The sequence below is a fragment of the Nocardioides sp. Z50_6 genome (assembly GCF_058215755.1).
The window spans coordinates 283587-339100 of sequence record NZ_JBZAJB010000003.1; the positions used below are offsets into that span (position 1 = coordinate 283587).

Below are 55514 nucleotides of genomic sequence, written 5' to 3' on the forward strand. Positions count from 1 at the left end.
CGTACTCCTCCGAGCCCCAGCCCATCGCCTCGAGGTCGACCTCCTCGAGGATCTTGAGCACCATCGGGACGACGATGCCCTGGCTCCAGGTGCGGTTGGTGCTGATCCGGTGCCCGCGGAACTCGGCCTGCACCGGCTCCTCCCACCCGCCGCGGTAGCCCGCCAGGTCCTCGGCGGTGAAGAGACCCTCCTCGTCCTCGTGCAGCTCGAGGATCGCCTCGGCCAGCGGGCCCTCGTAGAAGTGGTCGCGGACGGCCTGCAACCCGTCGCGGCGGTCGCCTCCGGCGGCCAGGGCGCGCTGCTCGGCGGCGGCCAGCGCCTCGAGGCTGTCCGCCAGGTCGGGCCTGGTGAACCTGTCCCCGACATGGATCGGCCGCCACCACTCCCGGCGGGTGTAGACCTCCGCGTTGTACGGCAGCAGGAACTGGAACCCGATCCGCTCCACCAACGAGAAGTCGAGGTTGGCGGCCATCACCTCGTGGACCGGGAACCCGGCCCGGGCCAGGTCGACGGCGGGCGCCGCCAGCTCCCCGAAGCTCATGGTGCCGTGCTCGGCGAGCAGCGCCACCAGCACGTCGGGGGAGGCGGGCAGGAGCTGGGCCCACACGTCCATCTCGGGCACCTCCTCCCAGCCCCGGGCGCGGAACCGCTCCAGGGTCGCGGCGGCGGGGGCGGTGCCGGCCCCGACATAGCTGGAGACCCGGCCGGTCCCGGCCTCGCGGTGCAGCAGCGGTGCCACCCCGGGGAAGGCGGCGGCCTCCCCGAAGGTGACGTTGAGCGCCAGCAGCCCCGCGACCGCGGCGTCGGCGGCGTTGCCGCCGCCCTCGAGCACGTCGCGCATCACCTGCGCGGCCCACGGGGTGCCCGCCACCACGGCGTACTCCGAGCCCGTGGCCAGCGGGCGGGTCACCCCGACGGGACTCTCGAACTCCATCGGGTCACGCGGCCCCTTGGGCAGCGTCGCGTAGAAGCAGCCCAGCGCCACCGTCAGGGCGAGCAGTCCGATGCCCGCCCGCGTGGACCACCGTCGTAGCCGGCCGAACCGGCGTCCCCGGCGCTCGGACGCTCGACGCACGCCAAACCCTCCCCGCTCGTGGGCCGGCGAGGCCCCTGTGGCGGCCGGCCGCGCCCACTGTGTCACCTCCCGCCCGGAGCCGGGCCGGTTTGGGCCGGAGGCGCGACGGGCACTCGCGGGTCATGACCGCAGACCGCCGGGCCGCGACCGACCAGGACCTCGCAGGGCTTCTCCGTGCCGAGCGGGAGAGGCTGCTCAGCGACACCTCCGGCGAGGTGGGCGACCCAAGCGTCGGCGAGGAGGCCGCCCGGAGCCTCGGCCTGGCGGTGCGGACGGTCGAGGGCGAGCTCGCGGTCACCGAGCAGGCCGACGTCGGCTTCCCCATCCAGTCGGTGGTCAAGCCCTTCCTCTATGCCGTGGCCCTGGCCGACCACGGGGAGCGGGTGCACGACTCGATCGGGGTGGAGCCCACCGGCGAGCCCTTCGACGCCCTGGTGCTGGAGCAGGAGACCGGCCGCCCGCCCAACCCGATGGTCAACGCGGGGGCCCTGATGGCCGCCTCCCTGGTCGCGGGGGACGGGGTGGGGGAGCGGGTCGCGCGGGTCCTGGACGTCTGCTCGCGGGCGGCGGGCCGGCCCCTCGAGGTCGACGAGGAGGTGGTGCGCACCGAGCTGGACCATGCCGACCGGAACCGGGCGCTGGGCTACCTGATGCGCTCCGGCGGGACGCTGGAGTGCCCGGTCGAGGACGCGGTGGAGGCGTTGGCGCGGCTCTGCGCGATCACGGTCACCGTCGCCGACCTCGCCACCATGGGTGCCACCCTGGCCGGGTGGGGCCTGGTGCCGGGCGGCCCGGAGCGGGTGCTGCCGGAGTCGGTGGCGACCGAGGTGCTCAGCGTGATGTCCACCTGCGGGATGTACGACGGGAGCGGCCGGTGGATCCACCAGGCGGGGATGCCGGCCAAGTCGGGGGTCTCCGGGGGGCTGCTGGCCGTGGCCCCCGGGCGTCTGGGGTTCGCCGCGTGGAGCCCGCGGCTCGACGAGCGAGGCAACAGCGTGCGTGGGCTGGAGGCCGGGGTTGCCGTCTCCAAGGCGCTCGGGCTCCACGACTTCGCCCCGCGTCGGAGTGCCGGGGACTAGCCGGTGCCCGGGTCGGCGGGGGTGGTGGCCTCCGGCGTCGGGGCGGGCGTCGGCGCGTTCCCCAGGGGCTCCGAGGGCGACTGGGCCGGGGTGGTGGCCGGTGCCTCGGGCGAGGTGGGCGTCTCGGTGGGGGACGCAGTGGGCTCGGGGGTCCCGCTCGGGGAGCTCTCCTCGGTGGGCGAGGGCGAGCGCGAGGGCGAGGATGAGGGTGAGGGGGAGCCTGTGGGCTCGTCGTCCCGGCTGTCGCGCCCATCACGGTCGGAGTCGTCGGAGTCCTGGGAGCCGCCCTCGGTGATGTTGCCGATCGTGGTGCCGCGGTCGTCCCCACCGCCACCGGTGCGGGAGCCGACGCTGCGGCCGGTGGCCAGCTCGAAGGCGGTGATGGCGACCAGGGCCAGCGCGAAGACTGCGGCGGCCGTCACCAGGATCCTCTTCCAGGGCAGGGCCGAGAGCCGTTCTCCCAGCGTCGGCCGCGGGTCGTCCTCGAGCTCGGTCCGGGCCTCGGAGAGCCGTTCCTGGGCGGAGCTCAGGTGGTCGCGCACGGCGTCCGGGTCGGACTGCTTCCCCTTCGCCCGGCGCACCTCCTCCTGGGCCGCGCCCACCTTGAGCGCGCCGACCCGCTGGACCGTCTCCCGGCTCTTGGCCAGTCCCTGGGTGTAGAGGGCGGTGCCGACGGTGGCCGCCACGCTGCCCAGCGCGGCCCCGATGATCGTGCCGGCCGCACCCAGGGTGGAGAGCAGCACGGCGCTGGTCACGGCCGCCAGGGCGGCACCGACGGTACGGAGCCAGTCGATGTCCAGCCCGCTGGTCTTCTTCTCGTCTTCCTCAGCCATCACCGTCCACCATGCCAGCACGGGGGTGAGTGGGCCACGGCCGCGCGTGATCGTCACGGCGGGGGCGGCGAGACCAGTCAGGTGCCGTAGACCGCGACCTCGGTGGCCTTCACCACGAAGACCACCCGCGCGCCGGGGACGAGGCCGAGCTCCGCGACGGCGCGCACGGTCACGTCGGCCGCCAGCCGGCCGCCCCGCACCCGGATCTGACCGCCGCGTGGCTCGAGCTCCTCGATCGTCACCTCGAACACGTTGCGCGGGCTGCCTCCCGGCGCCCGGGGGAAGACCGAGACGGCGCTCGGTGGGAACACGGCGACCACCGGGTCGCCCTCGGCCGGGGGTGGCGCGGTGGTCTCACCCTCGACCCGGAGCCCGTCGGGGGAGTGGGCGGCCCCGCGGCGCCAGGTGCCGCGGACCATGTTGAGCCCGGCCACGCTCGCGGCGAAGGTGCTGCGCGGGCGGGACAGCACCTCGGTGCTCGTGCCTTCCTCGACCAGGGCGCCCTCGTCGAGGACCAGCACCCGGTCGGCCAGCAGCAGGGTGTCGAGGAGGTCGTGGGTGACCAGCACGACCGTGCGGTCGGCCAGCACCCGGCGCAGCGTCTGGCGCAGGGCCGCGGCCACCTCCACGTCGAGCGCCGACAGCGGCTCGTCGAGCAGCAGCAGGCGGGGGTCGGCCGCGAGCGCGCGGGCCAGGGCGACCCGCTGCGCCTGACCTCCCGAGAGCTGGGACGGCCGACGGGGGGCCAGGTCCTCCAGCCCGACCTCGCGCAGCCAGCGCCGTGCCAGGGCCCGGGCCGGACGGCGGCCGAGACCGGCGGCGCGGGGGCCGAACGCGACGTTGTCCAGGGCGGTGAGGAAGGGGAACAGCAGCGGCTCCTGAGCCATCAGGGCGACGCGGCGCTGGTGCGGCGCCACCTGCGCCGGGTGGGGGAGTCCGCAGCGGGTGAGCACCCGCTCGTCCAGGACCACCTGGCCCCGGTCGGGCCGCAGCAGGCCGGCCGTCACCTCCAGGACGGTCGACTTGCCCGCCCCGTTGGGCCCCATCAGGGCCACGGTCTCGCCCTCGGCGACCTCGAAGGCGACCTCCACCCCGCGGCCGGCCACCCGGGCCGAGTAGACCAGGCTCACAGGTTGCCCCGCCCCGGCCGGGCCAGGCCGATCACCAGCACCGCCACCACCACCAGCACCAGGGCGAGCGCCACCGCGCCCTCGGCGTCGGTCTCGCGCCGCAGGTAGATCTCCAGGGGCAGGGTCCGGGTGACCCCCTGCAGGCTCCCGGCGAAGGTGATCGTCGCGCCGAACTCACCCAGGGAACGGGCGAAGGCGAGCACGGCGCCGGAGAGGAGACCGGGCAGCACCAGCGGCAGGGTGACCCGGCGCAGGACCGTGGTCGGACCCGCACCCAGGGAGGCGGCCACGACCTCGTAGCGCTCGCCGGCCGTGCGCAGGGCGCCCTCGAGGCTGACGACCAGGAAGGGGAGGGCGACGAAGGTCTGGGCGATCACCACCGCCGTGGTGGAGAAGGCGATCTGGAGGCCGAGCACCTCGAAGGTCTCGCCCAGCAGCCCGCGGCGGCCGAAGGTGTAGAGGAGGGCGATGCCGCCGACCACCGGAGGCAGGACGAGCGGGAGCAGCACCAGCGAGCGGAGCACGCCCTGCCCGCGGAACCGGGTCCGGGCCAGCACCATGGCCATCGGGGCGCCCAGCAGCACGCACAGCAGGGTGCTGGCCGCGGAGGTGCGCAGGCTCAGCCAGAGCGCCTCGCGGGAGGCCGTGGAGGTGATCAGGCCGGCGAAGTCCGACCACGGGGTCCGCAGCACCACCGCGACCAGGGGCAGGAGCACGAAGCAGGCACCCACCGCAGCGGGGAGGTAGATCCACCGGGGCAGCCCGGCCCGTTCCCGCTCACCCATCGCCGGGCGCCCGGGCGAAGCCCGCCGCGGCGAGGATGTTCCGGCCGGCCGGCCCGGTGACCAGGTCGAGGAACTCCTCGGCCAGCGCCCGCCGGGGGCTGTCGGCCACCACGGCGATCGGGTAGACCGTGCGGGACGCGACCGACTCGGCGAACCGCACCGTCTCGACCTCGTCGCCGGCCCGGAGCGCGTCGGTGAGGTAGACCAGCCCGGCGTCCGCCTCGCCCGAGGCGACCTTGGCCAGCACGTCGGTCACCGACTGCTCCTCGCTGACCGGGGCGAGCCTCACCCCGGCTGCCGCCGCGGCGCGCCCGGCGGCGCCGCCGCACGGCACCTGCGGGGCGCAGACCACCAGGTCGAGCCCGGGGGCGGCGAGGTCGGGGAACGAGGTGACCCCCGCCGGGTTGCCGGCGGGGACCACGATGCGCAGGGAGTTGGCGGCGAACAGGCGGGGGGAGCCCTCCAGGAGCCCCTCGGTGGCCAGCGTCGCCATGGTGGCCTCGTCGGCGGTGGCCACCACGTCGGCGGGGGCACCCTGGAGGACCTGGGAGACCAGGTCGGAGGAGCCGGCCAGGTTGAGCCGGACCTCGAGGTCGTCGTGCTCCGCCTCGAGGGACCGGGCGAGCTCCTCGAAGGGGCCGGCCAGCGAGGCGGCCGCGTGGACGACGAGGGTGGGTCCCGCGTCGGGGCCGGGGGAGCAGCCGTGGCCGGCCGCCGCCACCGGGCCGAGGAGCAGCAGGACGGCCAGCCGGGCGGGCAGGCGGCGGGGCGTCGCCGGCCTCACGACCCCGAGGCCGTCGTCTCGACGATCACGGTGGTGGACTTGATCACGGCCACGGCGGCGGAGCCGAGCTCGAGGCCCAGCTCGCGCACCGACTCGCTGCTCATCAAGGAGACCACCCGGAAGGGCCCGCACTGGAGCTCCACCTGGGCCATCACCTCGTCGACCAGGATGTCGGTGACCAGCCCGACGAACCGGTTGCGCGCCGAGCTGATCGTCTGGCCGGGCGCCCCGGGGGGTCTCGCCTGCTGGCGCGCCACCTGCGCCACCTCGTAGCCGTCGACCACCTTGCGCCCGGCCTGGTCGACGGACTCGCCGAGCAGGCCGCGATCGACCCAGCGACGCACCGTGTCGTCGCTGACCCCGAGGTAGGAGGCGGCCTCGCGGATCCTCATCTGCGGCATGAAGCCGAGCATAGATCCGCAGGTGCGGTGCGGGATACCCCGCAAGCCCGGTCCGTGGCCGGTCGGTGGGATGCTGTCTCGCCGCACCTGTCGTGATGGGCGACGGACCGCGTGCCGACACGACCGCACCGACGAGCAGAGCAGGAGCCCGATGAGCGAGGTGGCCAGCGAGCTGGCTCGCGTCCGGGGTGCCTTCAGGCAGCCCACGCTGACCCTGCTGCACCAGCGCCAGGCGCCGGTGGTGATCGCGGTCTTCAGGTCGGCCTTCGGCCGCGACAACCGCCCCGTCCCCACGGCCCGCCTCCACGCGCAGGTCGAGGACCACCTCAGCCAGCTCCGGTCGGCCGGCGAGCCCGACGTGCCGGCGGGCAGCGGGCGCGAGGTCTGCCTGCGGTGGATGCGCGGGCAGTGGCTGGTGCGCACCCTGGACGACGGGGGGCGGGAGGTCTACGTCCTCACCTCGCACGCCCAGCAGGCCCTGGAGCTGGTCAAGGCGCTGTCCCGGGACCGGGCCACGCTGAGCGAGCACCGGATCGCGACGCTGATCAGCACCGTGCGCCGGTTCAACAGCGAGGCCAACCCCGACCGGACGGCGCGGGTGACCATCCTCAACGCCGAGATCGCCCGGCTCAGCGCCGAGCGGGACCGGCTGGTCGACGGCGCCGAGATGGAGCCTCCGACGCCCGACTACATGCTGGAGGGGTTCACCGAGCTGCAGTCGCTGATCTCGGCGCTGCCCAGCGACTTCGCCCGGGTCGAGGAGCGCTTCGCCCAGATCCGGGCGGAGATCCTCGCCTCCTTCCGCTCCGAGGCGCGGCCCGCGGGCGAGGTGATCGACGACTACCTGGCCCGCGCGGACGCCCTGATGACCGCCACGCCGGAGGGGCGCGCCTTCGAGGGCGCCTTCGCGCTGCTGCGTGACGACACGATGGTCGAGCAGCTCCGCGCCGACCTCGGCGCGCTGCTGGAGCACCCGCTCTCGGACCGGCTGCTCGCCGACGGCGAGCGGGCCGAGCTGCGGGGCACCGTGCGGCTGATCCGGGAGGGACTGGACCGCGTGCTCTCCCAGCGCTCGCGGGTGACCTCCACGCTCAAGGAGTACATCGTCTCCCACGACGCCACCCGGGACCGTGAGCTGGAGCAGACGCTGCGCCAGATCGAGTCCGAGCTGATGACCTGGATGGCCACCACCGGACCGCGCGCCCAGGTCACCACCGACCTGCTCCCCGGCCGGGTCGAGGTGGAGCACCTGCGCGAGCGCTTCCACGACCCCGCCGACGACGTCGTCCCGGCCCGCCTGGCCGACCTCGCCCCGGCGGCCTCGCAAGGACCTTCCTACCCGGAACTGATGGCGCTGGGCGGTCCCTCGCTGGCCGCGTTGCGCGACCGGCTCGACCAGGCGCTGACCGACCTGGATCCGGCGGCCTCGCTGGGTGCCCTCTTCGACTCCCTGGAGCCCTCGCTGCGCCGGCCGGTGGAGATCCTCGGCCTGCTCCACCTGGCGACCGACCGGGGCCTGGGTGCCGGCGCCGGCACCGAGACCTACCGCGCCGTGCGTCCCGACGGCTCCCAACGGACCTTCCGGGTGCCCCGGGTCCCCCTGCCTGACCCCGACCTGCCCCAGGAGGACGCACGATGACGACACCCGAGCTGCCCACCGAGCCGTCCGAGGACCTGCTGCACGACACCGCCTCCGTCTCGCTCTTCGAGGGCGACGAGGGCGAGCTGGAGCTCGCCGAGCGCCGGGCCCTGGTGGCGCTGCTCAAGCAGCGCTTCATCAGCGCCCGCACCCACCCCCAGGCCTGGCAGGCTCTGACCCGCCGGGAGCGGGTCATCCGCTCCCGGCTCAACGACCTCTTCCTGGAGCTCCAGGTCGACCCGGTGCGCGAGGTGGCCTGGAAGCGGCAGGCGGTCCCCGAGACGGGCCACCGCTTCCCGACGCTCCTGCACGACGTGGCCTGGTCCCGTGAGGAGACCGTCGTGCTGGTCCACCTGCGCGACCGCTACCGGGTCGCCACCGCCGCCGGCGAGGACCGCGTCTTCGTGGACCGCGACGACGTCGTCGACTACGTCGCCGGCTTCCGCCCGCCCCACGCCACCGACGTCTCGGGCGACGACAAGCGGGCCCGCAACGCGGTGAGCAGCATCAACAAGGCGGGGCTGCTGATCGGGGCCCCGACCGACCACCGCTTCGAGATCAGCGAGGCCATCGAGTCGCTGCTGCCCCTGGAGCGGCTCCAGGAGCTGCTGGTCAGCCTCCAGCAGACCAACGACCCGGCCGCTCCGGGTGATGACCCGCTCTTCTCCGAGCAGGTCGCGGGCGCCACCCCGGACGGCGACGACGAGGAGCTTCGCGCATGACCCACGACACCGACCTCGACCAGCTCGACGGAGAGCTCGAGGAGCTGGTCCGGGAGGCGAGCCCGGACGACGACCTGGACGAGGAAGGCGCGGTCAGCGACGGGCTCTTCGACCGCGAGACCGTGGCCACGCCGTCCGACGACACCGAGCAGTGGCGCGCCGAGACGCTCCAGCTGGTCAACTGGGGCGGCTTCTCCGGCCGGGTCGAGGTCGACCTGCGGGGCGACACCACGATGATCTCCGGTGCCTCCGGGGTCGGGAAGAGCACCGTCCTGGACGCCTACACGGCGTTGATGATGCCCTCGGACACGAAGTTCAACGGGGCCTCCAACGACGCCACGGCGGGCCGGGCGCGAAGCCTGGGCCAGCGCAACCTGCTCTCCTACCTGCGCGGCGCCGTCGACATCGTCGACGACCCCCGCACCGGCCGCCCCACCGAGCGGCTCCTGCGTGGGCGCGGCAGCGACACCTGGGGCGCGGTCTCGGCGACCTTCGTCAACGACGAGCAGCGTCGGTTCACGGTGCTGCGCACCTACTACGTGCCCCGGCGGGCCACCCGGTCGAGCGAGGTCTCGATGCAGCTGGTCACCCTCGACTCGGCGCTCGACCTGGCCACCCTGGAGGCCGCGGTCCCGGACCGCTTCCACGCCAACACGATCAAGAAGCTGCACCCGGGGGCCCGGGTGCACCGCACCTACGCCGAGTTCGCGGCGACCCTGCACGCCCGCCTCGGCATCGGCGCCAACGGGGACGGCGCCAAGGCGCTGCGGCTGCTGGCCCGCATCCAGGCCGGCAACCAGGTGCGCAGCGTCGACGAGCTCTACAAGGAGATGGTGCTGGAGCGGCCCGCGACCTTCGCGGCGGCCGACCGCGCCGTCGAGCACTTCGACGACCTCGAGTCGGCCTACCTCGCCATGCAGACCGAGGAGCGCAAGCAGCAGCTGCTCGCGCCCATCGTGGAGCTCTCCGCCCGGCGCAGTGCCGCGGTGGCGCGGGCCCGGGAGCTGGACGCGTTCGGCGTCACCGCCCAGGGCGACACCCCCGTGCGGCTCTGGATGCTCCGGACCCACGCCCGGCTGCTCGAGGCGGCCGTGCAGGAGAACCGGCGCGAGCGTGCCCGGGTCGCCGACGAGCTCAAGACCAGCGGCCGTGCGGTCGCCTCGCTGGCCGCCGACCTGGACGCGGCCAGGGAGGAGCACCGGGAGGCCGGCGGGTCGACCCTGGAGCGCCTGGCCGCCGACATCGAGCGGGAGGTGGCGCTGCGGGCGGAGCGCTCCGCCCGTCGCGAGGCCCTGCTCCAGCGGACGCGGGCGCTGCTGGAGCTGGACGCCGACGACGACCAGGCGGGCCCGCTGGGCTCCCGGGAGGGCTACCACGCGCTCGTCGACCGGGCCGAGCGCTGGCTGGCCGAGCACCCCGCCGAGCTCGCCGCACTCGTCGCCGAGCGCGACCAGGTGATGGCGGCCCGCTACCCGCTGCTGGCCCGGCGCAAGACGCTGGGGGAGGAGCGCGCCTCGCTGGAGGGCCGGGCGGGCCGGGTCCCCGCCCACCTGCACGCGATCCGGCACGAGGTGGCGCGGGCGAGCGGCCTGCGCCCCGACGAGCTCCCCTTCGTGGCCGAGCTCATCGACGTGGCGCCGGAGGAGGCACGGTGGCGCACGGCGATCGAGACGGTGCTGGGCAGCTCCGCGCGGATGATGCTGGTCCCGCTGGAGCGCCTCGACGACTTCTCCGCCGCGATCGACTCGCTGTCGCTGCGGGGCCGGCTGACCTTCGAGGGCGCCGAGCTCGACCTCGAGGAGACCGGCGTCCCGGACGCCGACCGGGTGGCGGGCAAGCTCCTCCTCCAGGACTCGCCCTTCCGGGGCTGGGTCGCCCGGCACGTCGCGCATCCCTCGCGCAACGCGCTGTGCGTCGAGGACGCCCGGGACCTGTCCGGCGACGGCTTGCGGGTCACCCTGGCCGGGCAGACGCGCTCGGGTCGTCGGGGCTCGCACGGCCGCGGCGACCAGCGCAGCATCATCGGCTTCAGCAACGGCGACTCCCTGGCCGAGATCGACCAGGAGCTGGCCTCCCTCGAGGTCTCGCTGGACGAGTTCGACGCCCGGCTCGCGGGTGTGGAGCAGGAGACCCGGCTGCTCGACCTGCGCCGCGCCGCGCACGAGGCGATCCGCAGCCACGGCTTCGACGACCTCGACGTGCCCTCGTGCGACCGGCGGATCGAGGAGCTCGGACAGCGCCGCGCCGCCATCCTGGGCACCGACGACCGGCTCACCGTGCTGGAAGGGCAGATCGAGCAGCTGGAGACGGCGCTGGAGGAGGCCCGCCGGCACCGCTACCAGCTGGAGGAGCGCCGCAGCGGGTTGGACGCCGCCCACGCGGAGATGGTCGAGGCGGAGGACCAGGTCAACGACGAGCTGGAGCGGATGGGGCGCGGCGGCCGGGTCGTGCTGGACGCGGAGCAGGCGAGCCGGCTCGACGAGGAGTTCGCCGCCGCCTGTGCGCCGGAGGACGCCGGCGACCTCGCGCGCTTCCACGACAACACCGGCCGGCTCCAGGCCCGGCTGCACGCCGCGGTCACCAGTGCCCAGGTGGAGGTCGAGCACACCGACCGCGAGCTGACGGCGATCTTCCGGGCCTACCAGCTGCAGTGGGAGGACCCCAACCTGGGCGTCGGCCCCGACTCCTGCGCCGACTACACCCGGATCCTCGCCGAGATCGAGGCCACCGGCCTGGCGAAGCGGCGGGCCGAGTGGCGCCGCCGCCTCACCGAGTGGAGCGGCCAGGACCTGGTCCCGCTGGCCGGCGCGATGTCCTCCTCGGTGGAGGAGATCGAGGACCGGCTGGAGCCGATCAACGCGATCCTGCGGCGGCTGGAGTTCGGCGCCGAGAAGGACCGGCTCCGGATCCGGCTCCGCCGACTGACGCCGGCCCACGTGCAGGGGTTCCTGCGCGACCTTCGCCACCTGTCCCGGGGCTCGGCCAAGGACCTCGACGAGGAGGCGATGGAGGCGCGCTTCGCCGAGCTGAGCCGCTTCATGGCCCAGCTGCGGCCCACCGAGTCCGGCCCGGACGGGGCGGACCGCGACAGGCTGCTCGACGTACGCCGGCACGTGGAGATCAGCGCCGAGCGCTACGACCGGCTGACCGGCGAGCTCAAGTCGACCTACCGGACGCTGGGGGAGAAGAGCGGGGGCGAGAGCCAGGAGCTGGTCGCCTTCATCGTCGGCTCCGCCCTCCGCTTCCGGCTCGGCGACGAGCTCAGGTCCCGTCCCCGGTTCGCCCCGGTGCTGCTGGACGAGGGCTTCGTCAAGGCCGACTCGGAGTTCGCCGGCCGGGCGGTGCAGGCGTGGAAGGGACTCGGCTTCCAGCTGGTCATCGGGGTGCCGCTGGACAAGGTCACCGGCCTGGAGCCGCACATGGAGACGCTGCTGCTGGTCACCAAGGACACCGAGACCCAGCTCTCCTCGATCCACACGATCACCGACGGCGAGCCGCTCGCCGGGCGGTGAGCCGGCGGCGCCGCCGCCCACGGCCGTGGTCTGGACCGACGGCCGGCACTTCGGGGCTTTCCCGGCGGGGCGGGGGTCCCGAGACCTACCGTCGTCCGCGTGACCATCGAGCTGACCGCCACCCCGAGCCGGACCCGGGCCGCCGGCCCGCGCCGGCGCGAGCGGCACGAGCTGCCGGTACGGGCGGTCCTCAAGGCCTGGGACGCCATCGCGGACCCCGGCCGCCGGGAGCTGCACCGGTCGGTGCCGGCCCCCCTGCTGGACGCCCTCCGTCGCCTGGTCGACCCGCTGGGCCTGCACGGTCACAGCGACGCCGTCCGGCTGGCCGACGAGTTCCGCCGGCTCGACGAGGACGAGGTCGAGCAGCTCAGCGCCGAGATGCCCTTCCCGCTCTTCTGGGCGGTCGCCCGCCTATCCCAGAACCTGCGCTGACCGACCCGGCGAGAGCGTTCGCCCGAGGCCGAGGCCGAGGCCGAGGCCGGGGTCAGTGGTCCGCCGGCCGGTCCAGCCCGGCGAGCGCCGCGGTGGTCACCTCGCGGCCGAGCTCGATCATCTCGCCGGCCCGGTGGAAGTCCAGGGTGCGGCAGGAGTTCCTCGGCACCGCGATCATCAGGTCCGGGGGGTGCCCCGCGATCTGGTAGCGCGTCACCACCTCCTGGAGCGCGCTGATCGAGAGCTCCATCACCCGCAGGACGCCCAGGTCGGGCGGCAGGTCGCCGTAGGGCGAGTCGGCCCCGGCGGTGTCGTCCCCGGGGTCCTCGCCCTCGGCGGGGTCGGAGGGCTCCTCGGACCTGCGGGAGGAGAACCAGCGGGCGACCCGTCGGCTCGCCTCGAGGTCCAGGACCTGGGCGGCGCTGCGGCGTACCCGCTCCTGCCACTCGCCGGCGGGCCGCGGCACCGCCGACTCCTGCACGGGCGCGTGCGAGTCCGCCCCCGCGAGGGTGACCGCGACCCGCAGGTCGGCCGGGATCCCGGCGAGGGGGGTGACCGGGACGGGGCTCATCATCCCGCCGTCCGCCAGCAGCCGCCCGTTGAGCATCACCGGGGTGATGAAGCTCGGCAGCGCGATCGAGGCCCGGATGGCCACCTCGACCAGGCCCTGCTGGAACCACACCTCGCGCTGGGCCAGCAGGTCGGTGGCGACCGCGGTGAACGGCACCGGCAGGTCCTCGATGCGGGCGCCGTCCAGGAGCTCCCCGACCCGCGACATGATGCGCTCGCCGCGGATCATCCCCGGGGCCCGCAGCGACGGGTCGAGCAGGCGGAGCACGTCGCGCTGGGTGAGGCCGCTGACCCAGTCGGTGTAGTCGTTCAGCCTTCCCGCGACGTGCAGCCCGCCCACCAGGGCGCCCATCGAGGTGCCGGCGACGCCGACCACCTCGTAGCCCTGCTCCTCGAGCACCTGGATGACCCCGATGTGGGCATATCCCCGCGCGCCCCCGCCGCCCAGCGACAGCACCACGCGTCCGCGTCCGCTCATCCCCCGAGACTAGTGCTGCAGAGCCGGGCGCCCCGCCGCCCGGAGCCCTGTGCCCCCGCGGACACCGGTGCGGGCGTAGTTTTGAGCCGAGCGCCGCGCCCGACGGCCGCAGAGAGGTCAGGTCGATGAGCACGCAACCGCGATGGGCGGAGGCCTACGGGCCGGGGGTGCCGCTGCACCTGGAGTACGGCGACACCACCGCGCTCGGCCTGCTCGAGGAGTCGGTGAAGCGGTTCGGCGACCGCGACGCCCTCGACTTCCTGGGGCGTGCCACCACCTACGCCCAGCTCGGCGACCAGGTCGAGCGGGTGGCCGAGGGGTTGCGCCGGCTCGGGGTGGGCGCGGGGGACTCCGTGGCCCTGGTGATGCCCAACTGCCCGCAGAACGTGGTCACGTTCTTCGCCGTGCTGCGGGTGGGGGCGACGGTGGTGGAGCACAACCCGCTCTACACCGCCGCCGAGCTGCGCCCGGCCTTCGTCGACCACGGCGCCAAGGTCGCTGTGGTCTGGGACAAGGTGGCGCCGGTCGTCGCCGAGCTGCGGGGCGGCTGCGCCCTCGAGCAGGTCGTCGCGGTGGACCTCACCACCGAGCTGCCGGCACTGAAGCGGATCGCCCTGCGCCTGCCCGTCGCGAAGGCGCGCGCCTCGCGGGAGCAGCTGACCGGACCCGCCCCCGGCGCGCTGCCGTGGGCGACGCTGCGCGACTGCGACCCGATCGACCCGGCCCACCCGCGACCCGGGGTCGACGACGTGGCGCTGCTGCTCTACACCTCCGGGACCACCGGCGTGCCCAAGGGCGTGGAGCTGCGCCACCGCAACCTGGTCGCCAACGTCACCCAGGGCCGGGCCTGGGTGCCCGGGCTCGTGCCGGGGCAGGAGACGTTCCTGGTACCGCTGCCGCTCTTCCACGCCTACGGCGTCACCGTCAGCATGCTGCTCGGGATCAGCCTCGCGGCGCGGCTGGTGCTGCTGCCCAAGCCGGACAACGACCTGGTGATGGACGCGATCCGGCGCCGGGTGCCCGACTTCCTGCCGGCGGTCCCCCCGCTGTACGCGCGGATCCTCGCCGAGGCGCAGCGGCGGGGGATCTCGCTGCGCGGCATCCGCTACAGCCTCTCCGGCGCGATGCCGTTGACCGCCGACCTGATCGAGCGGTGGGAGGAGGCGACCGACGGCCTGCTGGTCGAGGGGTACGGCCTGACCGAGACCTCGCCGGTGATCGTGGGCAACCCGATGACGACGGCGCGACGTCCCGGGTCCATCGGCGTGCCCTTCCCCGACACCGAGGTGCGGATCGTGGACCGCGACGACCTCGACCGCGAGGTGCCGCTGGGGGAGAGCGGGGAGCTGCTGGTCCGGGGACCACAGGTCTTCTCCGGCTACCGGGGCCTGCCCGAGGAGACCGCGGAGGCGTTCCACGACGGGTGGTTCCGCACCGGCGACGTGGTGACCATGGATCCCGACGGCTTCCTGACGGTGGTCGACCGGGTCAAGGAGATCATCATCACCGGGGGCTTCAACGTCTACCCGTCCGAGGTGGAGGCGGTGATCCGCACCCACGGAGGGGTGGTCGACGCGGCGGTGGTGGGGATGGCCCAGCCCGACGGCGGCGAGGAGGTGGTCGCCGTGGTGGTCCAGGTCGAGGGGGTCTCGGTGCAGCCCGAGGCGGTGCGGGAGCACGCCCGGGCCGGCCTCACCGCCTACAAGGTGCCGCGTCGTGTCGTCTTCGTCGACGAGCTGCCGACCAACCCGATGGGCAAGGTGCTGCGTCGCGAGGTGGCGCGGGTGGTCTCGGAGGAGGACGCCGGCGACGCTCGTGCATGACTCCCCCCGAGTGGGTACGGGAGGTCGTCTGACCCACCTCGGAAGGAACCCTGCTCATGAGCAAGCACGACCCTGTCGTCCCCGGCGTCCCGGCCCCGGAGCCGCCCTCCTTGGGTGAGCCCACCACCCCCCGGGAGCCGTTGCCGCCCAAGCCGGACCAGCGCGATCCGCGGGTCGGCACGGCGACCGGCCGCGCGGTCGGCGAGAAGGGTGACCGTGCCCAGGCGGGTGCCTGGCTGACCACCTCGACCGGCACCCGGCTCCGCGACACCGACCACTCCCTGAAGGCCGGGGAGCGCGGCCCGACGCTGCTGCAGGACCACCACCTGCGGGAGAAGATCACCCACTTCGACCACGAGCGCATCCCCGAGCGGGTCGTCCACGCCCGCGGCGCCGCCGCGCACGGCGTCTTCGAGGGCTACGGCACCGCCGAGAGCATCTCGATGGCCGGTCTCTTCGCCAAGGGGCGCCGGACGCCGGTCTTCACCCGGTTCTCCACCGTCCTGGGCTCCAGGGGCTCCTCCGACACCGTCCGTGACACTCGGGGCTTCGCGACGAAGTTCTACACCGAGGAGGGTGTCTGGGACCTCGTGGCCAACAACATGCCGGTCTTCTTCATCCAGGACGGCATCAAGTTCCCCGACATCATCCACGCGGCCAAGCCGCACCCGGACCGCGAGATCCCCCAGGCCCAGAGCGCGCACGACACCTTCTGGGACTTCGTCTCGCTGCACACCGAGGCCCAGCACCACGCCATGTGGAACATGTCCGACCGGGGCATCCCGCGCTCCTACCGGATGATGGAGGGCTTCGGCGTCCACACCTTCCGCCTGGTCAACGCCGAGGGGGAGACCTCGCTGGTCAAGTTCCACTGGAAGCCCAAGCTCGGCGTGCACTCCCTGACCTGGGAGGAGGCGCAGATGATCAACGGGATCGACCCCGACTTCCACCGTCGCGACCTCTACGACGCGATCGAGGCCGGTGCCTTCCCGGAGTGGGAGCTGGGCGTGCAGGTCTTCCCGGACGAGCCGGACCAGATGTTCGGCGACATCGACCTGCTCGACCCGACCAAGATCGTGCCGGAGGAGCTGGCCCCGGTGCAGCCCATCGGCCGGCTCACCCTCAACGCGAACCCCACCAACTTCTTCGCCGAGGTCGAGCAGGTGGCCTACCACGTGGGCCACGTGGTGCCCGGCATCGACTTCACCGACGACCCGCTGCTCCAGACGCGGCTCTTCTCCTACATCGACACCCAGCTCTCGCGGCTCGGCGGGCCGAACTTCAACCAGATCCCCATCAACCGGACCCACGCCCCGGTCAACGACATGCTGCGCGACGGGTTCCACCAGCACGCCGTGCACGCCGGGGTGGCGCCGTACAAGCCCAACTCGCTCGACGGCGGCTGCCCGTTCCACGCGGGTGCCGACCTCAGCGAAGAGGACAAGCGCGCCTTCGTCGACGCCGCGGTGACCGTGGCGGCCTCGGTCAAGACCAGGGCCAACCCGGCGACGTTCGACGACCACTACAGCCAGGTGCGCCTCTTCTGGCAGTCGATGAGCCCGGTGGAGAAGGAGCACATCGTCCGGGCCTACGCCTTCGAGCTGGGCAAGTGCTACGAGCAGACGATCAAGGAGCGCCAGCTCCAGTGCCTGGCCAACATCGACCCGGTCCTGTGCCAGGAGGTCGCCACCGCCCTCGGCCTGCCCGCCCCCGACCCGACGGAGGAGCTCGCGCCAGCAGAGCCGAGCCCGGCGCTGTCCCAGGTCGGCGGGGAGTGGCCCCCGGACGGCCGGATCATCGGTGTCCTGATCGGGGACGAGGACGACCTCGACGACGTGGCGGCGGTGCGGACCGCCATCCACGAGGCCGGCATGGTGGCCTTCCTGATCGGCCCCCACGGGGGGATGATCGGCGGGCTGCCGATGCAGCGCTCCCTGGCGACCGGGCGCTCGGTCGAGCTCGACGCCCTCCTGGTGGCCAGCAAGCCGGCCCCGGCCCCGGACGCCATGGCGGTGCGCGACGAGAAGGCGGGCGCCCCCGCCCTCACCGCCGACCCGCGCGCGGTGATGATGGTCCAGGAGTGCTTCCGCCACTCCAAGGCGATCGGCGCCTGGGGACGCGGCGTGGAGCTGCTCGACGAGGCAGGCGTCTCCGGCGCCGCCGGCGTGGTCAGCGCCGGCAGCGGGCCGGAGGCCCTCACCGAGCTCAGCGCCCTGATGGCCAAGCACCGGGTCTGGCAGCGGTTCGGCACCCCGGTGGCCTGACGAGCACGCGGGCGGTCCCGGTCACTCGGCCAGGACCGCCCGCACCACGTCGGCCAGGTGCATGCCCAGCCCCTTCTCGACGTAGCGCGCGGCGCCGAGCTCGAGCGCGTCGGCGCCCAGCGCCTCCTCGGCGAAGGCGGAGACCATGACCACCCTGGTCCCTGGCGAGGCACGCAGGATCAGCGGGAGGGCCTGCAGCCCGTCCATCACGGGCATCGCGATGTCGAGCAGCACCACGTCGGGCGTCAGGGCCGCGGCCAGGCGCACCCCCTCCCGGCCGTCCCCGGCCTGGCCGACGACCTCCAGGTCGCCGCAGGCGGCGAGCTGGAGCGCCACCAGCTCGCGCAGGTCCCGGTCGTCGTCGACCACCAGCACCCGGGCCCGGACGGGAGCGGGGATCGGTGCCACGGAGGGGACCGGCTGCGGCACGGCGCCGGGGTGGGAGGGGGTCGAGCGCACCAGGCCGCCGGACGGGGGCGTGCCGTCCACCGTGGTCAGCCAGTCGTCGATCAGGTGGCGCGCCGAGGCCAGGGTGTGGTCGAGCAGGCGCAGGGCGCGGCCGGTGTCTCCCGACTCCAGGACCTGCCCGAGCACGGTGAGGGACTGCACCACAGTGTCGTTGAGCTCCAGCGCCTGCACCCGGCGCACCTCCGCGGCGCGCAGCTGCGCCGCGAGGAGCTCGCCGTCCAGACGCTCGCGGGCGTCGCGCAGGAAGACCGCGACCGGCGCCCGGGCCTGCGGTCCCAGCGTCGCGGTGGTGACGTCGAGGAGCAGCTCCCGGCCGTCCAGCCCGCGGGCCGCCGCGGCGGCGAGCCGCACGGGCGGACCGGCCGTGCCGGCCGCCGGCGCGTCGAGGACGCGGCTCAACGGGTGACCGACCGGGTCGGCCCCCAGCAGCTCCGCGGCCCGGGGGCTGGCTTGGAGGACCAGGCCGCTGACGACCACCAGGATGGCCTCGGGGCTGGCACCCACCAGACCGCAGAGAGTGCTGGCGAGCGGCTCGGGAGGGCCGTGGTGGGGGCCCTCGCCCGAGGACGCCTGGGACGTCACCGTCCGGTCCATCTCTCGACTGTAACCCCGCTCACACGGGACGAGAATCGCACCTTTGGGGGATGTCGGCGGCCCCGGACGCTAGCGCACGACGCGGGCGACCACCCGGAACCGCTGGTCGTCGTCGACCGGCCGGCCGCCGCACGACCACGGGCCCGAGGTCCCGCAGCTGCGGAACCTGGTCGAGGCGTTGGCGAGCACCAGCACCACCCGGTGCACCCGACCCCGGTTCAGGCTGACGGTCCGGGCGCCCGACCCGGAGCGGCCCAGCTTGACGTCGAGCCTGCGGGTGGTGCCGTCCTTGCCGAAGACCAGGAGCCGGGCCACCGGGGCCGCGGGAGCGCCCCGCCGGGCTGTCACCTCCACCCGGAGGCGGCGGCGCGGGGCGAGGCCGGACCCGGCCCGGATCCCGACGGTGTGGGCGGCGAGGTGGGGGACCTTGGCGGTGAGCCGCCGGGTGCTCCGTCCAGGAGTCATCCGCACCTTGGCGGCCAGCGGGGCCGCGCGGTAGGCGCGCCCCTCCTCGTAGTGACGCCGGGGTCGCAGGTTGGCCTCCACGAAGCGGGCGTAGAACCTGCCCCACCTGACTCCGCGGGAGGAGAGGTGGTTCCGGATGCCCTGGACGGCGTACTCGTCCGGGGCCCCCACCGAGGCGTCGAGGCGCTCCCACACCCGGCGCACCACGTCGGGGCCCTGGGTCTGGCTCAGGTGCTGGACGAAGATCCAGTTGCCGTACATCGCCAGGTCCGAGGTGAAGGAGTCGAGCGGCGTCCTGGGGCGGCCGAGCTGGCCGGACCGGAGGAACTGCCGGTTGTCGTTGATCTCGTCGGCGAGCTGCTCCTCGATCCAGGTGGCCGACGCCTCCATCCACCACTGGTCCTCGCGCACGTCGATGTTGAACTGGATGGCGTGGAAGAACTCGTGGACGGCCGTCACCGCGAGGCTGCTGGCGGGGTTGGCGGAGAAGCCGGCCATGTCGTTGTCCAGGACGCAGTAGGACTGGGCGCGACCCGGCTGGCCGGGGACCCGCTCCTCGGGGACGCAGTAGCCGTAGAGGCCCTGGGCGGAGATGTTGGCCAGGTAGACGTCGAAGCGGGCGTCGCCCCCCGCGGTGCCGTCCGGGGCGGGAGCGCGGAAGCCCATCTGGTCGACCTGCCGGCTCCAGGCCTCCTCGAAGGTGGCGAGGGTCTGGGCCGCCCACTGCTCGGTGGCCCGGTCCGGGGTGGTGGTGACGTAGGTCACGCAGACCCGTGCCGCGCACTGCTGGGTGGTGGCCGCCGCCGGGTCGTAGGAGGCGTAGGAGTCCTTGTGGGGGGTGGTCGGCCGGGCGAGGAGTGCGTCGGCGGCCCGGCGCTCCTCCCGACCCATCCCCGGGCGGGCGAGGTAGAGGTCCCGCAGCGCCATGGTGGCCTCCGGCTCCGCTGCCGGCTCCGCGTCGGGAGTGCCCGGCACGGGGGTGGGCCCGTCGCCGCCCAGCGCTGCCTGGGCGGCCGCCAGCTCCGGCGAGACCGGCTCCGGCGACCCGGGCTCCGACGAGCCGGGCTCCGACGAGCCGGGCTCCGACGACCCGGGCGGGACCGTGCCGGGCGGCTGCGGGTCGGCGAGGACGGGGGTCGCCAGGGACCCTGTCAGCAGGAGTGCCAGGGCAGCCGTGAGGGCGGCGGCGGTTCGTCGCAAGGGGTCCCCTCGTGGGTGTGAGTGCTGCACACAGGCTACGTGTGGACCCCTGGTGGAGCGGCCGAGCCCTACAGGTCGGCGATGTGCTCGATGATGGCGGTCGTCGAGATGGCCGGCGTCCGGGGGAGGTAGACGACCTTGCAGATGTCGCCGAGGTCGTCGAACCTGCCCGCCCAGTCGTCGCCCATCACCAGGACGTCGGCGGAGTGCTCGAGCACGTAGTCGCGCTTGAGCTCCAGGCTCTCCTCGACGAAGACCTCGTCGACGACCCGGAGCGCGGAGACGATGGCCAGCCGCTCGGCCTGGCTGAAGACCGGCACCCGGCCCTTCTTGCGCTCGTTGAGGGCGTCCGCGGAGACCCCGACCACCAGGCGGTCGCCCAACGCGGCCGCGCGCTCCAGCACCCGGAGGTGCCCGACGTGGAACACGTCGAATGTGCCGAAGGTGATGACGGTGTGGGGCATGGGCGGCATTCTGGCACGCACAGGAGAGGATGGGTGCGATGAACGAGACAGCACAGGAACCTGGCCCGTCCCGACCCCTGACGATCCTCACCCCCGCACCCGAGGCCGACGAGCAACGGCGGCGGGGTCTGCGGCGGATGCGCACGGTCGCGGTCTCGCTGCTGGTCGCGGCCGCAGTGGTCTACCTGGCGACGCTCGGCCAGGACGGGTTCCTGGGCTTCGTCAACGCCGGCGCGGAGGCCTCGATGGTCGGGGCGATCGCCGACTGGTTCGCGGTCACCGCCCTCTTCAAGCACCCCCTCGGCATCCCGGTGCCGCACACCGCGCTGATCCCCCGGCGCAAGGACGAGCTCGGCCGGAGCCTGGAGGAGTTCGTCGGGGAGAACTTCCTCCAGGAGGAGATCATCCGGGAGCGGGTCGCGCACGCGGACGTCTCGCGGCGGATGGGGGAGTGGCTGGGCGACCCGGCCAACGCCCGCCGGGTGGTCGACGAGGCGGCCGACGTCACGGCGATCGGCCTCGCCAAGGTGACCGACGAGCACGTGGCCGACATGGTCACCGAGGTGCTCGTCCCGCGGTTCCGTGACGAGCCCGCCGCCCCGCTGGTCGGCGCGCTGCTGGCCGAGGTGGTCCAGGACGGTACCCACCGCGGGCTCGTCGACCTGGTCATCGAGGAGCTCCACCGCTGGCTGGTGCGCAACCCGGAGACCTTCACCGAGGTGCTGGCCGAGCGGGCCCCCTGGTGGACGCCGCCGCGGCTCAACGAGGCCGTCACCCACCGGGTGCACACCGAGGCGGTCCGCTGGCTGGAGGACATCCGCGACGACCCGCAGCACCACGCCCGGGGCGCGCTCGACTCGATGCTCTCCCAGCTGGCGCAGGACCTGCTCACCGACGCCGCCACCCAGGAGCGCGCCGAGCGCCTGAAGAACCGCTTCCTGGACCACCCCCAGGTCAGCGCGACCGCCGTCTCGCTGTGGAAGTCGCTGCGCCGGGCCTTCCTCGGCTCGCTCGACGACCCGCAGGGGGCCGTGCGCGAGCGCGCCCTGGCCGAGCTGACGGCCTTCTCCGCGCGCCTGCAGAGCGACGCCGGGCTGCGCGAGCGGCTGGACCGCGGTGCCGGCGACCTGGTGGTCTTCGCCGTCGGGCGCTACGGCGCCGAGATCACCGCGGTGATCACCCACACCATCGAGCGGTGGGACGGCAAGGAGGCGGCGCGGCGGATCGAGCTCCACGTGGGACGCGACCTGCAGTTCATCCGCATCAACGGCACGCTGGTCGGCGGCCTGGTGGGCGTGCTGATCCACACCGCGAGCGTGCTGCTGGGTCACTGACCCGCGTGGTCTGGGACGATGTGACCATGACCGACCAGCCGATGGACGTGCCGATCCGCGACGAGTCGATCAGGCTGGGCCAGTTCCTCAAGCTCGCCAACCTGGTCGACCACGGCTCCGAGGCCAAGCCGCTGCTGGCCGGGGGCCACGTCCGGGTCAACGGCGAGGTCGAGGTGCGCCGGGGCCGTCAGCTGGTGGTCGGCGACGTGGTGACCGTGGTCGCCCACGACGGTCCCGGGGGCGGCCCAGGAGACGGCCCAGGGCAGGCCGTCCGGGTCGCCACGGGAGACGTGACGGACGACCTGCCCTGGTGAGACGCCGGCGCGGTGCCGCGTCGGCTCAGCGGACCTCGAGGAGGTCCACCACGAAGATCAGCGTCTCGCCGGGAGCGATGGCTCCCGGGGCGCCCCGGTCGCCGTAGCCCAGGTGCGGCGGGATGACCAGGCGGCGGCGCCCGCCGACCTTCATCCCCTGGACGCCCTGGTCCCACCCGGAGATGACCTGGCCGATGCCGAGCCGGAACTGCAGGGGGGTGCCTCGGTTGTAGGAGGCGTCGAACTCCTCGCCGGTGGAGTGGGCGACCCCGACGTAGTGGACCGAGACCGTGTTGCCGGAGGCGGCCTCGGGGCCGTCACCGACCACCAGGTCGGTGACCTCCAGGTCGGCGGGTGCGTCGCCCATGTGCGGGTCGACCTCGGGCTTCTCCATGGATGTGCCTTGCCTCTCCTGTCGGCCCTGGGCCGACGGTGACGGCCGAGCGGTCGCTCAGCTCTGTTGGACGTAGCTGTCGAGCTGGTCTCTCTCGAACTCCAGCTCTTCGATCCGATTCTTCACCACGTCCCCGATGCTGATGATGCCGACCAGTCGTCCGCTGTCGAGGACGGGCACGTGGCGGATGCGTCGCTCGGTCATCACGGCCATCAGGTCGTCGACCGAGTGGCTGCCGTCGCAGGTGTGCACGTCGGTGGTCATCAGCGACCCGACGGGCTGCTCGAGCGCGCCGGCGTCCTGGTGGAGGCGGCGGACCACGTCCCGCTCGCTGACGATGCCGTCCAGGGAACCGCCGTCGCGGCTCACCACGAGGGCGCCCACGTTGTGCTCGGCCAGCAGCCCGAGCAGCTCACGGACGGTCGCGTCCGGGGAGACGATGATGACCTCCTGGATCGACTTGCCCTTGAGAACCTCGTTGATGCGCATCGTGACCTCCGTGGCGGCCTGGCGGCGGACTGTTGGCCGCCCAGGGTAGTGGTCCGGGGGGTCGCTGAACAGGTCTGCGGCGCGGATCAGGGCTGGGGACGGCGGCGCAGCTCGTGCACCGACCCCGGACCCGGACGCCGTGCGTCGGGGTCGCTCTCGTCGTCCGGGGAGGCGCCCAGGAAGGCGAGCGCCGCCTCGTGCAGGTGGCCGTTGGAGGCCAGGGCGTTGCCGCCGAACGGGCCGTCCTCACCGGCGAGGGAGGTGAACCGCCCGCCCGCCTCCCGGACGATGATGTCGAGCGCCGCCATGTCGTAGAGCTCCAGCTCGGGCTCCGCGGCGAGGTCGACCGCCCCCTCGGCGAGCAGCATGTAGGACCAGAAGTCACCGTAGGCACGGGTGCGCCAGCAGCGCCGGGAGAGGGCGAGGAAGTCGTCGAGCCGGTCGCGGTCCTCCCAGCCCGACAGTGAGCTGTAGGAGAGCGAGGCGTCCTCGAGCCGGCGTACGTCGGAGACCTCGCACCTGGTCGCCTTGAGCAGCGACCGGCCGGTCCAGGCGCCGGCGCCCTTCGAGGCCCACCAGCGGCGGGAGAGCTGCGGGGCGGAGACCACGCCCAGCACGACCTCCTCGTCCACCACCAGGGCGATGAGGGTGGCCCACACCGGCACGCCGCGGACGAAGTTCTTGGTGCCGTCGATGGGGTCGACCACCCAGCGTCGCTGGCTGTGGCCGGTGGAGCCCTGCTCCTCGCCCAGCACCGCGTCGCGCGAGCGCACCCGCGAGAGCGTGCGACGGATCCCCTCCTCGACGCCGCGGTCGGCGTCGGTGACCGGCGTGAGGTCCGGCTTGCTCATCACGTGCAGGTCCAGCGACTTGAAGCGCGCGACCGTCAGGGAGTCCGCGTCGTCGGCCAGCAGGTGGGCCAGCCGGAGATCGTCGGTGTAGTCGGGGGAGCCGTGTCCGTGGATGGGCATGGGGACAGGCTATTCCCCCTCGGCTCCGGCGCCGCGCGGCTCACTCCCCGAGACTGCCCTCGCGGGCCGCGAGCAGCCTGCGGAAGGAGTCGACCCGCTCCGGGTCGGCCTCCCCGGTGCGCATCGCCTCGTCCAGCCCGCACTCGGGCTCGCCCGAGCCGTGGCTGCAGCCACGGGGGCAGCCCTCGGTCATCTCCTCGAGGTCCGGGAACGCCTCGATCAGGCGAGCCGGGTCGACGTGGGCCAGGCCGAAGGAGCGGATGCCGGGGGTGTCGATGATCCAGCCGTCGCCGTGGGGGAGCGGCAGCAGGTAGGCCGAGGTGGAGGTGTGCCGGCCCCGCCCGGTGACGGCGTTGACGTGGCCGACCTCGCGGTGCGCCTCCGGGACCAGGGCGTTGACCAGCGTGGACTTGCCGACCCCGCTGTGGCCCACCAGGACGCTGGTCCGCCCCCGGAGCCGCTCGCGCACCTGCGTCAGGTCGTCGCCGCGCGAGGTGACCACCCACGGCACCCCCAGCGAGCGGTAGGTGGAGAGCAGCACCTCGGGGTCGGCCAGGTCGGCCTTGGTCAGGCAGAGCAGCGGGCTCATGCCGGCGTCGTACGCCGCGACGAGGGCGCGGTCGATCAGCCGGGGCCGCGGCTCGGGATCGGCCAGCGCGGCGACCACCACCAGCTGGTCGGCGTTGCTCACGATGACCCGCTCGACGGGGTCGTCGTCGTCGGCGGTGCGGCGCAGGGTGGTGGTGCGGGGGGTGACCTCCACGATGCGCGCCAGGGAGCCGTCGCGCCCGGAGACGTCTCCCACGACGCGGACCCGGTCGCCGACCACCACGCCCTTGCGCCCCAGCGGCCGGGACTTCATCGCGGTGACCACCCGGCCGTCGATCAGCAGGGTGAAGCGGCCCCGGTCGACGGTGATCACCACCGCGTCCACGGCGTCGTCGTAGGTGGGGCGCTCCTTGGTCCGCGGGCGGGTCCGGCGCCGCGGACGCTCGTAGTGCTCGTGGTCGGTCTCGTCGTAGCGCCGGTTGCTCACCTGGTCGTCCCCCGTACGGCTGACGGCACGGGGACGCCCAGGGGGCTCCGCACAGGGATCGGCAGGGGGGTCACCACTGGGACGCCCAGAACGCGGCGAAGTCCGGGAACGTCTTGCTGGTGGTGGCCACGTCCTCCACCAGCACGCCGTCGACCGCCGCCCCGAGGATCACCCCGGCGTGGGCCATCCGGTGGTCGGCATAGGTGTGGAAGACCCCGCCGTGCAGCGGCGCCGGCTCCAGGGAGAGCCCGTCCTCGCGCTCGGTGACCCGGGCGCCCAGGCCGGTCAGCTCGGTGGCCAGGGCGGCGATGCGGTCGGTCTCGTGGCCGCGGATGTGGGCGATGCCGCGCAGGTGGGACGGCGAGTCGGCCAGGGCGCAGAGCGCCGCGACCGCCGGCGCCAGCTCGCCGACGTCGTGCAGGTCCAGGTCGACGCCCGAGAGGCTCTCGGGGCCCACGACCTCCAGGCCCTCGTCGGTCCAGGCGACGCGGCAGCCCATCAGCGCCAGGACCTCCCGGAGCGCGTCACCTGCCTGGGTGGTCTCCCGGGGCCAGTCCCGGACCACCACCCGGCCGCCCGAGACGGCCGCCAGGGCCAGGAACGGTGCGGCGTTGGAGAGGTCGGGCTCGATGGTGTGGTCGACCGCGCGGATCGGTCCCGGGGCGACCGCCCAGCGGTCGGCGTCGCTGTCGTCGACCTGCACGCCGTGGCGGCGCAGCATGTCGAGGGTCATCTCGATGTGGGGCAGGGACGGCACGGGCTTGCCCTGGTGGACCACGTCGACGCCCTGGTCGTAGCGGGCTCCGGCGAGCAGGAGTGCGGAGACGAACTGGGAGGAGCCCGACGCGTCGAGCAGCACCCGCCCGCCGCGGACCCGCCCGGTGCCCTGCACGGAGAAGGGCAGCGAGCCGCGACCCCCGTCGTCGAGCTCGACGCCCAGCCCGCGCAGCGCGCCGATCACTTCCCCGACCGGGCGCGACCTCATGTGCGGGTCGCCGTCGAAGGTCGTCGGGCCGGCGGCCAGCGCCGCGACCGGCGGCACGAACCGCATGACCGTGCCGGCCAGGCCGCAGTCGACGTGGCCCCCGCCCCGCAGGGTCGCGGGGGTGACGACCCAGTCCGGGCCCGAGGAGTCGATGCCGGTCCCGAGAGCGCGCAGGGCGCCGGCCATCAGCATGGTGTCGCGCGAGGACAGCGCCCGCCTGATCACGCTGGGCCCGTCGGCGAGCGCGGCGAGCACGAGCGCCCGGTTGGTGAGCGACTTGCTGCCCGGCAGCGACACCGTCACGTCGACCGGCCCGCGCGCGCGGGGCGCCGGCCAGGGATCCTGCTCGAGGGCTGGTGCGGAGGTCACGAGGTCACCCTAGTGGCGGTCCTGGTCCGGGGTCCGCCTCTAGGGTGGGGGACATGTGCGGTCGCTACGCCTCGAGCCGACGCCCCGAGGACCTGGTGGAGGAGTTCGAGGTGGTCTCGCCCCAGGTCCGGGCCCCCCTCCCCGCGGACTACAACGTCGCGCCCACCAAGGAGGTGTACGCGGTGCTGGAGCGTCCGCCCCGGCCCTCCGGGTCCGGGGGGACGACGCCGGTCGAGCGGCAGCTGCGGGTGCTCACCTGGGGCCTGGTGCCGTCCTGGGCCAAGGACCCCGCGATCGGCAGCCGGATGATCAACGCCCGGGTGGAGACCGTCACCGAGAAGCCGGCCTTCCGCAAGGCCTTCGCGGCCCGCCGCTGCCTGCTGCCGGCCGACGGCTACTACGAGTGGTACCCGACGTCGCGGCTGACCAAGGCGGGCCGGCCCGCCAAGCAGCCCTTCTTCATCCGGCCCCGCGACCACGGGCTGCTGGCGATGGCCGGCCTCTACGAGATCTGGCGCGACCCGGACCGGGCCGACGACGACCCGGACCGCTTCCGGTGGACCTGCACCGTGCTGACCACCCAGGCCGAGGACGACCTGGGCCACATCCACGACCGGATGCCCCTGATGGTCGACCGGGAGCGGTGGGCCGACTGGCTGGACCCGACCCTGGAGGGCGCCGACCGGCTGGCGCTGCTCACTCCCGCCGCCCCGGGCCGGCTCGAGGCCTACCCGGTCCCGACGCTGGTCAGCAACGTGCGCAACAACGGCCCCGAGCTGGTGGAGCCGCTGCCCCTGGAGGAGATCGGCCCCGACGTGGTCGACGAGATCGTCTCGAGGCAGACGCGATGAGCGCCGTCGAACGGCTCGTCGACACCCCCGCGGGCGAGGCACGGCTGGTCACCCACCGCTCGCGCCGGCCGCTGGCCACGCTGCTGCTCAGCCACGGGGCGGGCGGCGGGATCGAGGCGCCCGACCTCCAGGCGCTGGCCGCGGCCCTGCCCCCGGCCGGCGTGACCGTGGTGCTGCTGGAGCAGCCGTGGCGGCGCGCGGGCCGTCGGATCGCGGGTCCGCCCCCGACCCTGGACACCGCCCTGCAGGCCGCGTCGGACCGGCTTCGGGTGCGCACCCCGCTGGTGGTCGGGGGCCGCTCGGCCGGCGCCCGCTCCGCCGCCCGGACCGCCCGCCGGCTCGGCGCCTCCGGGGTGCTCGCGCTCTCCTTCCCGCTCCACCCGCCGGGTCGGCCGGAGCGCTCCCGGCTCGACGAGCTGCTGGGTGCCGGCCTGCCCACCCTGGTCGTCCAGGGGGAGCGGGACTCCTTCGGCCGGCCCGAGGAGTTCCCCGACAGCGTCGACCTGTGCGTTGTCCCGGGTGGGGACCACTCCTTCAAGGTGCCGGCCCGCGGGCCGGTGACCGGCGAGGAGGCGCTCGACATCGTCGTGGAGGCGACCCTGGGCTGGATCGTGCGCGAGGTCGCCGGGAATGGAGGCGGGTGACGCGATGTTGACGACGACGTGCTCGCAACAGTCCCGGAGTCAGACGTCCCGCTAGTGTGGGACCCGATGAACGACTCCCTCACCGAAGAGACCGACGCGCAGCGTTCCGCGCGCTTCGAGCGCGACGCTCTGCAGCACCTGGACCAGCTCTACTCGGCCGCCATGCGGATGACGCGCAACCCCGCCGACGCCGAGGACCTGGTGCAGGAGACCTACGCGAAGGCGTTCGCCTCCTTCCACCAGTTCAAGCCGGGGACCAACCTCAAGGCGTGGCTCTACCGGATCCTGACCAACACCTTCATCAACACCTACCGCAAGAAGCAGCGGCAGCCGCAGCAGTCCATGGCCGAGGACGTGGAGGACTGGCAGCTCGCGCGCGCCGAGTCCCACACCTCGGGAGGGCTGAAGTCCGCGGAGACCGAGGCGCTGGAGCGTCTCCCCGACTCCCAGGTGAAGGTCGCCCTGCAGCGGCTCCCCGAGGAGTTCCGGATGGCGGTCTACCTGGCCGACGTCGAGGGGTTCCCCTACAAGGAGATCGCCGAGATCATGGGGACGCCGATCGGGACGGTGATGTCGCGTCTGCACCGGGGACGCCGCCAGCTTCGCGACATGCTCGCCGACTACGTCGCCGAGAACGACCTGTTGTCTGCGGGCAAGACGGGGAAGGGGAAGGACTCATGAGCCACGAGCACGGCGAGGACTGCGCCGACTACCTCGAGCGGATCGTCTACTTCCTCGACAACGAGCTCGACGACGCCGACTGCGCCGCGGTGCAGCAGCACCTCGACGAGTGCGGCCCCTGTCTGAGCCGCTACGACCTCCAGCGCACCGTGAAGACCGTGGTGGCGCGCTCCTGCCGCGAGCAGGCCCCCTCCGCGCTCCGCGCGCGGGTGCTGAGCCAGATCCGCGAGGTCCAGGTCCGTCTCAGCGAGGGCTGAGGCCCTCCTCGCCCGGCAGCCCGGGCAGCGCCCGGCGCCCCCGGGAAGCAGCGAACCCCCGGCCGGTGGCTGGGGGTTCGATGTCTTCCACGCCAGGCGTGGAGGGAGCTGGTGCGCTCAGGCGTTGGGGCGCTTGCCGTGGTTCGCGCCCTTCTTCTTGCGAGCGCGGCGCTTGCGGCCGGTCTTGCCCATGGTGTCCTCCTGCGGTCGGGTCGACCCTGCGAACAGCGAAGGGCCGAGTGTCAGTCTCTCAAACCTCACCCCGGCGGCGAAATCCGGGCCATGAAGCGGTCGCCGTCCACCACCGCCCGGGTCACCTCCCCGGAACCCACGAGCTTCCCGGGCCGCCCCTGGGTCACGTGGCGGGCGGAGACCGCGAAGCGGTGCAGCCGCCCGTCGGCGTAGACGCCGGTGGCGACCACCTCGACCTCCTGGCCCACCGGGCTGGGCGCGAGGTGCTCCACCTGGACCCGGGTGCCGACGCTGGTCGAGCCCGCGGCGAGTCCGGCCTCCAGAGCGGCGCAGGTGGCCGCCTCGAACCAGGCCAGCAGCCGCGGGGTGCCGAGGACAGGCAGGGTCCCGCTGCCGACGGCGACCGCGGTGTCGTCCTCGGTCACGGTGAACCGCAGGGTCGTCGCTGGGGCCTCGGTCATGGGAGCTCCTTGGTGAAGGCGATCAGGTCGACACCGGGGGCCGGCGCCCAGTCCCGGTCCGGGGCCCGACGGTAGCCGAGCCGGTGGTAGAGGCGGTGGGCAGCCGTCATCTGGCTCAGGGAGGAGAGCGCCATGGCCGTGGCGCCGTGCGCGCGAGCCTGCCGCTCGCACACCCGCACGAGCGCCCCGCCCACGCCCCGGCCGCGTGCGGCCCGGTCGACGGCGAGCATCCGGAACTCGCCCTCCTCGCCCCCGCCCAGCTCCCGCATGGCCGAGCCGGCCGGGCGAGCCTCACCTGCACCGCGGTCGCCTCAGATGCCGAACGTGTTTCGCGGGTAGGCCGCGTCCACGTCGGTGATGACGTTGACCAGGTAGGGCACCCCGGAGGCGTAGGCGCGGTCCAGGGCCGGCCCGATCTCCTTCGGGTCGGTCACCGTCTCGCCGGCGCCGCCCAGGGCCTTGACCACGCCGTCGTAGGCGGTGCGGTGCCCCAGGTCGGCCACCACGTCGTAGCCGTAGAGCATCTGCATGGGCCCCTTCTCCAGACCCCACGCGGAGTTGTTGCCCATCACCATCACCACCGGCAGGTTGTGGCGCACCAGGGTGTCGACGTCCATCAGCGAGAAGCCGGCGGCGCCGTCGCCGAGCAGCAGCGTCACCTGGGCCGAGGGGCGCGCGAGGCGCGCGCCGATCGCGGCACCGAGGCCGGCACCGAGGCAGCCGTAGGGACCCGGGTCCAGCCACCCGCCCGGGCGCTTGGGCTCCACGAACTTGCCGGCGAAGCTGACGAAGTCCCCGCCGTCGCCGATCACCACGGAGTCGTCGGCCAGCCGCGGCACCAGCTCGCCGTAGATGCGCGCCGGGTGGATCGGGTCGGCCTCGGCGGTGAGCAGCGCGCGGTCGCGCTCCGCGGTGGCGGCGACGGTGGACTGCAGGTCGCAGACCCACGACGACCAGTCGGGCCGCCGGGAGGAGCGCTCGAGCCCGGCGGCCAGGCCGTCGAGCACCAGCGTCAGGTCTCCGCTGACGGAGTCGGCCAGGTCGGCGTGCCCGGAGAGCTGCCCGGGGGAGTCGGCGACGTGCACCACCCGGGCGGCGGGGGCGCCGTCCTTGCCGCCGAAGACGCCGTACCCGAGCCGGAAGTCCAGCGGGGTCCCGACGACCACGACGACGTCGGCGTTGCCGAGCGCCTGGCCCCGCGCCTTCGTGACGAGCAGGGGGTGGCCGCCGGGCACCAGGCCGCGGCCCATGCCGTTGGTCAGCGTCGGGATCCCGGCGGACTCGACGAGGCGCAGGGCCGCCTCCTCGGCCCGGTCGGCCCAGACGTCGGTGCCCAGCACCAGCACCGGCCGGGAGGCCTCGGCGAGCAGCCGTGCGATCCGCTGCACGGCGTCCGGGTCGGGCTCGACCGCGGCGCTCGCGGCGCCGGTCGGCAGCGGGCCCGAGGCGCTGTTGAAGAACTCGTCCATCGGCACGTCGACGAAGACCGGGCCGCGGTGCGAGCTGCCGGCCACTCGGAACGCCTCGTCCATCCCGCCCAGCACGTCGCCGGCGGTGGGCAGGGTGCGCGCGAGCTTGGCGACCGGCGCGATGATCGGCGGCTGGTCGAGCTCCTGGAGGCTTCCGGTGCCCCAGCGGTTGGCGGGCGCACGGCCCCCGACCACGACCATGGGCGACCCGGCGAACTGAGCCTGGGCGATGGCGCTGATCCCGTTGGTCACGCCAGGGCCGGCGGTGAGCACCGCCAGGCCGGGGGTCCGGGTCAGCTTGCCGGTCGCCTCGGCCGCGAACGCCGCGGTCTGCTCGTGGCGCACGTCGAGCAGCCGCATCGGCGGATCGGCCTTGACGGCGCCGTCGTACATCGGGAACACGTGTGCCCCGGAGAGGGTGAACATCGTCTCGACGCCGTGGGCCCGGGCTGCGGCCACGGCCAGCTCGCCTGCGTGCCCGGAGATCTCTTCGTTGGTCATGTGACCGAGGTTACTCACACGTAGGGCCCGGCGTGGTCGCCCCCCGGTAGCCCGCGGGATCCGGATGGGCGGCTCAGAGCAGGTGCTCGGCGTTGGTGCTGCGCAGCGCGTCCACCACGACCAGCAGGAGGTCGGACCGGCCGGGGGGCGGGTCGGGGGCGAGCAGGAGCTGGAGGTGCAGCGCCCGGAGGAACGCCTGGCACGTGGCGGAGCGGACGAGCGGGTCCTCGTCGGGACCGGTCCCGCGGCCGACGCCGTGCGGGGAGGCGTGCACGGCGATCCGGGTGATCCAGGGCTCGATCACCTGCGCGGGGACCAGGTCGCGGCGCAGGATCGTCAGGGTGGCCCGGGCCAGGCGGTCCGGGGCCCCGTCGGCCATCAGCTCGCGGGTCTCCACCAGCCGGTCGGCGACGACGTCCAGCAGGACGGTCTGCTCCAGGGAGCCCAGGTGCGGCGAGCCCGCCAGGGAGCCGAGGGCGTCGGCCCCGTGGGCGACCGCCCGCGCCCACCCCTTGCCGGGCACCCAGCCGCGCAGGTCGCGCTCGCGGACCAGCCAGGTCGCCAGCCGGTCGCCCCAGCGCAGCACCTGGTCGGCGGTCAGGAGCCTCTCCGTGCTGTCCCGGTCCAGGATCTGGGCGAGCACCCGGACCGACCAGCTGCGGCGGAAGACCGAGTCGGTCCCGGCCTCGCCCAGCCCGACCTCCAGGCCGGTGGCCATGCCGTCGCCGAGCCCGGCGAGCAGGTCGTCGTAGACCCCGCGGGCCAGCCACGTGGTCAGCGCCGGGTAGGCGATGCCGTCGCGCTGCTCGGGGTCGGGGGAGCCCAGCATCGTGGTGAGCTCCGCGGTCAGGTCGTCCAACGGGCGGTCGGTCGGCACGCTCAGCCCGTCCGCGACCACCTCGCGCCAGTACCCCCTCGACATGGCTCCATCCTGCCAGCCCGTCCGGTGCCCGTCCGATGTCCGGGCACGGCGCGCCTGGCCCGCCCGGGGGCCTAGGCTGACTCGGTGCCTTCGCTGACCGAACTGGTGCGCGCCCACACCGACCTCGACGCCGACGACGTCACCTGGCTCTCGCTGCTGATGGCCGACTGGCAGATCATCGCCGACCTCTCCTTCGCCGACCTGGTGCTCTGGCTGCCCGACCGGGAGGGCCGGGGGTTCTGGGCCGGCGGACAGATTCGGCCCACCACCGGACCCACGGCGCTGGTCGACGACGTCGTCGGCACCTTCGTCCCGGCCGGGCGGCGGCGGATGCTGGACATGGCCCTGGAGCAGGGGCGGCTGGTCCGCGAGGGCGACCCGGAGTGGCGCGACGACGTCCCGGTGCGGGTCGAGACGATCCCGGTGCGCCGCGCCGAGCGGGTGATCGCGGTGATCGCCCGCAACACCAACCTGCTCGGGGTCAGGACCCCGAGCCGGCTGGAGCTGGCCTACCTGGAGACCGCCTCGGACCTGACCCAGATGATCGCGCGGGGCCACTTCCCGCACACCGGCCAGCGCAGCGACGACGTGGACGCCCCGCGCGTCGGGGACGGGTTCCTCCGGGTCGACGCCTCCGGCCGGGTGACCTACGCCAGCCCCAACGCGTTGTCGGTCTACCGGCGGCTCGGCCTGACCGGCGACCTCGCCGGCGTGGTGCTGGCCGACCTCACCCGCAGCCTGGTGCCGCCGCGCCGCAGGCCGGACGAGGAGATCATCAGCGCGGTCCTGGGAGGGCGGGCCCACCGGGACACCGAGCTCGTCACCGACCACGTGTCGGTGGTGGTGCGCGCGGTGCCGCTACGCCCGCGCGGGGAGCACATCGGCGCGTTGGTCCTGCTGCGCGACGTCACCGACCTGCGCCGCCGCGAGCGCGAGCTGGTCACCAAGGACGCCACCATCCGCGAGATCCACCACCGGGTGAAGAACAACCTGCAGACGGTCGCGGCCCTGCTGCGCCTGCAGGCCCGCCGGATCGAGCAGCCCGAGGCCCGCTCCGCGCTCGAGGAGGCGGTACGCCGGGTCGGCTCGATCGCCATCGTCCACGAGACGCTGAGCCAGGCGGTGGAGGAGAGCGTCGACTTCGACGAGATCGCGGACCGGCTGGGGCGGATGGTGACCGACGTGAGCGTGGCCGGCGAGCGGGTACGGGTGGAGCGCCGGGGGTCCTTCGGCGCTCTGGCCTCGGAGGTGGCGACGCCGTTGGCGATGGTGCTCACCGAGGTGCTCCAGAACGCGGTCGAGCACGGCTACGGCGAGGACGACGCCGCCGAGGGGGTCATCGCGGTGGAGGCCCGCGCCGGCGTGGGGCGGTTGCACCTGGTGGTCTCCGACGACGGCCGGGGCCTGCCCCCGGGATTCGACCTGGACTTCTCCACCAACCTGGGGCTCTCGATCGTGCGCACCCTGGTGGAATCCGAGCTGGGGGGACAGCTCACGATCGGCCCCGGGCGGGACCGCGGGACCCGGGTGGTCGTCGACGTCCCGGTCGACGTGTTCCCGGCCGGGTGAGCCCCGGGCGCGGGCGGTCGCTCAGGCGGTGCGCACGCGGGCGCGGGCGTTGCGCCGCTTGAGGGCGCGTCGCTCGTCCTCGCTGAGGCCGCCCCAGACGCCGTGGTCCTGGCCGGCCTCGAGCGCCCACGCCAGGCACTGCTCGCGGACCTCGCACCGCCGGCACACCTGCTTGGCCTCCTCGATCTGGAGGATCGCCGGGCCCGTGTTGCCGATCGGGAAGAACAGCTCGGGGTCCTCGTCGAGGCAGGCAGAGCGGTGGCGCCAATCCATGGCTGAGGGTTCCTCATTCCTTGGGTTCGGGGGTTGCGACGAATCGAGAGTCTTCAAGTCGCGGGGGCAAAAGGGCTCGGGGCTGCACGGCAAGGAACGCCGTGGCAAGCGCGCCTCCAAGACTCGCAAGAGATCTGCCGTCGCACAACCCTTTGCCGACGTCACATCGGTCACAACTACAGTGAACAGGGTGAAGAACTTCCTTCCACCGCCACTCCCGCTCGTGCTCGCCCTGCTGCTCGTCGGCCTCGAGGCCGTGGTGATGCTGGCGCTCGCCGTGCTTGAGCTGCTCTCCCTGGACACCGGTCGCCTCGTCATGGGGCTGACCACCACCGTCTTCTTCGCCGGGTACGGCGTCGGGCTGCTGGCCTGCGCCCGGGGCACCTGGCGTCGCGAGACCTGGGGACGCAGCCCCCTGGTGCTCGCCCAGCTCATCCAGCTGGGGGTGGCGTGGAGCTGGTTCGCCGGGAACCCGGTGCTCGCCGCAGCGCTGGCCGTGGTGGCGCTCGCCGTGCTCGCCGGGACGTTCCACCCCGCCAGCCTCCGCGCCCTGGACCCCGACGCCGAGCAGGACGCCGAGCGCCGGGTCTGACGAGGACCCGACGAGGGCCCGAGGAGCTGCGTCAGTCCGACTCGAGCGAGGCGCGCAGCTGGTCCAGGGTCCGGCTGAGCAGGCGCGAGACGTGCATCTGGGAGACCCCGATCTCGGTGGCGATCTGGGACTGGGTCATGTTCTTGAAGAAGCGGAGCAGGAGGATCTTCTTCTCCCGGGCTCCCAGGCCCTCCAGCAAGGGCTTGATCGACTCGCGGATCTCGACGTGCTCCAGGTTGGTGTCGTCGACGCCCAGGGCGTCGAGGATCGAGGGCCCCTCGTCGTGGTCGTCGCCCGCGTCGAGCGAGAGCGTCGCGTAGGCGTTGGAGGACTCGATCCCCTCCACGATCTCCTCGACGGAGCAGCCGATCGCCTCGGCCAGCTCGCGGGGCGTGGGGGAGCGGCCGAGGGACTGGCTGAGCTCGCCGGTGGTGGAGGCGATCTGCATCCGCAGCTCCTGCAGCCGCCGCGGCACCCGGATGGCCCATCCCTTGTCCCGGAAGTGCCGCTTGATCTCGCCGATGATGGTGGGGGTGGCATAGGTGGAGAACTCCACGCCGCGGTCTGTCTCGAACCGGTCGATCGCCTTGAGCAGCCCGATGGTGCCGACCTGGACGAGGTCCTCGAAGGGCTCGCCCCGGTTGCGGAAGCGGCGTGCGCAGTGCTCGACGAGGGCCAGGTGCAGGTGGACCAGCTCGTCGCGGGAGACGACGGCGAGCGCCGAGGCCGGCTCGGCGGCGCGCAGCTGGACGAAGAGCTCCGCGCTGCGTCGACGCGTCAGCTCGAGAGCTGTCGGCTGCACCGCGTCGGAGTCCCCGATCTCCACGGCCATCTCAGATGTCGGCCTCGCCTATGCTCGAGGCCATCGAGAGCCGCACGGTGAGCAGGTCGTCCTGGGTGAGGACCTTGGTCTCGCCGGCCAGGGTGCTGAGCACCTGCCAGGCGAAGGAGTCGGTGTCCGACTCCGGGGGGTTGTCGCACTGGACCGAGAGCTCGATCGCCATCGAGTGCGGCTCGAGGTAGAACCGGCAGGTCAGGTCCGAAGCCTCGTCGGCCTCCGGCAGCACCATCGCGCTGGCCTCGCCCACCGCGATCCGGAGATCCTCGATGTCGTCGAGGGTGAAGTCGAGCCGGGCGGCGAGCCCGGCGGTGGTGGTGCGCAGCACGGAGGCGAAGGCGCCGTCGGCGGGCAGCCTGAGCTCGACATCGGCCTTGCGAGCGGCACTGCTGTCACTCATCGTCGTAATACCGTCCTCGATCGTCGAACCTGCACAGACCTTAGTGGGGCGGCCCGTCCGGAGGACGAGCCGCCCCACAAGTGGTCTGAACCGGGTCAGGCCTTCTTGGTCTCCCAGAAGATGTCCGCGATCTCGTCGATCTTGGACAGCAGCTGGTCCGCCTTGTCCGCGTCGAGCTCGCCCTTGGTGCCGGACGCGCCGGCCAGCTTGGTCGCCTCGTTGATGAGGCTGTGCAGCTGCGGGTACTTCTCGAAGTGCGGGGGCTTGAAGTAGTCGGTCCACAGCACCCACAGGTGGTGCTTGACCAGCTCGGAGCGCTGCTCCTTGATCAGGATGGCGCGGGTGCGGAAGTCCGGGTCGGCGTTGTCGGCGACCTTGGCGATGATCTGCTTGATCGACTCGGCCTCGATGCGAGCCTGTGCCGGGTCGTAGACGCCGCAGGGCAGGTCGCAGTGCGCCGAGGCATCGACGGTGGGGGCGATGAAGCGGGAGAACATCAAACGTTCCTCTCGGTCGTGCTCAGTGGTGCAGCAGTCGTGATGGTTGACTGCGACACTACTCGCGTGAGCGGTGCCGGTCAGTGGGGTGGTACCCCGTCGGGACGTGGTCATGCGGTCGGCCTGGCCCGGGTGCGTGGCGCCTCGATGCTTCCCCTGCTGCGACCGGGCGACCGGCTCGTGGTCAGGTACGGCGTCGTGCCGCGGCCGGGCGACCTGGTGCTCGCCACGCTCGCCGACGGCACCCTGGTGGTGAAGCGGGCGCACTCGCGCCGCGCCCTGCGCGACGGCTCTCCCGGGTGGTGGCTGCTCAGCGAGGACCCCGCCGTCGGCGTCGACTCCCGCCACCGGGGGCCGGTGGCCGACGCCGCCGTGCACGCCGTGGTGCTGGCCCGGGCCTGGCCCCGTCCTCGCTGGTGGCGCCGGCCCCGCCAGGGCCAGGCCTGAGCGGCGTGCGAGGCCGTCCGGGAGGGGCCTGGCGGACACGGTCATCGATGCCCGGAGGGGCCGTGGAAGAATCGGCGCCATGGTTGACACACCCGATCCGGCCCACCCGTTCCTCGGCGATCCGGTGTTCGACCTCCACGTAGGCGGCAAGCTGGAGACGGTCTCGACCGTCGAGCTCGACGGCCCCGACGCGCTCGCCCTGGCCTACACCCCCGGGGTGGCTCGCGTCTGCGAGGCGATCGCCGAGGATCCCACCATGACCCAGCACTACACCTGGGTCCCCAACACCGTGGCCGTCGTCACCGACGGCACCGCGGTCCTCGGACTCGGCGACATCGGCCCCGGCGCGGCGATGCCCGTGATGGAGGGCAAGGCGGTCCTGTTCAAGCAGTTCGGCGGCGTCGACGCGGTGCCGATCGCGCTGGCGACCACCGACGTGGAGGAGATCATCGAGACCGTGGCCCGGCTCGCGCCGAGCTTCGGCGGGATCAACCTCGAGGACATCTCGGCCCCCCGCTGCTTCGAGATCGAGGACCGTCTCAAGGAGCTCCTGGACATCCCGGTGTTCCACGACGACCAGCACGGCACGGCGGTGGTGGCGCTGGCCGCGCTGACCAACGCGCTCCGCCTCACCGGCCGGACCCCCGCCGGGACCCGGGTGGTGATCTCGGGCGCCGGCGCGGCCGGCGTCGCGGTCGCCCGGATCCTGCTGGAGGCCGGCCTGGAGGACCTGGCCATCGTGGACCGGCAGGGCGTGCTCAACTCCCAGCGTGCCGACCTGACCCCGGTCAAGGCGGCGTTGGCCCGCGACACCGCCGACCGTGTCGGGCGCAGCGGCACCCTCGCGGAGGTGATGCGCGGAGCCGACGTCTACATCGGTGTCTCCGGCGGCACCGTGCCCGAGGAGGTGGTGGCCACCATGGCCGACGACGCCATCATCTTCGGTCTCGCCAACCCGCACCCCGAGGTCCACCCGGAGGTCGCCCACCGGCACGCGAGGGTCGTGGCCACCGGCCGCTCGGACTTCCCCAACCAGATCAACAACGTGCTCGCCTTCCCCGGCATCTTCCGGGGCGCCTTCGACGTGCACGCCACAGCGATCACCGAGGGCATGAAGCTGGCCGCCGCCGAGGCGCTGGCCGAGCTGGTCGGCGACGACCTCGCCGCCGACTTCGTGATCCCGTCGCCCTTCGACCCTCGGGTGGGGCCGGCCGTCTCGGCCGCGGTGGCCGCTGCCGCCCGCCGCGACGGAGTCGCCCGGCGCTGAGCCTCGACCCCGCCCCACTCGGCGGGGCGGGGTCCGTCGCCCGGGCTGGCGAGGGCCCGGGCGGGGGTGAGGGATAGCCTCGTGGCATGTTCGCCGTGTATGCCGACTCCTTCGCGCCTCGTGACGCGGCCGATCCGCTGGCCGGACTCGTGGTGGGGGAGCGTCCCGACCCCGTCGCGCCCGAGGGCTGGACGACCGTCACGGTCAGGGCGGCCTCCCTCAACCACCACGACCTGTGGTCCCTGCAGGGAGTGGGCCTGCGCGAGGAGGCCCTCCCGATGATCCTGGGCTGCGACGCCGCCGGCCACGACGAGGACGGCAACGAGGTCGTCGTCCACGCGGTGGTCAGCGACCCCGACTGGAGCGGTGACGAGACCCTCGACCCGCGCCGCTCCCTGCTCTCCGAGCGGCACCAGGGCACGTTCGCCGACAAGGTGGTCGTGCCGCGCCGCAACGTGGTGCCCAAGCCCGCCTCGCTCTCCTTCGAGGAGGCCGCCTGCCTCCCCACAGCCTGGCTGACCGCCTACCGCATGCTCTTCACCCAGGGCGGGCTCAAGGCCGGGGACTCCGTGCTCGTCCAGGGCGCCGGCGGCGGCGTCGCCACCGCGCTGATCACCCTCGCCCGGGCCGGTGGGCTCCGGGTGCTGGCCACCTCCCGCGACGAGGCCAAGAGGGCGCGCGCGCTCGAGATCGGGGCCCACGAGGTCTTCGAGTCCGGCGCGCGGCTGCCGCACAAGGTCGACGCGGTGATGGAGACCGTGGGACGCGCGACGTGGTCGCACTCGGTGCGCGCGCTGCGTCCCGGCGGCAAGATCGTGATCAGCGGCACCACCAGCGGACCCCAGCTCGACGACTCCGAGCTCACCCGGATCTTCTTCCTCCAGCTGCAGGTGATCGGCTCCACCATGGGGAACCGCGCCGAGCTGGCCTCGCTGGTGGCGATGCTCGACGCCACCGGCACCCGGCCGCTGATCGACCGGACGATGCCGATGGAGAAGGCGCACGACGCGTTCGCGGCGCTGAGCAGGGGCGAGGTCTTCGGCAAGGTGGTGCTCACGCGATGACCGCGCCGCGCACACACCTGCTCACCGGGGCCGGGTCCGGCATCGGCCTGGCGCTGGCGCGCCTGCTGGCGGCGCGGGGCGACCGCCTGGTGATGCTGGCCCGCACCCACCGGCGCGCCGACGAGATGCAGGCCGCGCTGCCCGGGCACGCTTGCCACGTCGTCGACCTGGCCCGGCCCGAAGCGGTGGCGACGGCGGGCTCCGTGCTGGCCGAGATGGAGTCGCTCGACTCCCTGGTGCACTGCGCGGGCGTCGTCCACCTCGGCCCCGTGGCCACGCTCAACGCCGACGCCTGGCAGGAGCAGCTCCAGGTCAACCTGAACGCCCCCGCGCGCCTGACCCGCGCGGTCCTGCCCGCGCTGCGTGCCGCCCGCGGCACCATCGTCCTGGTCAACTCCACGGCCGTGCAGTCGGTCAACCCGCACTGGGCGGCCTACGCGGCCTCCAAGGCAGGACTGCGGGCGTTCGCCGACGCGGTCCGCGCCGAGGAGGCCCCCCACGGGGTGCGGGTGACCTCGGTCTACCCGAGCCGCACCGCCACCCCCATGCAGGAGCTGGTGCATCGGCAGGAGGGACGCAAGTACGATCCGTCCGCGTTCCTGAGCGCCGAATCGGTGGCGGAGTCGATCCGCCACGTGCTGGACCTGCCCGCCGACGCGACGATCCCGGACCTGACCCTCCGCGCGGCGCCGAGGCATCCCCCGGCCTGAGGCCGACGCCCGACAGGGCTGCGCTCTGCAGCCGACCCGTGAACAGAGGAACCCCCGTGAGCACCCTCCACCCCGCACTTCAGCCCGTCTATGCCGAGGTCCTGCACCGCAACCAGGGAGAGCTCGAGTTCCACCAGGCCGTGCACGAGGTCCTGGAGAGCCTGAGCCCGGTCGTGGTGAAGCGACCCGAGTACGTCGAGGCCTCGATCATCGAGCGCATCTGCGAGCCTGAGCGCCAGATCATCTTCCGGGTGCCCTGGGTCGACGACCAGGGCACGGTCCGGACCAACCGCGGGTTCCGGGTCGAGTTCAACTCCGCGCTCGGGCCCTACAAGGGCGGGCTTCGCTTCCACCCCAGTGTCTACCTGGGCATCGTGAAGTTCCTGGGCTTCGAGCAGGTCTTCAAGAACGCGCTCACCGGCATGCCGATCGGCGGCGGCAAGGGCGGCTCGGACTTCGACCCCAAGGGCCGCTCCGAGGGTGAGGTGATGCGCTTCTGCCAGTCCTTCATGACCGAGCTCTACCGGCACCTGGGCGAGTACACCGACGTCCCGGCCGGTGACACCGGGGTGGGCGGCCGCGAGATCGGCTACCTCTTCGGTCAGTACAAGCGGATCACCAACCGCTACGAGTCGGGAGTGCTCACCGGCAAGGGCATCACCTGGGGCGGCTCCAAGGCGCGGACCGAGGCGACCGGCTACGGCACGGTCTTCTTCGTCGACGAGATGCTGCGCGCCCGCGGCTCCTCCTTCGACGGCAAGCGCGTGGTCGTCTCGGGCTCCGGCAACGTGGCGATCTACGCGGTCCAGAAGGTCCACCAGCTCGGCGGCACCGTGGTGGCGGTCTCGGACTCCGGCGGCTACGTGGTGGACGAGGCCGGCATCGACGTCCCGCTGCTCCGGGAGATCAAGGAGGGGCGCCGGGGCCGGGTCAGTGAGTACGCCGAGCTGCGCGGGCCGAAGGTGCACCACGTGGCCGACGGGTCCATCTGGGACGTCCCGTGCGACGTGGCGCTGCCGTGCGCCACCCAGAACGAGCTCCCCGAGGAGGGCGCCAGGACCCTGGTGCGCCACGGCGTGCAGGTGGTGGCCGAGGGTGCCAACATGCCGACCACGCCCGCGGCGCTGGACCTGCTGCGCTCCGCCGGGGTGCTCTTCGCCCCCGGCAAGGCCGCGAACGCCGGGGGAGTGGCCACCAGTGCCCTGGAGATGCAGCAGAACGCCTCGCGCGACCGCTGGACCTTCGAGCACACCGAGGAGCGGCTGGCCGACATCATGGCCGGCATCCACCTGCAGTGCGTCGAGACCGCCGACGAGTACGGCGTGCCCGGCGACTACGTGGCCGGGGCGAACATCTCCGGCTTCTGCCAGGTCGCGGACGCGATGCTGGCGATGGGCGTCATCTGAGCCCGGCTGCGTACGAGGACCGTCGGCGGACCGGCGGGCCGCTCACTCGAAGGTGACGGCGAAGTCGCGGAGCCGCCACGACAGCAGTGGCGGCCGCTCGGCCAGCCAGCCGAGCGGGCCCCGAGCGTCGAAGGACCAGTGGGCCAGGCAGGGGATCGCGCGCGCGGACCCCCTGATGGTGGCCGAGCGGGTGCCCGCGGTGAGCGCCGGTTGGCTGGTGCGGCCCCGCAGCGGCCCGCGCAGCGAGAGGGCCGAGGTGTCGAGGAACTCCGCCGTGGCCAGTGGGGCCCGGCCCTGCGCGGCGGCCCAGAAGGTCCGGTCGAGCGGGCCGAGGCCACCGCGCGAGTGGCTGAAGGTCGCCAGCTCCTTGGGCAGGTCCCACAGGGCCCGACCTCCTTCGCGCGAGACCTCGGAGTCCACCCACAGGTCGCGGACCCGCAGCGCCAGACCACCCTCGTCGGCCCGGCGCGCCACCAGCAGCTCGGAGTAGTCGAGGGTGCCCCCGGGCCGGTACTCCACGAAGGCCACGGCGAAGAGCCCGGCCGGCTCGCCCGGCGGCCGGGCACGGAAGAGCGAGCCCCACAGGTGGCCCCTCAGGTGCCAGGGCGGAGACGGGAAGGCCATCGGCCGGGCTCCTCCTCAGTCCTCGGGGTCGTCCTCGCGGGCCAGCCAGGTGGCGAACCGCTCCACCGCCGTCTCGAACTCGGGGTGGATGTCGGTGAACTGCTGCAACCGGTCGGCGAGCCACGCCAGGGTGACCTCCTCGTCACCCCGGCGTCGCTCCAGCTCCTCGATGCCCCGATCGGTGAAGTACATCGGCTCAGTAGTCGTTGGCGGGCGCAGTCGGGGAGGCGAACGCCTGGCCGAGCAGGTTCTTCTGCTCCTCCGTGTGCCGCTTGAGGGTGCCGACCGACGGCGAGGCGGAGGCGGGGCGGGTGACCGGCTCCACCTTGATGCCGAGCTCCTCCCAGACGTTGAGCGCGTAGTGCGGCCAGGGGCCCATGTTGCGCGGCTCGTCCTGCACCCACCGCACCGTCTTGAGGTGGGGGTACCTGGCGATCTCGGCCTTGATCTCCTCGGTCGGGCGGGGGTAGAGCTGCTCCACCCGGCCGATGGCGAACTTGGCGCCGTCCTCGCGCTTGCGCCGCTCCACGACCAGGTCCCAGGTGATCCGGCCCGAGCAGAGCAGGAGCGTCTCGACCTGCGAGGCGTCGGCCTCGTCGTCGCCGATGAAGGGCCGGAAGGACGTCCCCTCGGTGAAGTCGCTCGGCTGGGAGGCGGCCTCCTTGCGCTTGAGCATCGACTTCGGGGTGAAGACGACCAGCGGCCGGTGCTCCTCGCCCAGGGAGTGGCTGCGCAGCAGGTGGAAGTGGGAGGCGGGGGTGGAGGGCTGTGCCACCACCATCGCGTCCTCGGCGCACATCGTCAGGAAGCGCTCGATGCGGGCCGAGGAGTGGTCCGGTCCCTGACCCTCGTAGCCGTGGGGGAGGAGCAGGACGACGCCGGACTGCTGGCGCCACTTGGTCTCACCCGCGGAGATGAACTCGTCGATGACCGTCTGGGCACCGTTGACGAAGTCGCCGAACTGGGCCTCCCACAGCACCAGGGCGTCCGGGCGGGCCACCGAGTAGCCGTACTCGAAGCCGAGGGCGGCGTACTCGGAGAGCAGCGAGTCGTAGACGTAGAACTTCGCCTGGTCCTCGCTGAGGTTGGTCAGCGGCGTCCACTCGTCGGCGTTCTTGCGGTCGATGATGGTCGCGAACCGCTGGACGAAGGTGCCTCGGCGCGAGTCCTGGCCGGCCAGGCGGACCGGGCGGCCCTCCATGAGCAGCGAGCCGAAGGCGAGGATCTCGCCGGTGCCCCAGTCGATGGGGCCGTCGGTGATCGCGGCGGCCCGCCGCTGCAGCTGCGGCATCACCTTGGGGTGGACCGTGAAGCCCTCCGGCGGGGTGATGTAGGCGTCCGAGATCCGCTTGAGGACCTCCGAGGAGATGGCGGTCCCGCGGGTTCCGGCGGACTTCTCCGGGTAGTCGGGCACGGTGGTCCACTCCGATGGCTGGGCGGTCGCCTCGCGCACCTCGGTGAAGACCCGCTCCAGCTGCTGCTGGTAGTCGCGCAGGACCTGCTCGGCCTCCTCCAGGGTGATGTCGCCGCGGCCGATCAGGGACTCGGTGTAGAGCTTGCGCACCGAGCGCTTCTGCTCGATGAGGTCATACATCAGCGGCTGGGTGTACGACGGGTCGTCGCCCTCGTTGTGACCGCGCCGGCGGTAGCAGACCAGGTCGATCACGACGTCCTTGTTGAACGCCTGGCGGTACTCGAAGGCGAGCCGCGCCACCCGGATGCAGGCCTCGGGGTCGTCGCCGTTGACGTGGAAGATCGGGGCCTGGACCATCCGGGCCACGTCGGTGGCGTAGAGGGAGGAGCGCGACGAGCCGGGCGAGGTGGTGAACCCCACCTGGTTGTTGACCACGACGTGGATGGTGCCGCCGGTGCGGTAGCCGCGCAGCTGGGAGAGGTTGAGCGTCTCGGCCACCACGCCCTGGCCGGCGAAGGCGGCATCGCCGTGCACCAGCAGCGGGAGCACGGGGTACTCGGCGCCGCGGTCCAGGACGTCCTGCTTGGCCCGCGCGATGCCCTCCAGGACGGGGTCGACCGCCTCGAGGTGCGAGGGGTTGGCCGCGACCGAGACCTTGATGGTGTCGCCGCGCCCGGAGACGAACTCGCCCTCCGCGCCGAGGTGGTACTTCACGTCGCCGGATCCCTGGACGGTGCGCGGGTCGATGTTGCCCTCGAACTCGCGGAAGATCTGGGAGTAGCTCTTGCCGACGATGTTGGCCAGCAGGTTGAGCCGCCCGCGGTGGGCCATCCCGATGGCGACCTCGCTGAGGGAGGCCTCGGCGGCCGCCTCGCAGATCTCGTCGACCAGCGGGATCGTGGTCTCGCCGCCCTCGAGGGAGAAGCGCTTCTGGCCCACGAACTTGGTCTGCAGGAAGGTCTCGAACGCCTCGGCCTGGTTGAGCTTGAGCAGGATGCGCAGCTGCTCCTCGCGGGGCGTCTTGGTGTGCGGCTGCTCGACGCGCTGCTGGATCCAGGCGCGCTGCTCCGGGTCCATGATGTGCATGTACTCGATGCCGATGGTGCGGCAGTAGGAGTCGCGCAGGATCCCCAGGATGTCGCGCAGCTTCATGAAGCGCCGGCCCTCGCCGCCGAAGGACCCGGTCGCGAACTCGCGGTCGAGGTCCCACAGGGTCAGCCCGTGCGACTCGATCTCCAGGTCGGGGTGCGAGCGCTGGCGGTACTCCAGCGGGTCGGTGTCGGCCATCATGTGGCCGCGCACCCGGTAGGCGTGGATCAGCTCCAGGATCCGGGCCTGCTTGCTGATGTCCTCGTCGTGGTTGGTCGCGATGTCCGCGGCCCACCGGATCGGCTCGTAGGGGATCCGCAGCGAGCGGAAGATGTCGTCGTAGAAGCCGCCCTCGCCCAGCAGCAGGGCGTGCAGGCGCTTGAGGAACTCGCCCGACTGTGCCCCCTGGATCACCCGGTGGTCGTAGGTGGAGGTGAGGGTCATCACCTTGCTGATGGCGTTGCGCGCGATCGCCTCGGCGGAGGCGCCCTGCCACTCCGGCGGGTACTCCATGGCGCCCACGCCGATGATGGCGCCCTGGCCCTTCATCAGCCGCGGGACCGAGTGGCTGGTGCCGATGCCGCCGGGGTTGGTCAGGGAGATGGTCGTCCCCTGGAAGTCCGCGACGCCGAGCTTGCCGTCGCGGGCCTTGCGCACGACCTCCTCGTAGGCGGTCCAGAAGCCGGCGAAGTCCATCGTCTCGGCACCCTTGATGGAGGGCACCAGGAGCTGGCGGCTGCCGTCCTTCTTGGGCACGTCGATCGCCAGGCCGAGGTTGATGTGCGCCGGGGTGATCAGGTTGGGCTTGCCGTCGACGACGTCGAAGCCGACGTTCATCTCCGGCATCGCCTTGACCGCCTGGACCATGGCGTAGCCGATGATGTGGGTGAAGGAGACCTTGCCGCCGCGGGCGCGGGCGAGGTGGTTGTTGATGACCGTGCGGTTGTCCCACAGCAGCTTGACCGGGACCGAGCGGACCGAGGTCGCGGTCGGGACGGTGAGCGAGGCGTCCATGTTCTGGGCAGTGCGCGCGGGCGCGCCGCGCAGCACGGTGTAGCTGGGCTCGTCCTTGACCTCGGCGGGCGCGGCCGGACGGGCATCCTTGGCCACCGGCCGGTCGGTGCCGGTCGCGGGCTCGGCCGCCGCCGCGGCGGGGCGCGGCTTCGCCTTCGGGGTGGGTGTGCTCGCCTGCTTGACCGGCTGCTGCGTCTGCTGTGCCTGCTGGCCCGAGGGCGCTGCCTGGGGGGCGGACTGCTGTGCCGCAGCCGGCTTGGCGGCAGCCTGCTCCACCCGCGGTGCCGAGGCGTTCGTGCCGTCGGCCCCCGAGTGCTCCTTGAAGTAGTCGGCCCAGGCGGATCCGACGCTGGCCGGGTCCTTCCGGTACTGCTCGTACATCTCCTGGACCAGCCACTCGTTGGCGCCGAAGTCGGCGTCCGTCGAGGAGTTGGAGGACTGGTCAGAGGTGGGGGACTGCGGCACGGCTTGGTTCGCCTCTTCCGGGTAAGCGCGCGGTTATGGGTGAGTCGCCGTCAAGGCTAGACCCCCCGCCCGACAAATGCAGGGCATGGGTCCTCTTGCGGCAGGCTGGTCGGTACGCCGTACTCGTCCCCGACCTGGAGAAGGCTGCCGTGCCCGCCCGTTCCCTGCCCCGCCGTGCCGCTGTGCCGCTCGCGCTGCTGCTCGGCCTGACCGCCTGCACGGGCGAGCCGGACGCGCCCGGCGCCGGGGCCTCGCCCGCTCCGCCGGCCGCCTCGCCGTCGGCCCAGAGCGTCCCCGTGCCGACCAAGCACCTCCTCGGACAGGTCGTGGGGCGGCTGCCGCGCCCGGCCCGTCAGAGGCTGGTCGACCAGGTGGCTGAGGTGGTCGACGGCTGGCTCGACGCGGCGTTCGTCGGCGGCACCTTCCCCCGGGAGATCACCGGAGCCTGGGAGGGCTTCACACCGGGTGCGGCCCGGCGCGCCCGGCGCGACGCAGGGATGAGGTCGCTGGCGGGCATCTCGGAGCGGATCGACGGGGTGCGGGTCACCAAGCGCGCGGTCCGCTACGTCGTGCTCGCCCCCGGCGGCCGCCCGGCCGGCGTCACCGCCCGGCTCACGCTCGACCTGCACACCTCGGGCGAGGTCGCCAAGAAGGTCTCGGTGCGCGGCCGGCTGGCCCTGACACCCGTGGGCGGGCAGGGGCGCGACCGGTGGCGCATCTTTGCCTACGACCTCTCCAGGGGGAAGCGATGAGAGCCTCCCGTCCGCTGCGCCGCTGCGCCGGTGCGCTGCGCGTCCTGGTCCTCGGCGTCGCCCTGGCGGTGCTGGGACTGGTGGTGCCCGACTCCTCGGTCGCGCCCACCGAGGTGAGCCTGGTCGAGGTCCGCCGCACCCAGGGCGTCGACCTGACCCCCGACGTGGTCTGGATCCTGGCCCTGGGCTCGGACGCGCGGCCCGGCCAGTCGATGACCCGCAGCCGCGCCGACGCGATCCAGCTGGTGGGGCTCAACGCGCGCACCGGGGCCGCGACCGCCATCGGGGTGCCCCGGGACGCGTGGGTCGACGTCCCCGGGCACGGCCGCACCCGGATCAACGCCGGGCTCGTCTACGGCGGCCCGCAGCTGATGGCGGCCACCATGCGCGGGCTGACCGGCATCGAGGCCGACTACGTGATGGTCACCCGCTTCCCGTTCTTCGAGGACATGGTCGACGACATCGGGGGGATCACCGTGGACAACCCCCGCCGCTTCGCCGACCCGGACCTGAAGCGGGAGGGGTTCGCCCGCGGGCGGATCCGGCTCGGGGGCTACGACGCGATGGCCTTCAGCCGCATCCGCAAGGGGCTGCCCGACGGCGACTTCGGGCGCTCGGCCAACCAGCAGCGCACCCTGCGCGGGATCCACGCCAGGATCGTCGCGGCCAAGGACCGCCCCGGCTTCCTGGAGCGGGGGGTGATGACGGTGCTCGAGCACACCGACACCGATGCCTCTCCGGTCGAGCTCTTCCGCCTCGCCCAGGCCGTCGCCCAGGTCCGGTCCCGGTCGATCACCACCTGCGTGGTGCCGGGTCGGGTCGGGTTCGCCGGCTCGGCCAGCGTGGTCTTCCCCGACGTGGCGACCGCGCGGCGCTGGGGGGCCGAGGCCCGCCGGGACGCGACGCTGCGCCGCTGCTGACGGGCGTCGGCGACCGACGCCGACATGACGAGAGCCCCGGCCGCGTGCGGTCGGGGCTCTGCGTGTGTGCCTCCGGCAGGATTCGAACCTGCGGCACCTGGTACCGGAAACCAGTGCTCTATCCCCTGAGCTACGGAGGCAGTGCGTCAACGACGACGCGAGAGGGGAGACTACCTTCCCAACCTGCCGCAGCGGAAACCGACACCCGCGGATACGCTTGAAGGGTGACCCCCGACCAGCTCTCCACCACGATCCTGACCGCCCTCGAGTCCCTGGTGACCGACGGCGCGGTAACGCTGCCTGACGGCCTCCCGGCCACGGTCACTGTGGAGCGTCCCCGCCAGAAGGGACACGGCGACTACTCCACCAACGTGGCCCTCCAGCTGGCCAAGAAGGCCGGCACCGCCCCTCGGCCCTTCGGTGAGCTGCTCGCCGAGCGCCTGCGCACCGCCGAGGGCGTGGCGGGCGTCGAGGTGGCGGGCCCCGGTTTCCTCAACATCACCGTCGAGGCCGGCGCCCAGGGCCAGGTCGCGGCCGACGTCGTCGCCGCAGGCGAGGCCTACGGCGGCAGCCGGACGCTGGCCGGCCGCAAGATCAACGTCGAGTTCATCTCGGCCAACCCCACCGGACCCCTCCACCTCGGCCACACCCGCTGGGCGGTGCTGGGCGACGCGATCGCCCGGGTGCTCGCCGCGGCCGGGGCGGAGGTCACCCGCGAGTTCTACATCAACGACCGCGGTGTCCAGATGAACCACTTCGCGGCCTCGATCATCGCCGCGGCGCTCGGCGAGCCGACCCCCCAGGACGGCTACGCCGGCGCCTACATCCAGGACCTCGCCCGGCGGGTGGGCGAGGCCAGCCCCGGGATCTTCGACCTGCCCGCCGACGAGCGGCTGGCCGCCGTCCGTACCAAGGGCTACGAGCTGCAGCTCAAGGAGCAGCAGGAGCAGCTCGACGCGATCAACACGCACTTCGACGTGTGGTTCTCCGAGCTCTCCCTGCACGACGGCGGCGAGGTGCCCCAGACGTTGGCCCGGCTCAAGGGCCTGGGGCACGTCTACGAGGAGGGCGGCGCGCTGTGGATGCGGACCACCGACTTCGGCGACGACAAGGACCGGGTGCTCATCAAGTCCGACGGGGAGCTCACCTACTTCGCCTCGGACACCGCCTACTACCTCAACAAGCGGGCGCGCGGGTTCGACCGCTGCCTCTACCTGCTGGGCGCCGACCACCACGGCTACGTCAACCGGCTCAGGGCGATGGCCGCCTGCGTCGGCGACGACCCCGAGCAGACGCTGGACGTGATGATCGGCCAGCTGGTCAAGATCCTGCGCAACGGCGAGGAGCTGCGCCTCTCCAAGCGGGCCGGCACCATGGTGACGCTCACCGAGCTGGTCGACGAGATCGGCGTCGACGCCCTGCGCTACTCGCTGGCGCGCTACCCGGCCGACAGCCCGCTCACCCTCGACGTCGCCGAGATCACCCGGGCGTCCAACGACAACCCCGTCTACTACGTCCAGTACGGGCACGCCCGGACCTGCCGGATGATGGAGAACGCCGCCGACCTGGGCATGGCTGTCCCCGAGGACCTGTCCACCGGCTTCGACCCGGCGCTGCTCTCCCACGAGCTCGAGGGCCGGCTGCTGCGCGCCCTCGCCGAGTTCCCCCGGGTGGTGGCCAGCGCCGCCGAGCTGCGCGAGCCGCACCGCGTCGCCCGCTACCTGGAGGACACCACCTCGGTCTTCAACAAGTGGTACGACGCCCGCGAGTGCCGGATGCTGCCCCAGGGCGACGAGCCGGTGACCGACCTCAACACCGCTCGGCTGGTGCTGGTCTCGGCCACCCGGACGGTGCTGGCCAACGGCCTGGGGATGCTCGGGGTCTCGGCACCGGAGCGGATGTGAGCACCACCCACGAGGCGGGGTGGGCCCACGCGTCGGGTGCCATGCGCGGCCCGTCGTGGCTGCGCCGGCCCGAGGACCCCAACGCCCTCGTGCCCCACCTGTGGTCGAGCACCGCACGCAAGGTCGACGGCGTGCTGGAGGTGGGCGGCGTCCGGATGGACGAGCTGGCGGCCGAGCACGGAACCCCGGCCTACGTGCTGGACGAGGCCGACTTCCGGGCCCGGGCCCGGGCCTTCCGCGAGGCGTTCGAAGGCTTCGACGTCTTCTACGCCGGCAAGGCGTTCCTGAGCACCGCGGTGGCGCGCTGGGTCGCCGCGGAGGGCCTGAACCTCGACGTGTGCAGCGCCGGCGAGCTGCTGGTCGCCGAGCGGGCCGGATTCGACATGGCCAGGGTGGGCTACCACGGCAACAACAAGACGTCGGCCGAGTTGGCGCGGGCGATCGAGCTCGGGGTCGGCCGGATCATCATCGACTCCTTCGACGAGGTCGACCGGCTGACCGCGCTGAGCGCCGAGGCCTCCCGCCCGGTGCCGGTCATGGTCCGGGTGACCGCCGGGGTGGAGGCCCACACCCACGAGTACATCGCGACCGCCCACGAGGACCAGAAGTTCGGCTTCTCGATCACCTCCGGCGACGCGCTCGAGGCGGTCCGCCGGGTCCAGGCCGCCCCCGGTCTGGCGCTGCTGGGGCTGCACTCCCACATCGGCAGCCAGATCTTCGACTCCTCCGGCTTCGAGGTCGCGGCCCGCCGGGTCCTGGCGCTGCACGCGCGGGTGGCCGAGGAGCTCGGGGTGACCATGCCCGAGATGGACCTGGGCGGCGGCTTCGGCATCGCCTACACCACGCAGGACGACCCGGCCGAGCCCTCGCGGCTGGCCCGGGAGCTGCTCGAGATCGTGGCCCACGAGTGCCGCGCCCTCGGGATCGGGGTCCCGCGCCTCTCGATCGAGCCCGGCCGCGCGATCGTCGGGCCGGCCATGTGCACCCTCTACACGGTCGGCACGGTCAAGGACGTCGCCCTCGACGGCGGTGCCCGGCGCACCTACGTCAGCGTCGACGGGGGGATGAGCGACAACATCCGCACCGCGCTCTACGACGCCGACTACTCCTGCACGCTGGCCGGCCGCGACTCCGCGGCCCCGGGCCGGCTCTCCCGGGTGGTGGGCAAGCACTGCGAGGCCGGGGACGTCGTGGTCAAGGACGAGTTCCTGCCCGCCGACGTGGTCCCCGGCGACCTGCTGGCGGTCCCGGCGACCGGCGCCTACTGCCGCTCCCTGGCCTCCAACTACAACCATGCCCTGCGACCCCCGGTGGTCGCGGTCCGAGACGGCGCCTCCCGCGTCGTCGTACGACGTGAGACTGAGGACGATCTGTTGGCAACCGACGTGGGTGGGGCATGAGCGACAAGCGGCTGAAGGTGGCACTGCTGGGCTACGGCTCGGTGGGTGCCCAGGTGGCCCGGCTGCTGATCGAGCAGGCCGACGACCTCCAGGCGCGGGTCGGTGCCCGCGTCGAGCTGGTCGGGATCGCGGTGCGGCGCCTCGACGCACCCCGCGACGTGGAGCCGCCCGAGGGGCTGCTGACCGATGACGCCGAGGGCCTGGTCAGCCGCGGCGACATCGACGTCGTGGTGGAGGTGATCGGCGGGATCGAGCCCGCCCGGTCGCTGATCCTGCGCGCCCTCGAGAACGGTGCCTCGGTGGTGACGGCCAACAAGGCGCTGCTCGCCGAGGACGGTCCGACCCTCTTCGAGGCCGCGGGCAAGGCGGGGCGCGACCTCTACTACGAGGCCGCGGTGGCCGCCGCGATCCCGATCGTCCGTCCGCTGCGCGAGTCGCTGGCCGGCGACCGGGTCACCCGGGTGCTGGGCATCGTCAACGGCACCACCAACTTCATCCTCGACAAGATGGACACCTCCGGGGCCGGCTTCGCCGAGGCGCTCGAGGAGGCCCAGGACCTCGGCTACGCCGAGGCGGACCCGACCGCCGACGTCGAGGGCTTCGACGCGGCCGCCAAGGCGGCCATCCTGGCGAGCCTGGCCTTCCACACCCGGGTGACCGCGGCCGACGTGCACCGCGAGGGGATCTCCGAGGTCACCGCCGCCGACGTCGCCTCCGCCCGCGACATGGGCGCGGTGGTCAAGCTGCTGGCGATCGCCGAGCTCGTCGACGACGAGGTCGCGGTGCGGGTGCACCCCGCGATGATCCCGCGCTCCCACCCGCTGGCCAGCGTGCGCGAGGCCTACAACGCGGTCTTCGTGGAGTGCGAGGCCGCCGGTCAGCTCATGTTCTACGGTCCTGGGGCGGGCGGCTCGCCGACCGCCTCGGCGGTGCTCGGTGACCTGGTGACGGTGGGCCGCCACCGGCTGGCCGGCGCCAACGGCGCCGGGGAGTCCGCCTACGCCGCGCGCGTGGTGCGGCCGATGGGGGAGACCCGCACCCGCTACCACGTCGCGATCGACGTCGAGGACCGCGCCGGCGTGCTCGCCGACGTCGCGCACGCCTTCGCCGAGCACGGCGTGTCGATCCAGACCGTGCGGCAGGAGGGCCGGGGCGCAGACGCCCAGCTGGTCGTCGTCTCGCACCAGGCCACGGACGCCCAGCTGGCCGCGACCGTGGACCAGCTCAGCCAGATGTCGGTCGTTCGTGAGGTCACCTCGGTGATGCGGGTGGAAGGGGAAGCTGAGTGAGTGCCCATCAGTGGCGAGGCGTGATCGAGGAGTACCGGGACCTGCTCGACATCCCGGAGGGGACGCCGGCCGTCACCCTGGGCGAGGGCGGGACCGCGCTGGTCGACTCGCAGTGGCTCTCCGGGCTCACCGGCGGCCAGGTCTGGCTCAAGGTCGAGGGTGACAACCCCACCGGCTCCTTCAAGGACCGCGGCATGACCACCGCCATCTCCGTGGCCAAGCACGAGGGCGCGGAGGCTGTCGTCTGCGCCTCCACCGGCAACACCTCGGCCTCGATGGCCGCCTATGCCGCCAAGGCAGGCCTCAAGCCGCTGGTCCTGGTCCCCGAGGGCAAGATCTCGGCCGGGAAGATGGCGCAGGCGATCATGCACGGTGCCCAGGTCATCATGGTGCGCGGCAACTTCGACGACTGCCTCACGATCTCGCGCGGACTCGCCGAGCAGTACCCCGTCGCCCTGGTCAACTCGGTCAACCCGGTGCGGCTGGAGGGGCAGAAGACCGCCGCCTTCGAGGTCGTCGACCGGCTGGGGGACGCCCCCGACGTGCACCTGCTGCCGGTGGGCAACGCGGGCAACATCTCCGCCTACTGGCTCGGCTACCGCCAGTACGCCGAGCTCGGCCGCACCACCAAGAAGCCCGTGATGCGCGCCTTCCAGGCGGAGGGGGCGGCGCCTCTGGTGACCGGCCGGCCGTTCCCCTTCCCGGAGACCCGGGCGACCGCCATCCGGATCGGGAACCCCGCCTCCTGGAAGCTCGCCGTCGCCGCGGCCGAGGAGTCGGGCGGCCGCTTCGCCTCGCTGAGCGACGAGCAGATCCTCAGCGCCCAGCGCGAGCTCGCGCGCCGCGACGGCGTCTTCGTCGAGCCCGCCTCGGCGGTCGGCGTGGCCGGGATGCTCCAGGAGCTGGAGCAGGGTGAGTCCTACGCCGGCCAGACGGTGGTGGTGACGGTGACCGGTCACGGTCTCAAGGACACCGACACCGCCCTGGAGGGCCTCGGCCCGGTCGTCGACACGGTGGTCGACGCCGACGTGCTGGCGGCCGCCTCGGCGGCCGGGCTGGCCTGAGCGGTGGCGACCTTCGTCCCGGGGCCCGTGCGGGTCACGGTGCCCGCGACCTCGGCCAACCTCGGCCCGGGCTTCGACACCCTCGGGCTCGCCCTGTCGCTGCGTGACGAGCTGACCGCCCGGGTGGTCGACGAGGGCCTGCGGGTCGAGGTCGAGGGGGAGGGCAGCGCCGGGGTGCCGCGCGACGAGAGCCACCTCGTGGTCCGGGCGATGCGGGTGGGCTTCGCCGCCATGGAGGCCGCGCCGCCGGGGCTGGAACTGTGCTGCCGCAACGTGATCCCGCACGCCCGGGGCCTCGGCTCCTCCTCCGCCGCGATCGTCGCCGGGCTGGTGCTGGCCCGGGCGCTGGTCGCAGGCGGTGCGCTGCTCCTCGACGACGAGACGCTCTTCTCCCTCGCCGCCGACATCGAGGGACACCCCGACAACGTGGCGCCGGCACTGTACGGCGGGTTCACCATCTCCGGACGCGACCGCGACGCGTGGTTCTCCGTCCGGGCGGCCGTCGACCCGCGGCTCACCACGGTCGCCTTCGTCCCCCCGCAGCCTGTCTCCACCTCGGAGGCCCGGGGGCTTCTCCCGGCCACGGTCAGTCACGCCGACGCCGCCGAGAACGCCGGCCGGGCCGCGCTCCTGGTGGCCGCGCTCTCCGGCCGCCCGGAGAGCCTGCTGGTGGCCACCCAGGACCGCCTGCACCAGGACCATCGCGAGCCCGCGATGCCGGGGACGCTGGCGCTGGTGCGCAGCCTGCGCGAGACCGGGGTGCCGGCGGTCGTCTCGGGTGCCGGGCCGACGGTCCTGGCGTTGACCGACCGCGCCTCGGTGCCCGACCTCCTCGGCCGGGCGCCGGCGGGGTGGGCGGCGCACCACCTGGAGATCTCCTCCGACGGCGCCCTCGTGCTCGCGGACTGAGTCCGGTGCTAACGTGAGGCCTGCGCCACTCGGCGTACGCACCGATCGTGGTGGTCCATCGCCCCGGTGCAGTTCTCCTCCACCTGGCTCGCCGTGAACCTTTGGGTCCACGTCCAGCACGGGTGAGGAGCCCCCCAAGCCGGCGGTGTTGGCCGCGCGGCACTGAGACGGCAGGACCTCACGTGAGCGAAACCCCGGACCCGACCAGCCCGGCGACCCAGCCCGCCAACGACGCCCCTCGCAAGCGCGCCGGCGGGCTCAACGCCATGCTGCTGGCAGACCTCAAGGCGATGGCTCAGCAGCTCGGTGTCGCCGGGGCCGGCGGCATGCGCAAGGCCCAGCTGATCGAGGCGATCAAGGGCCGTCAGGGCGACGGCGCCGCGAAGCAGGCGGGGTCACGAACCCAGCCGGCCGGCGACGTGCCGGCCCGTGAGGAGTCCACCCGCGGGGCGAAGGCCCGGGTCGAGCCGCCCCGTGAGGAGCCCACCCGCGCGGAGCCCACCCGCGCCGGTCGGGAGGCTCAGGCGGACGACGCCACGCAGTCCTCGGGCGGCGAGCCCACGATCACCGTGACGCGCCGCGAGCGCACCCGCAGCCGTCAGCCGGCCGGCGAGCAGCCGGAGCGTGCCACGGCGGACCGCTCCGCCCAGGGCGGCAAGGAGGGCCAGCAGGGCCGCGGCAAGCAGGACGGCCAGCAGGACGCCAAGCAGGACGCCAAGCAGGACGCCAAGCAGGACGCCAAGCAGGACGGCGGCAAGCAGGACGGCGCCAAGCAGGACGGCCAGCAGGACGCCAAGCAGGACGGCGGCAAGCAGGACGGCGCCAAGCAGGACGGTCAGCAGGGCCGCAGCAAGCAGGACGGCAAGCAGGACGGCAAGCAGGACGGCAAGCAGGACGGCAAGCAGGACGGCAAGCAGGACGGGCGTAAGGCCGGCGGCGAGAAGCAGGACGGCCGCGACCGCTCGGGCGGCCAGCAGGCCAAGCAGGAGCGGCGCCCCCGCCACGACCACGACGAGGCG

55 protein-coding genes and 1 tRNA gene (2 of these 56 cut by a window edge) are annotated in these 55514 nt (G+C 73.4%); 28 read left to right on the forward strand and 28 right to left on the reverse strand.

The window, feature by feature from the left end:
• Positions 1–1075 carry the 5' portion of a gamma-glutamyltransferase family protein gene (locus tag AC4BGE_RS10350; protein WP_490569127.1) on the reverse strand. Its footprint begins 797 nt before the window's first position, so the window shows 1075 of its 1872 coding nt (coding positions 1–1075); it begins with the start codon at positions 1073–1075; its stop codon lies beyond the left edge, outside the window.
• A 122-nt stretch (positions 1076–1197) separates the two neighbouring features.
• Here AC4BGE_RS10350 and glsA point away from each other — a divergent pair, with 122 nt between their 5' ends.
• Positions 1198–2154 (forward strand): glutaminase A, encoded by a 957-nt coding sequence (gene glsA / locus AC4BGE_RS10355; RefSeq protein ID WP_490575234.1) that lies wholly within the window; start codon positions 1198–1200, stop codon positions 2152–2154.
• On the opposite strand, the gene AC4BGE_RS10360 is transcribed toward glsA, so the two are convergent.
• The 5 genes from AC4BGE_RS10360 to AC4BGE_RS10380 all read right to left on the reverse strand — a co-directional run bounded on the left by AC4BGE_RS10360 (position 2151) and on the right by AC4BGE_RS10380 (position 6087).
• Entirely contained in the window at positions 2151–2987 is an 837-nt protein-coding gene (locus tag AC4BGE_RS10360; RefSeq protein WP_490575235.1) for a hypothetical protein, read from the reverse strand. The two genes, glsA and AC4BGE_RS10360, sit on opposite strands and share 4 nt — an antisense overlap.
• Before the next feature lie 77 nt (positions 2988–3064).
• A complete protein-coding gene (locus AC4BGE_RS10365) occupies positions 3065–4117 on the reverse strand; it encodes a sulfate/molybdate ABC transporter ATP-binding protein (protein WP_490569124.1) in 1053 nt (350 codons plus the stop codon).
• Positions 4114–4902: an ABC transporter permease gene (locus AC4BGE_RS10370; RefSeq protein ID WP_490569123.1), complete on the reverse strand. Its 789-nt coding sequence runs from the start codon at positions 4900–4902 to the stop codon at positions 4114–4116. Before AC4BGE_RS10370 ends, AC4BGE_RS10365 begins: the two co-directional genes overlap by 4 nt.
• The gene (modA, locus tag AC4BGE_RS10375) at positions 4895–5686 is read right to left on the reverse strand and encodes a molybdate ABC transporter substrate-binding protein (protein WP_490575236.1); all 792 of its coding nucleotides are present in this window, start codon (positions 5684–5686) and stop codon (positions 4895–4897) included. The genes AC4BGE_RS10370 and modA overlap by 8 nt, the downstream gene beginning before the upstream one ends.
• Entirely contained in the window at positions 5683–6087 is a 405-nt protein-coding gene (locus AC4BGE_RS10380) for a TOBE domain-containing protein (protein ID WP_490569121.1), read from the reverse strand. The genes modA and AC4BGE_RS10380 overlap by 4 nt, the downstream gene beginning before the upstream one ends.
• Positions 6088–6238: 151 nt before the next feature.
• Between AC4BGE_RS10380 and AC4BGE_RS10385 the strand changes: the two genes are divergently transcribed.
• The 4 genes from AC4BGE_RS10385 (at position 6239) to AC4BGE_RS10400 (ending at position 12392) form a co-directional block, all read left to right on the forward strand.
• Positions 6239–7726, forward strand: a complete 1488-nt coding sequence (locus tag AC4BGE_RS10385; protein ID WP_490569120.1) for a DUF3375 domain-containing protein — start codon at positions 6239–6241, stop codon at positions 7724–7726.
• The gene (locus AC4BGE_RS10390; protein WP_490575237.1) at positions 7723–8448 is read left to right on the forward strand and encodes a DUF4194 domain-containing protein; all 726 of its coding nucleotides are present in this window, start codon (positions 7723–7725) and stop codon (positions 8446–8448) included. The genes AC4BGE_RS10385 and AC4BGE_RS10390 overlap by 4 nt, the downstream gene beginning before the upstream one ends.
• Positions 8445–11960, forward strand: coding sequence for an ATP-binding protein (locus AC4BGE_RS10395; RefSeq protein ID WP_490575238.1), 3516 nt, complete (start codon positions 8445–8447; stop codon positions 11958–11960). Before AC4BGE_RS10390 ends, AC4BGE_RS10395 begins: the two co-directional genes overlap by 4 nt.
• Positions 11961–12059: 99 nt before the next feature.
• Positions 12060–12392 carry a hypothetical protein gene (locus AC4BGE_RS10400; RefSeq protein ID WP_490569117.1) on the forward strand — a complete coding sequence of 111 codons (333 nt, stop codon included), beginning with the start codon at positions 12060–12062 and terminating at the stop codon, positions 12390–12392.
• Between the two features lie 52 nt (positions 12393–12444).
• Here AC4BGE_RS10400 and AC4BGE_RS10405 read toward each other — a convergent pair whose 3' ends face one another.
• On the reverse strand, positions 12445–13440 hold the full coding sequence (locus AC4BGE_RS10405; RefSeq protein ID WP_490575239.1) for a patatin-like phospholipase family protein: 996 nt from the start codon (positions 13438–13440) through the stop codon (positions 12445–12447).
• Positions 13441–13565: 125 nt separating this feature from the next.
• Here AC4BGE_RS10405 and AC4BGE_RS10410 point away from each other — a divergent pair, with 125 nt between their 5' ends.
• A complete protein-coding gene (locus AC4BGE_RS10410) occupies positions 13566–15263 on the forward strand; it encodes a long-chain-fatty-acid--CoA ligase (protein ID WP_490575240.1) in 1698 nt (565 codons plus the stop codon).
• Between the two features lie 56 nt (positions 15264–15319).
• Positions 15320–17527, forward strand: coding sequence for a catalase (locus tag AC4BGE_RS10415; protein ID WP_490575241.1), 2208 nt, complete (start codon positions 15320–15322; stop codon positions 17525–17527).
• Positions 17528–17548: 21 nt separating this feature from the next.
• On the opposite strand, the gene AC4BGE_RS10420 is transcribed toward AC4BGE_RS10415, so the two are convergent.
• The 3 genes from AC4BGE_RS10420 to AC4BGE_RS10430 form a co-directional block, all read right to left on the reverse strand.
• On the reverse strand, positions 17549–18589 hold the full coding sequence (locus AC4BGE_RS10420) for a response regulator transcription factor (RefSeq protein ID WP_490575242.1): 1041 nt from the start codon (positions 18587–18589) through the stop codon (positions 17549–17551).
• Between the two features lie 69 nt (positions 18590–18658).
• A complete protein-coding gene (locus tag AC4BGE_RS10425) occupies positions 18659–20254 on the reverse strand; it encodes an MXAN_6640 family putative metalloprotease (protein WP_490575243.1) in 1596 nt (531 codons plus the stop codon).
• 68 nt (positions 20255–20322) lie between these two features.
• Positions 20323–20718: an FAD synthase family protein gene (locus AC4BGE_RS10430; protein WP_490569111.1), complete on the reverse strand. Its 396-nt coding sequence runs from the start codon at positions 20716–20718 to the stop codon at positions 20323–20325.
• A 38-nt stretch (positions 20719–20756) separates the two neighbouring features.
• On the opposite strand from AC4BGE_RS10430, the gene AC4BGE_RS10435 reads away from it, so the two are divergent.
• Positions 20757–22052 carry a DUF445 domain-containing protein gene (locus tag AC4BGE_RS10435; RefSeq protein ID WP_490575244.1) on the forward strand — a complete coding sequence of 432 codons (1296 nt, stop codon included), beginning with the start codon at positions 20757–20759 and terminating at the stop codon, positions 22050–22052.
• Positions 22053–22078: 26 nt separating this feature from the next.
• Entirely contained in the window at positions 22079–22366 is a 288-nt protein-coding gene (locus AC4BGE_RS10440; RefSeq protein WP_490575245.1) for an RNA-binding S4 domain-containing protein, read from the forward strand.
• 25 nt (positions 22367–22391) lie between these two features.
• Here AC4BGE_RS10440 and AC4BGE_RS10445 read toward each other — a convergent pair whose 3' ends face one another.
• From AC4BGE_RS10445 to aroA, 5 genes are all read right to left on the reverse strand, one after another.
• Positions 22392–22760 carry an FKBP-type peptidyl-prolyl cis-trans isomerase gene (locus AC4BGE_RS10445; RefSeq protein ID WP_490569108.1) on the reverse strand — a complete coding sequence of 123 codons (369 nt, stop codon included), beginning with the start codon at positions 22758–22760 and terminating at the stop codon, positions 22392–22394.
• A 57-nt stretch (positions 22761–22817) separates the two neighbouring features.
• On the reverse strand, positions 22818–23249 hold the full coding sequence (locus AC4BGE_RS10450; protein ID WP_490575246.1) for a CBS domain-containing protein: 432 nt from the start codon (positions 23247–23249) through the stop codon (positions 22818–22820).
• An 86-nt stretch (positions 23250–23335) separates the two neighbouring features.
• On the reverse strand, positions 23336–24220 hold the full coding sequence (gene hisN / locus AC4BGE_RS10455; protein ID WP_490569106.1) for a histidinol-phosphatase: 885 nt from the start codon (positions 24218–24220) through the stop codon (positions 23336–23338).
• Between the two features lie 40 nt (positions 24221–24260).
• A complete protein-coding gene (rsgA, locus tag AC4BGE_RS10460) occupies positions 24261–25256 on the reverse strand; it encodes a ribosome small subunit-dependent GTPase A (RefSeq protein WP_490569105.1) in 996 nt (331 codons plus the stop codon).
• A gap of 70 nt (positions 25257–25326) precedes the next feature.
• A complete protein-coding gene (aroA, locus tag AC4BGE_RS10465; RefSeq protein WP_490569104.1) occupies positions 25327–26610 on the reverse strand; it encodes a 3-phosphoshikimate 1-carboxyvinyltransferase in 1284 nt (427 codons plus the stop codon).
• A gap of 53 nt (positions 26611–26663) precedes the next feature.
• On the opposite strand from aroA, the gene AC4BGE_RS10470 reads away from it, so the two are divergent.
• From AC4BGE_RS10470 to rsrA, 4 genes are all read left to right on the forward strand, one after another.
• Positions 26664–27461 (forward strand): SOS response-associated peptidase, encoded by a 798-nt coding sequence (locus tag AC4BGE_RS10470; protein ID WP_490575247.1) that lies wholly within the window; start codon positions 26664–26666, stop codon positions 27459–27461.
• On the forward strand, positions 27458–28105 hold the full coding sequence (locus tag AC4BGE_RS10475) for an alpha/beta hydrolase family protein (protein WP_490569102.1): 648 nt from the start codon (positions 27458–27460) through the stop codon (positions 28103–28105). The genes AC4BGE_RS10470 and AC4BGE_RS10475 overlap by 4 nt, the downstream gene beginning before the upstream one ends.
• Before the next feature lie 66 nt (positions 28106–28171).
• Entirely contained in the window at positions 28172–28786 is a 615-nt protein-coding gene (locus AC4BGE_RS10480; RefSeq protein WP_490569101.1) for a sigma-70 family RNA polymerase sigma factor, read from the forward strand.
• Entirely contained in the window at positions 28783–29043 is a 261-nt protein-coding gene (gene rsrA / locus AC4BGE_RS10485) for a mycothiol system anti-sigma-R factor (protein WP_490569100.1), read from the forward strand. Before AC4BGE_RS10480 ends, rsrA begins: the two co-directional genes overlap by 4 nt.
• Before the next feature lie 117 nt (positions 29044–29160).
• Here the strand turns inward: rsrA and AC4BGE_RS10490 are convergent, their stop codons facing one another.
• The 5 genes from AC4BGE_RS10490 to AC4BGE_RS10510 form a co-directional block, all read right to left on the reverse strand.
• Positions 29161–29235 carry a 50S ribosomal protein bL37 gene (locus tag AC4BGE_RS10490; RefSeq protein ID WP_369759046.1) on the reverse strand — a complete coding sequence of 25 codons (75 nt, stop codon included), beginning with the start codon at positions 29233–29235 and terminating at the stop codon, positions 29161–29163.
• Positions 29236–29300: 65 nt separating this feature from the next.
• On the reverse strand, positions 29301–29696 hold the full coding sequence (locus AC4BGE_RS10495) for a thioesterase family protein (protein WP_490575248.1): 396 nt from the start codon (positions 29694–29696) through the stop codon (positions 29301–29303).
• Positions 29693–29965, reverse strand: a complete 273-nt coding sequence (locus tag AC4BGE_RS10500) for a GNAT family N-acetyltransferase (RefSeq protein WP_490575249.1) — start codon at positions 29963–29965, stop codon at positions 29693–29695. Before AC4BGE_RS10500 ends, AC4BGE_RS10495 begins: the two co-directional genes overlap by 4 nt.
• Positions 29966–30007: 42 nt before the next feature.
• Entirely contained in the window at positions 30008–31666 is a 1659-nt protein-coding gene (locus AC4BGE_RS10505) for an acetolactate synthase (protein ID WP_490575250.1), read from the reverse strand.
• A gap of 73 nt (positions 31667–31739) precedes the next feature.
• Entirely contained in the window at positions 31740–32588 is an 849-nt protein-coding gene (locus AC4BGE_RS10510) for a DUF2785 domain-containing protein (RefSeq protein WP_490575251.1), read from the reverse strand.
• An 84-nt stretch (positions 32589–32672) separates the two neighbouring features.
• On the opposite strand from AC4BGE_RS10510, the gene AC4BGE_RS10515 reads away from it, so the two are divergent.
• The gene (locus tag AC4BGE_RS10515; RefSeq protein WP_490569095.1) at positions 32673–34157 is read left to right on the forward strand and encodes a sensor histidine kinase; all 1485 of its coding nucleotides are present in this window, start codon (positions 32673–32675) and stop codon (positions 34155–34157) included.
• A 21-nt stretch (positions 34158–34178) separates the two neighbouring features.
• Here the strand turns inward: AC4BGE_RS10515 and AC4BGE_RS10520 are convergent, their stop codons facing one another.
• Complete coding sequence (locus tag AC4BGE_RS10520) at positions 34179–34430, reverse strand: WhiB family transcriptional regulator (RefSeq protein WP_011755173.1); 252 nt, start codon at positions 34428–34430, stop codon at positions 34179–34181.
• 190 nt (positions 34431–34620) lie between these two features.
• Between AC4BGE_RS10520 and AC4BGE_RS10525 the strand changes: the two genes are divergently transcribed.
• Positions 34621–35022: a hypothetical protein gene (locus AC4BGE_RS10525; RefSeq protein ID WP_490569094.1), complete on the forward strand. Its 402-nt coding sequence runs from the start codon at positions 34621–34623 to the stop codon at positions 35020–35022.
• 31 nt (positions 35023–35053) lie between these two features.
• Here the strand turns inward: AC4BGE_RS10525 and AC4BGE_RS10530 are convergent, their stop codons facing one another.
• From AC4BGE_RS10530 to sodN, 3 genes are all read right to left on the reverse strand, one after another.
• Positions 35054–35854 carry an RNA polymerase sigma factor SigF gene (locus AC4BGE_RS10530; protein WP_490569093.1) on the reverse strand — a complete coding sequence of 267 codons (801 nt, stop codon included), beginning with the start codon at positions 35852–35854 and terminating at the stop codon, positions 35054–35056.
• 1 nt (position 35855) lies between these two features.
• Positions 35856–36260: an ATP-binding protein gene (locus tag AC4BGE_RS10535; protein WP_490575252.1), complete on the reverse strand. Its 405-nt coding sequence runs from the start codon at positions 36258–36260 to the stop codon at positions 35856–35858.
• 95 nt (positions 36261–36355) lie between these two features.
• A complete protein-coding gene (gene sodN / locus AC4BGE_RS10540) occupies positions 36356–36757 on the reverse strand; it encodes a superoxide dismutase, Ni (protein ID WP_490569091.1) in 402 nt (133 codons plus the stop codon).
• 66 nt (positions 36758–36823) lie between these two features.
• Between sodN and AC4BGE_RS10545 the strand changes: the two genes are divergently transcribed.
• From AC4BGE_RS10545 to gdhA, 5 genes are all read left to right on the forward strand, one after another.
• Complete coding sequence (locus AC4BGE_RS10545; RefSeq protein ID WP_490575253.1) at positions 36824–37204, forward strand: S24 family peptidase; 381 nt, start codon at positions 36824–36826, stop codon at positions 37202–37204.
• Between the two features lie 79 nt (positions 37205–37283).
• Entirely contained in the window at positions 37284–38471 is a 1188-nt protein-coding gene (locus AC4BGE_RS10550; protein ID WP_490575254.1) for an NAD(P)-dependent malic enzyme, read from the forward strand.
• Positions 38472–38557: 86 nt separating this feature from the next.
• Entirely contained in the window at positions 38558–39535 is a 978-nt protein-coding gene (locus tag AC4BGE_RS10555; protein ID WP_490575255.1) for a zinc-binding dehydrogenase, read from the forward strand.
• On the forward strand, positions 39532–40245 hold the full coding sequence (locus AC4BGE_RS10560; protein ID WP_490569087.1) for an SDR family oxidoreductase: 714 nt from the start codon (positions 39532–39534) through the stop codon (positions 40243–40245). The genes AC4BGE_RS10555 and AC4BGE_RS10560 overlap by 4 nt, the downstream gene beginning before the upstream one ends.
• Before the next feature lie 56 nt (positions 40246–40301).
• Complete coding sequence (gene gdhA / locus AC4BGE_RS10565) at positions 40302–41651, forward strand: NADP-specific glutamate dehydrogenase (RefSeq protein ID WP_490569086.1); 1350 nt, start codon at positions 40302–40304, stop codon at positions 41649–41651.
• Positions 41652–41693: 42 nt separating this feature from the next.
• Here the strand turns inward: gdhA and AC4BGE_RS10570 are convergent, their stop codons facing one another.
• Genes AC4BGE_RS10570 through AC4BGE_RS10580 form a run of 3 tightly spaced genes read right to left on the reverse strand, consistent with a single transcriptional unit; the run spans position 41694 to position 46257 of the window.
• Positions 41694–42275: an acetoacetate decarboxylase family protein gene (locus AC4BGE_RS10570; protein WP_490575256.1), complete on the reverse strand. Its 582-nt coding sequence runs from the start codon at positions 42273–42275 to the stop codon at positions 41694–41696.
• A gap of 15 nt (positions 42276–42290) precedes the next feature.
• Positions 42291–42467 carry a DUF6104 family protein gene (locus AC4BGE_RS10575; RefSeq protein ID WP_490569084.1) on the reverse strand — a complete coding sequence of 59 codons (177 nt, stop codon included), beginning with the start codon at positions 42465–42467 and terminating at the stop codon, positions 42291–42293.
• Positions 42468–42471: 4 nt separating this feature from the next.
• On the reverse strand, positions 42472–46257 hold the full coding sequence (locus AC4BGE_RS10580; RefSeq protein WP_490569083.1) for a multifunctional oxoglutarate decarboxylase/oxoglutarate dehydrogenase thiamine pyrophosphate-binding subunit/dihydrolipoyllysine-residue succinyltransferase subunit: 3786 nt from the start codon (positions 46255–46257) through the stop codon (positions 42472–42474).
• Positions 46258–46406: 149 nt separating this feature from the next.
• On the opposite strand from AC4BGE_RS10580, the gene AC4BGE_RS10585 reads away from it, so the two are divergent.
• Both AC4BGE_RS10585 and AC4BGE_RS10590 read left to right on the forward strand, forming a co-directional pair.
• On the forward strand, positions 46407–47009 hold the full coding sequence (locus AC4BGE_RS10585; protein ID WP_490575257.1) for a hypothetical protein: 603 nt from the start codon (positions 46407–46409) through the stop codon (positions 47007–47009).
• Entirely contained in the window at positions 47006–47929 is a 924-nt protein-coding gene (locus AC4BGE_RS10590) for an LCP family protein (RefSeq protein WP_490575258.1), read from the forward strand. Before AC4BGE_RS10585 ends, AC4BGE_RS10590 begins: the two co-directional genes overlap by 4 nt.
• 67 nt (positions 47930–47996) lie before the next feature.
• On the opposite strand, the gene AC4BGE_RS10595 is transcribed toward AC4BGE_RS10590, so the two are convergent.
• Positions 47997–48069: transfer RNA gene (locus AC4BGE_RS10595), tRNA-Arg, on the reverse strand.
• Positions 48070–48153: 84 nt separating this feature from the next.
• Between AC4BGE_RS10595 and argS the strand changes: the two genes are divergently transcribed.
• The 6 genes from argS to rho all read left to right on the forward strand — a co-directional run.
• Complete coding sequence (gene argS / locus AC4BGE_RS10600) at positions 48154–49833, forward strand: arginine--tRNA ligase (RefSeq protein WP_490569080.1); 1680 nt, start codon at positions 48154–48156, stop codon at positions 49831–49833.
• The gene (gene lysA, locus AC4BGE_RS10605; RefSeq protein WP_490575259.1) at positions 49830–51233 is read left to right on the forward strand and encodes a diaminopimelate decarboxylase; all 1404 of its coding nucleotides are present in this window, start codon (positions 49830–49832) and stop codon (positions 51231–51233) included. The genes argS and lysA overlap by 4 nt, the downstream gene beginning before the upstream one ends.
• Positions 51230–52522 (forward strand): homoserine dehydrogenase, encoded by a 1293-nt coding sequence (locus tag AC4BGE_RS10610; RefSeq protein WP_490569078.1) that lies wholly within the window; start codon positions 51230–51232, stop codon positions 52520–52522. Before lysA ends, AC4BGE_RS10610 begins: the two co-directional genes overlap by 4 nt.
• A complete protein-coding gene (gene thrC / locus AC4BGE_RS10615) occupies positions 52519–53586 on the forward strand; it encodes a threonine synthase (RefSeq protein WP_490569077.1) in 1068 nt (355 codons plus the stop codon). The genes AC4BGE_RS10610 and thrC overlap by 4 nt, the downstream gene beginning before the upstream one ends.
• 3 nt (positions 53587–53589) lie before the next feature.
• Positions 53590–54495, forward strand: a complete 906-nt coding sequence (thrB, locus tag AC4BGE_RS10620) for a homoserine kinase (protein ID WP_490569076.1) — start codon at positions 53590–53592, stop codon at positions 54493–54495.
• A gap of 182 nt (positions 54496–54677) precedes the next feature.
• Positions 54678–55514 carry the 5' end (the start) of a transcription termination factor Rho gene (gene rho / locus AC4BGE_RS10625; RefSeq protein WP_490575260.1) on the forward strand. It continues 1278 nt past the right edge of the window, so only the first 837 of its 2115 coding nucleotides appear in the window; the start codon lies at positions 54678–54680; the stop codon falls past the right edge of the window.

Coding starts and splice junctions, on each gene's coding strand:
- glsA (WP_490575234.1), top strand. CDS start 1,198: ATGACCGCAGACCGCCGGGCCGCGACCGACCAGGACCTCGCAGGGCTT.
- AC4BGE_RS10575 (WP_490569084.1), bottom strand. CDS start 42,467: ATGTACTTCACCGATCGGGGCATCGAGGAGCTGGAGCGACGCCGGGGT.
- AC4BGE_RS10510 (WP_490575251.1), bottom strand. CDS start 32,588: ATGTCGAGGGGGTACTGGCGCGAGGTGGTCGCGGACGGGCTGAGCGTG.
- hisN (WP_490569106.1), bottom strand. CDS start 24,220: ATGCCCATCCACGGACACGGCTCCCCCGACTACACCGACGATCTCCGG.
- AC4BGE_RS10570 (WP_490575256.1), bottom strand. CDS start 42,275: ATGGCCTTCCCGTCTCCGCCCTGGCACCTGAGGGGCCACCTGTGGGGC.
- rsrA (WP_490569100.1), top strand. CDS start 28,783: ATGAGCCACGAGCACGGCGAGGACTGCGCCGACTACCTCGAGCGGATC.
- AC4BGE_RS10550 (WP_490575254.1), top strand. CDS start 37,284: ATGGTTGACACACCCGATCCGGCCCACCCGTTCCTCGGCGATCCGGTG.
- AC4BGE_RS10590 (WP_490575258.1), top strand. CDS start 47,006: ATGAGAGCCTCCCGTCCGCTGCGCCGCTGCGCCGGTGCGCTGCGCGTC.
- AC4BGE_RS10405 (WP_490575239.1), bottom strand. CDS start 13,440: ATGAGCGGACGCGGACGCGTGGTGCTGTCGCTGGGCGGCGGGGGCGCG.
- AC4BGE_RS10435 (WP_490575244.1), top strand. CDS start 20,757: ATGAACGAGACAGCACAGGAACCTGGCCCGTCCCGACCCCTGACGATC.
- AC4BGE_RS10495 (WP_490575248.1), bottom strand. CDS start 29,696: ATGACCGAGGCCCCAGCGACGACCCTGCGGTTCACCGTGACCGAGGAC.
- AC4BGE_RS10420 (WP_490575242.1), bottom strand. CDS start 18,589: ATGGACCGGACGGTGACGTCCCAGGCGTCCTCGGGCGAGGGCCCCCAC.
- AC4BGE_RS10430 (WP_490569111.1), bottom strand. CDS start 20,718: ATGCCCCACACCGTCATCACCTTCGGCACATTCGACGTGTTCCACGTC.
- AC4BGE_RS10410 (WP_490575240.1), top strand. CDS start 13,566: ATGAGCACGCAACCGCGATGGGCGGAGGCCTACGGGCCGGGGGTGCCG.
- AC4BGE_RS10390 (WP_490575237.1), top strand. CDS start 7,723: ATGACGACACCCGAGCTGCCCACCGAGCCGTCCGAGGACCTGCTGCAC.
- AC4BGE_RS10610 (WP_490569078.1), top strand. CDS start 51,230: ATGAGCGACAAGCGGCTGAAGGTGGCACTGCTGGGCTACGGCTCGGTG.
- AC4BGE_RS10440 (WP_490575245.1), top strand. CDS start 22,079: ATGACCGACCAGCCGATGGACGTGCCGATCCGCGACGAGTCGATCAGG.
- AC4BGE_RS10505 (WP_490575250.1), bottom strand. CDS start 31,666: ATGACCAACGAAGAGATCTCCGGGCACGCAGGCGAGCTGGCCGTGGCC.
- AC4BGE_RS10555 (WP_490575255.1), top strand. CDS start 38,558: ATGTTCGCCGTGTATGCCGACTCCTTCGCGCCTCGTGACGCGGCCGAT.
- AC4BGE_RS10535 (WP_490575252.1), bottom strand. CDS start 36,260: ATGAGTGACAGCAGTGCCGCTCGCAAGGCCGATGTCGAGCTCAGGCTG.
- sodN (WP_490569091.1), bottom strand. CDS start 36,757: ATGTTCTCCCGCTTCATCGCCCCCACCGTCGATGCCTCGGCGCACTGC.
- AC4BGE_RS10560 (WP_490569087.1), top strand. CDS start 39,532: ATGACCGCGCCGCGCACACACCTGCTCACCGGGGCCGGGTCCGGCATC.
- AC4BGE_RS10530 (WP_490569093.1), bottom strand. CDS start 35,854: ATGGCCGTGGAGATCGGGGACTCCGACGCGGTGCAGCCGACAGCTCTC.
- AC4BGE_RS10480 (WP_490569101.1), top strand. CDS start 28,172: ATGAACGACTCCCTCACCGAAGAGACCGACGCGCAGCGTTCCGCGCGC.
- AC4BGE_RS10395 (WP_490575238.1), top strand. CDS start 8,445: ATGACCCACGACACCGACCTCGACCAGCTCGACGGAGAGCTCGAGGAG.
- AC4BGE_RS10385 (WP_490569120.1), top strand. CDS start 6,239: ATGAGCGAGGTGGCCAGCGAGCTGGCTCGCGTCCGGGGTGCCTTCAGG.
- AC4BGE_RS10520 (WP_011755173.1), bottom strand. CDS start 34,430: ATGGATTGGCGCCACCGCTCTGCCTGCCTCGACGAGGACCCCGAGCTG.
- AC4BGE_RS10380 (WP_490569121.1), bottom strand. CDS start 6,087: ATGCCGCAGATGAGGATCCGCGAGGCCGCCTCCTACCTCGGGGTCAGC.
- AC4BGE_RS10450 (WP_490575246.1), bottom strand. CDS start 23,249: ATGCGCATCAACGAGGTTCTCAAGGGCAAGTCGATCCAGGAGGTCATC.
- AC4BGE_RS10445 (WP_490569108.1), bottom strand. CDS start 22,760: ATGGAGAAGCCCGAGGTCGACCCGCACATGGGCGACGCACCCGCCGAC.
- AC4BGE_RS10415 (WP_490575241.1), top strand. CDS start 15,320: ATGAGCAAGCACGACCCTGTCGTCCCCGGCGTCCCGGCCCCGGAGCCG.
- AC4BGE_RS10360 (WP_490575235.1), bottom strand. CDS start 2,987: ATGGCTGAGGAAGACGAGAAGAAGACCAGCGGGCTGGACATCGACTGG.
- AC4BGE_RS10370 (WP_490569123.1), bottom strand. CDS start 4,902: ATGGGTGAGCGGGAACGGGCCGGGCTGCCCCGGTGGATCTACCTCCCC.
- AC4BGE_RS10500 (WP_490575249.1), bottom strand. CDS start 29,965: ATGCGGGAGCTGGGCGGGGGCGAGGAGGGCGAGTTCCGGATGCTCGCC.
- AC4BGE_RS10475 (WP_490569102.1), top strand. CDS start 27,458: ATGAGCGCCGTCGAACGGCTCGTCGACACCCCCGCGGGCGAGGCACGG.
- AC4BGE_RS10470 (WP_490575247.1), top strand. CDS start 26,664: ATGTGCGGTCGCTACGCCTCGAGCCGACGCCCCGAGGACCTGGTGGAG.